At 41.4% G+C, this 57,671-nt stretch carries 54 protein-coding genes, 4 tRNA genes and 2 pseudogenes (2 of these 60 cut by a window edge); 40 read left to right on the top strand and 20 right to left on the bottom strand.

The features are described 5' to 3' along the window. The 5 genes and pseudogenes from hppD to V7K27_RS35340 form a co-directional block, all read left to right on the top strand. Window positions 1-453, top strand: partial view of a 4-hydroxyphenylpyruvate dioxygenase gene (hppD, locus tag V7K27_RS35360; RefSeq protein WP_334953508.1) — the 3' end only. 612 nt of this gene lie to the left of the window's left edge; 453 of the gene's 1,065 nt are visible here — the last part of the coding sequence; its start codon lies beyond the left edge, outside the window; the stop codon is at window positions 451-453. A 125-nt stretch (window positions 454-578) separates the two neighbouring features. Beyond that, window positions 579-911, top strand: a complete 333-nt coding sequence (locus tag V7K27_RS35355; RefSeq protein WP_334953506.1) for a GNAT family N-acetyltransferase — start codon at window positions 579-581, stop codon at window positions 909-911. A gap of 58 nt (window positions 912-969) precedes the next feature. After that, window positions 970-1,134, top strand: a pseudogene (gene miaE / locus V7K27_RS35350) (tRNA isopentenyl-2-thiomethyl-A-37 hydroxylase MiaE); the annotation flags it as partial. A gap of 18 nt (window positions 1,135-1,152) precedes the next feature. Next, a complete protein-coding gene (locus tag V7K27_RS35345; RefSeq protein WP_334953504.1) occupies window positions 1,153-1,557 on the top strand; it encodes a VOC family protein in 405 nt (134 codons plus the stop codon). Window positions 1,558-1,773: 216 nt separating this feature from the next. Continuing rightward, window positions 1,774-2,103 carry a hypothetical protein gene (locus tag V7K27_RS35340; RefSeq protein ID WP_334953503.1) on the top strand — a complete coding sequence of 110 codons (330 nt, stop codon included), beginning with the start codon at window positions 1,774-1,776 and terminating at the stop codon, window positions 2,101-2,103. A gap of 31 nt (window positions 2,104-2,134) precedes the next feature. Here V7K27_RS35340 and V7K27_RS35335 read toward each other — a convergent pair whose 3' ends face one another. Together V7K27_RS35335 and V7K27_RS35330 are read right to left on the bottom strand one after the other, a co-directional pair. Further along, window positions 2,135-2,842, bottom strand: coding sequence for a diacylglycerol/polyprenol kinase family protein (locus tag V7K27_RS35335; protein WP_334953501.1), 708 nt, complete (start codon window positions 2,840-2,842; stop codon window positions 2,135-2,137). 206 nt (window positions 2,843-3,048) lie between these two features. Then, the gene (locus V7K27_RS35330) at window positions 3,049-4,824 is read right to left on the bottom strand and encodes a DUF3685 domain-containing protein (protein ID WP_334953500.1); all 1,776 of its coding nucleotides are present in this window, start codon (window positions 4,822-4,824) and stop codon (window positions 3,049-3,051) included. Window positions 4,825-5,129: 305 nt separating this feature from the next. On the opposite strand from V7K27_RS35330, the gene V7K27_RS35325 reads away from it, so the two are divergent. After that, complete coding sequence (locus tag V7K27_RS35325) at window positions 5,130-8,165, top strand: pentapeptide repeat-containing protein (protein WP_334953499.1); 3,036 nt, start codon at window positions 5,130-5,132, stop codon at window positions 8,163-8,165. 244 nt (window positions 8,166-8,409) lie between these two features. Here V7K27_RS35325 and V7K27_RS35320 read toward each other — a convergent pair whose 3' ends face one another. Further along, entirely contained in the window at window positions 8,410-8,856 is a 447-nt protein-coding gene (locus tag V7K27_RS35320) for a Fur family transcriptional regulator (protein ID WP_334953498.1), read from the bottom strand. Window positions 8,857-9,303: 447 nt separating this feature from the next. Here V7K27_RS35320 and V7K27_RS35315 point away from each other — a divergent pair, with 447 nt between their 5' ends. Next, entirely contained in the window at window positions 9,304-9,774 is a 471-nt protein-coding gene (locus tag V7K27_RS35315; RefSeq protein ID WP_334953552.1) for a CRR6 family NdhI maturation factor, read from the top strand. A gap of 214 nt (window positions 9,775-9,988) precedes the next feature. Here the strand turns inward: V7K27_RS35315 and V7K27_RS35310 are convergent, their stop codons facing one another. Continuing rightward, the gene (locus tag V7K27_RS35310; protein ID WP_334953497.1) at window positions 9,989-11,404 is read right to left on the bottom strand and encodes an isochorismate synthase; all 1,416 of its coding nucleotides are present in this window, start codon (window positions 11,402-11,404) and stop codon (window positions 9,989-9,991) included. Between the two features lie 306 nt (window positions 11,405-11,710). Here V7K27_RS35310 and menA point away from each other — a divergent pair, with 306 nt between their 5' ends. The 3 genes from menA to V7K27_RS35295 are packed head-to-tail and all read left to right on the top strand — an operon-like array spanning window position 11,711 to window position 15,056. Beyond that, window positions 11,711-12,607: a 2-carboxy-1,4-naphthoquinone phytyltransferase gene (gene menA, locus V7K27_RS35305; RefSeq protein ID WP_334953496.1), complete on the top strand. Its 897-nt coding sequence runs from the start codon at window positions 11,711-11,713 to the stop codon at window positions 12,605-12,607. 14 nt (window positions 12,608-12,621) lie between these two features. After that, entirely contained in the window at window positions 12,622-13,686 is a 1,065-nt protein-coding gene (locus tag V7K27_RS35300) for an o-succinylbenzoate synthase (protein WP_334953495.1), read from the top strand. Continuing rightward, window positions 13,671-15,056, top strand: a complete 1,386-nt coding sequence (locus V7K27_RS35295; RefSeq protein ID WP_334953494.1) for a 2-succinylbenzoate--CoA ligase — start codon at window positions 13,671-13,673, stop codon at window positions 15,054-15,056. Before V7K27_RS35300 ends, V7K27_RS35295 begins: the two co-directional genes overlap by 16 nt. Window positions 15,057-15,164: 108 nt before the next feature. Here V7K27_RS35295 and V7K27_RS35290 read toward each other — a convergent pair whose 3' ends face one another. From V7K27_RS35290 to V7K27_RS35280, 3 genes are all read right to left on the bottom strand, one after another. Further along, window positions 15,165-15,611 (bottom strand): acyl-CoA thioesterase, encoded by a 447-nt coding sequence (locus V7K27_RS35290; protein ID WP_334953493.1) that lies wholly within the window; start codon window positions 15,609-15,611, stop codon window positions 15,165-15,167. Window positions 15,612-15,686: 75 nt separating this feature from the next. Further along, on the bottom strand, window positions 15,687-16,145 hold the full coding sequence (locus tag V7K27_RS35285; protein ID WP_334953492.1) for a type II toxin-antitoxin system VapC family toxin: 459 nt from the start codon (window positions 16,143-16,145) through the stop codon (window positions 15,687-15,689). Beyond that, a complete protein-coding gene (locus tag V7K27_RS35280) occupies window positions 16,142-16,408 on the bottom strand; it encodes a FitA-like ribbon-helix-helix domain-containing protein (protein ID WP_334953491.1) in 267 nt (88 codons plus the stop codon). The genes V7K27_RS35285 and V7K27_RS35280 overlap by 4 nt, the downstream gene beginning before the upstream one ends. Window positions 16,409-16,902: 494 nt before the next feature. Here V7K27_RS35280 and V7K27_RS35275 point away from each other — a divergent pair, with 494 nt between their 5' ends. Genes V7K27_RS35275 through V7K27_RS35265 form a run of 3 tightly spaced genes read left to right on the top strand, consistent with a single transcriptional unit; the run spans window position 16,903 to window position 18,986 of the window. Beyond that, window positions 16,903-17,850 (top strand): hypothetical protein, encoded by a 948-nt coding sequence (locus tag V7K27_RS35275; protein ID WP_334953490.1) that lies wholly within the window; start codon window positions 16,903-16,905, stop codon window positions 17,848-17,850. Between the two features lie 4 nt (window positions 17,851-17,854). Then, window positions 17,855-18,220 carry a hypothetical protein gene (locus V7K27_RS35270; protein WP_334953488.1) on the top strand — a complete coding sequence of 122 codons (366 nt, stop codon included), beginning with the start codon at window positions 17,855-17,857 and terminating at the stop codon, window positions 18,218-18,220. A 7-nt stretch (window positions 18,221-18,227) separates the two neighbouring features. Continuing rightward, the gene (locus tag V7K27_RS35265; RefSeq protein WP_334953486.1) at window positions 18,228-18,986 is read left to right on the top strand and encodes a hypothetical protein; all 759 of its coding nucleotides are present in this window, start codon (window positions 18,228-18,230) and stop codon (window positions 18,984-18,986) included. A gap of 76 nt (window positions 18,987-19,062) precedes the next feature. Here the strand turns inward: V7K27_RS35265 and V7K27_RS35260 are convergent, their stop codons facing one another. The 4 genes from V7K27_RS35260 to V7K27_RS35245 form a co-directional block, all read right to left on the bottom strand. Next, complete coding sequence (locus V7K27_RS35260; protein ID WP_334953485.1) at window positions 19,063-19,359, bottom strand: type II toxin-antitoxin system RelE/ParE family toxin; 297 nt, start codon at window positions 19,357-19,359, stop codon at window positions 19,063-19,065. Then, entirely contained in the window at window positions 19,356-19,544 is a 189-nt protein-coding gene (locus V7K27_RS35255) for a hypothetical protein (protein ID WP_334953484.1), read from the bottom strand. The genes V7K27_RS35260 and V7K27_RS35255 overlap by 4 nt, the downstream gene beginning before the upstream one ends. An 89-nt stretch (window positions 19,545-19,633) precedes the next feature. Then, window positions 19,634-19,718: transfer RNA gene (locus tag V7K27_RS35250), tRNA-Ser, on the bottom strand. 131 nt (window positions 19,719-19,849) lie between these two features. Next, entirely contained in the window at window positions 19,850-20,770 is a 921-nt protein-coding gene (locus V7K27_RS35245) for a TIGR04168 family protein (RefSeq protein WP_334953551.1), read from the bottom strand. A gap of 149 nt (window positions 20,771-20,919) precedes the next feature. Between V7K27_RS35245 and nadA the strand changes: the two genes are divergently transcribed. The 4 genes from nadA to V7K27_RS35225 all read left to right on the top strand — a co-directional run bounded on the left by nadA (window position 20,920) and on the right by V7K27_RS35225 (window position 23,660). Continuing rightward, on the top strand, window positions 20,920-21,894 hold the full coding sequence (gene nadA, locus V7K27_RS35240; protein ID WP_334953483.1) for a quinolinate synthase NadA: 975 nt from the start codon (window positions 20,920-20,922) through the stop codon (window positions 21,892-21,894). Window positions 21,895-22,018: 124 nt separating this feature from the next. Continuing rightward, a tRNA-Tyr gene (locus V7K27_RS35235) sits at window positions 22,019-22,104 on the top strand. Window positions 22,105-22,194: 90 nt separating this feature from the next. Then, window positions 22,195-22,266: transfer RNA gene (locus V7K27_RS35230), tRNA-Thr, on the top strand. Between the two features lie 383 nt (window positions 22,267-22,649). After that, entirely contained in the window at window positions 22,650-23,660 is a 1,011-nt protein-coding gene (locus V7K27_RS35225; protein ID WP_334953482.1) for a hypothetical protein, read from the top strand. A gap of 64 nt (window positions 23,661-23,724) precedes the next feature. Here the strand turns inward: V7K27_RS35225 and V7K27_RS35220 are convergent, their stop codons facing one another. Together V7K27_RS35220 and V7K27_RS35215 are read right to left on the bottom strand one after the other, a co-directional pair. Continuing rightward, the gene (locus V7K27_RS35220; protein WP_334953481.1) at window positions 23,725-24,378 is read right to left on the bottom strand and encodes a group I intron-associated PD-(D/E)XK endonuclease; all 654 of its coding nucleotides are present in this window, start codon (window positions 24,376-24,378) and stop codon (window positions 23,725-23,727) included. A 72-nt stretch (window positions 24,379-24,450) separates the two neighbouring features. Beyond that, a tRNA-Arg gene (locus tag V7K27_RS35215) sits at window positions 24,451-24,523 on the bottom strand. A 357-nt stretch (window positions 24,524-24,880) separates the two neighbouring features. Here V7K27_RS35215 and V7K27_RS35210 point away from each other — a divergent pair. The 5 genes from V7K27_RS35210 to V7K27_RS35190 all read left to right on the top strand — a co-directional run bounded on the left by V7K27_RS35210 (window position 24,881) and on the right by V7K27_RS35190 (window position 27,940). Then, window positions 24,881-25,540: an Npun_F0813 family protein gene (locus V7K27_RS35210; protein WP_334953480.1), complete on the top strand. Its 660-nt coding sequence runs from the start codon at window positions 24,881-24,883 to the stop codon at window positions 25,538-25,540. Window positions 25,541-25,681: 141 nt separating this feature from the next. Continuing rightward, entirely contained in the window at window positions 25,682-26,533 is an 852-nt protein-coding gene (locus V7K27_RS35205) for a hypothetical protein (RefSeq protein ID WP_334953479.1), read from the top strand. 21 nt (window positions 26,534-26,554) lie between these two features. Continuing rightward, window positions 26,555-27,556 (top strand): transposase, encoded by a 1,002-nt coding sequence (locus tag V7K27_RS35200; protein ID WP_334953477.1) that lies wholly within the window; start codon window positions 26,555-26,557, stop codon window positions 27,554-27,556. A 5-nt stretch (window positions 27,557-27,561) separates the two neighbouring features. Then, window positions 27,562-27,720 carry a divalent cation tolerance protein CutA gene (gene cutA, locus V7K27_RS35195; protein ID WP_442947675.1) on the top strand — a complete coding sequence of 53 codons (159 nt, stop codon included), beginning with the start codon at window positions 27,562-27,564 and terminating at the stop codon, window positions 27,718-27,720. Window positions 27,721-27,766: 46 nt separating this feature from the next. Further along, entirely contained in the window at window positions 27,767-27,940 is a 174-nt protein-coding gene (locus tag V7K27_RS35190) for a hypothetical protein (RefSeq protein WP_334953475.1), read from the top strand. 507 nt (window positions 27,941-28,447) lie between these two features. Here the strand turns inward: V7K27_RS35190 and V7K27_RS35185 are convergent. Beyond that, window positions 28,448-28,960, bottom strand: coding sequence for an allophycocyanin subunit beta (locus tag V7K27_RS35185; protein WP_334953474.1), 513 nt, complete (start codon window positions 28,958-28,960; stop codon window positions 28,448-28,450). A 535-nt stretch (window positions 28,961-29,495) separates the two neighbouring features. Continuing rightward, window positions 29,496-30,437, bottom strand: coding sequence for an ADP-ribosylglycohydrolase family protein (locus tag V7K27_RS35180; protein ID WP_334953473.1), 942 nt, complete (start codon window positions 30,435-30,437; stop codon window positions 29,496-29,498). 393 nt (window positions 30,438-30,830) lie between these two features. On the opposite strand from V7K27_RS35180, the gene V7K27_RS35175 reads away from it, so the two are divergent. The 8 genes from V7K27_RS35175 to V7K27_RS35140 all read left to right on the top strand — a co-directional run bounded on the left by V7K27_RS35175 (window position 30,831) and on the right by V7K27_RS35140 (window position 40,356). After that, window positions 30,831-31,091, top strand: coding sequence for a hypothetical protein (locus V7K27_RS35175; protein ID WP_334953472.1), 261 nt, complete (start codon window positions 30,831-30,833; stop codon window positions 31,089-31,091). A gap of 119 nt (window positions 31,092-31,210) precedes the next feature. After that, a complete protein-coding gene (locus V7K27_RS35170; RefSeq protein ID WP_334953471.1) occupies window positions 31,211-31,675 on the top strand; it encodes a pentapeptide repeat-containing protein in 465 nt (154 codons plus the stop codon). Window positions 31,676-32,101: 426 nt separating this feature from the next. Further along, window positions 32,102-34,018 carry a sulfite reductase, ferredoxin dependent gene (sir, locus tag V7K27_RS35165; protein WP_334953470.1) on the top strand — a complete coding sequence of 639 codons (1,917 nt, stop codon included), beginning with the start codon at window positions 32,102-32,104 and terminating at the stop codon, window positions 34,016-34,018. A 257-nt stretch (window positions 34,019-34,275) separates the two neighbouring features. Then, window positions 34,276-34,920 carry a Uma2 family endonuclease gene (locus tag V7K27_RS35160; RefSeq protein ID WP_334953469.1) on the top strand — a complete coding sequence of 215 codons (645 nt, stop codon included), beginning with the start codon at window positions 34,276-34,278 and terminating at the stop codon, window positions 34,918-34,920. 13 nt (window positions 34,921-34,933) lie between these two features. After that, the gene (locus V7K27_RS35155; protein ID WP_334953468.1) at window positions 34,934-35,683 is read left to right on the top strand and encodes a 16S rRNA (uracil(1498)-N(3))-methyltransferase; all 750 of its coding nucleotides are present in this window, start codon (window positions 34,934-34,936) and stop codon (window positions 35,681-35,683) included. Between the two features lie 64 nt (window positions 35,684-35,747). Then, entirely contained in the window at window positions 35,748-36,812 is a 1,065-nt protein-coding gene (locus V7K27_RS35150) for a tetratricopeptide repeat protein (protein ID WP_334953467.1), read from the top strand. An 18-nt stretch (window positions 36,813-36,830) separates the two neighbouring features. Then, entirely contained in the window at window positions 36,831-37,709 is an 879-nt protein-coding gene (locus V7K27_RS35145; RefSeq protein WP_334953466.1) for a DUF4351 domain-containing protein, read from the top strand. 325 nt (window positions 37,710-38,034) lie between these two features. Continuing rightward, the gene (locus V7K27_RS35140; RefSeq protein ID WP_334953465.1) at window positions 38,035-40,356 is read left to right on the top strand and encodes a VIT domain-containing protein; all 2,322 of its coding nucleotides are present in this window, start codon (window positions 38,035-38,037) and stop codon (window positions 40,354-40,356) included. 30 nt (window positions 40,357-40,386) lie between these two features. Here V7K27_RS35140 and V7K27_RS35135 read toward each other — a convergent pair whose 3' ends face one another. Then, entirely contained in the window at window positions 40,387-40,917 is a 531-nt protein-coding gene (locus V7K27_RS35135) for a hypothetical protein (RefSeq protein ID WP_334953464.1), read from the bottom strand. 817 nt (window positions 40,918-41,734) lie between these two features. On the opposite strand from V7K27_RS35135, the gene V7K27_RS35130 reads away from it, so the two are divergent. Beyond that, complete coding sequence (locus V7K27_RS35130; protein ID WP_334953463.1) at window positions 41,735-42,370, top strand: esterase/lipase family protein; 636 nt, start codon at window positions 41,735-41,737, stop codon at window positions 42,368-42,370. A gap of 62 nt (window positions 42,371-42,432) precedes the next feature. Here the strand turns inward: V7K27_RS35130 and V7K27_RS35125 are convergent, their stop codons facing one another. Then, window positions 42,433-42,864 (bottom strand): VOC family protein, encoded by a 432-nt coding sequence (locus tag V7K27_RS35125; RefSeq protein WP_334953462.1) that lies wholly within the window; start codon window positions 42,862-42,864, stop codon window positions 42,433-42,435. Window positions 42,865-43,439: 575 nt separating this feature from the next. Between V7K27_RS35125 and V7K27_RS35120 the strand changes: the two genes are divergently transcribed. From V7K27_RS35120 to nblS, 7 genes are all read left to right on the top strand, one after another. Continuing rightward, the gene (locus V7K27_RS35120; RefSeq protein ID WP_334953461.1) at window positions 43,440-44,237 is read left to right on the top strand and encodes a TIGR00297 family protein; all 798 of its coding nucleotides are present in this window, start codon (window positions 43,440-43,442) and stop codon (window positions 44,235-44,237) included. Between the two features lie 608 nt (window positions 44,238-44,845). Continuing rightward, entirely contained in the window at window positions 44,846-45,628 is a 783-nt protein-coding gene (locus V7K27_RS35115; protein WP_334953460.1) for a peptidylprolyl isomerase, read from the top strand. Next, window positions 45,577-48,369: a peptidase domain-containing ABC transporter gene (locus V7K27_RS35110; RefSeq protein WP_334953459.1), complete on the top strand. Its 2,793-nt coding sequence runs from the start codon at window positions 45,577-45,579 to the stop codon at window positions 48,367-48,369. The genes V7K27_RS35115 and V7K27_RS35110 overlap by 52 nt, the downstream gene beginning before the upstream one ends. 337 nt (window positions 48,370-48,706) lie before the next feature. After that, window positions 48,707-48,946: a hypothetical protein gene (locus tag V7K27_RS35105; protein ID WP_334953458.1), complete on the top strand. Its 240-nt coding sequence runs from the start codon at window positions 48,707-48,709 to the stop codon at window positions 48,944-48,946. After that, on the top strand, window positions 48,943-49,209 hold the full coding sequence (locus tag V7K27_RS35100; RefSeq protein ID WP_334953457.1) for a type II toxin-antitoxin system RelE family toxin: 267 nt from the start codon (window positions 48,943-48,945) through the stop codon (window positions 49,207-49,209). Before V7K27_RS35105 ends, V7K27_RS35100 begins: the two co-directional genes overlap by 4 nt. A gap of 496 nt (window positions 49,210-49,705) precedes the next feature. Continuing rightward, a complete protein-coding gene (locus V7K27_RS35095; protein WP_334953456.1) occupies window positions 49,706-51,250 on the top strand; it encodes a S8 family peptidase in 1,545 nt (514 codons plus the stop codon). Between the two features lie 460 nt (window positions 51,251-51,710). Continuing rightward, the gene (nblS, locus tag V7K27_RS35090) at window positions 51,711-53,657 is read left to right on the top strand and encodes a two-component system sensor histidine kinase NblS (RefSeq protein WP_334953455.1); all 1,947 of its coding nucleotides are present in this window, start codon (window positions 51,711-51,713) and stop codon (window positions 53,655-53,657) included. A 168-nt stretch (window positions 53,658-53,825) separates the two neighbouring features. Here the strand turns inward: nblS and V7K27_RS35085 are convergent, their stop codons facing one another. Both V7K27_RS35085 and V7K27_RS35080 read right to left on the bottom strand, forming a co-directional pair. Further along, the gene (locus tag V7K27_RS35085; protein ID WP_334953454.1) at window positions 53,826-54,059 is read right to left on the bottom strand and encodes a hypothetical protein; all 234 of its coding nucleotides are present in this window, start codon (window positions 54,057-54,059) and stop codon (window positions 53,826-53,828) included. A 419-nt stretch (window positions 54,060-54,478) separates the two neighbouring features. Further along, window positions 54,479-54,847: a zinc ribbon domain-containing protein gene (locus tag V7K27_RS35080; RefSeq protein ID WP_334953453.1), complete on the bottom strand. Its 369-nt coding sequence runs from the start codon at window positions 54,845-54,847 to the stop codon at window positions 54,479-54,481. Between the two features lie 264 nt (window positions 54,848-55,111). Between V7K27_RS35080 and V7K27_RS35075 the strand changes: the two are divergent. Together V7K27_RS35075 and V7K27_RS35070 are read left to right on the top strand one after the other, a co-directional pair. After that, window positions 55,112-56,493 (top strand): annotated as a pseudogene (locus V7K27_RS35075) (AAA family ATPase). Then, window positions 56,493-57,209 (top strand): ParB N-terminal domain-containing protein, encoded by a 717-nt coding sequence (locus tag V7K27_RS35070; protein WP_334953452.1) that lies wholly within the window; start codon window positions 56,493-56,495, stop codon window positions 57,207-57,209. The pseudogene V7K27_RS35075 and the gene V7K27_RS35070 overlap by 1 nt, the downstream one beginning before the upstream one ends. A gap of 183 nt (window positions 57,210-57,392) precedes the next feature. On the opposite strand, the gene V7K27_RS35065 is transcribed toward V7K27_RS35070, so the two are convergent. After that, window positions 57,393-57,671, bottom strand: partial view of a glycosyltransferase family 2 protein gene (locus V7K27_RS35065; protein WP_334953450.1) — the final stretch only. It continues 669 nt past the right edge of the window; 279 of the gene's 948 nt are visible here — the last part of the coding sequence; its start codon lies off the right edge, out of view — the gene reads right to left on this strand; the stop codon is at window positions 57,393-57,395.

The raw sequence follows: 57,671 nt of genomic DNA, 5'->3' as shown, positions 1-57,671 counted from the left end.
CCAATTAATCAACCGGCTTCCAGCAATTCCCAAATTCAGGAGTTTCTCGATGTCAACCGGGGGCCAGGAATTCAACATATTGCCTTGGGGACGACTAATCTTGTGAGTGCGATCGCTAAATTTCGTGCCAGTGGTTTATCCTTACTCTCAGTTCCCGAAACCTATTACTCGCAACTAAAACAGCGTCCAGGACTTACACTATCACCTCTAGAACTGGAAGCGATCGCTCAACAGGAAATTCTGGTGGACTGGCAAGAATATACTCCCGAAGAGGCACAACAAACCGCGCCCCTACTACTGCAAATTTTCACCCAGCCCATTTTTGAACAGCCGACATTTTTCTTTGAGTTTATTGAGCGTCGTTTCCAAGCTAAAGGTTTTGGCGAAGGTAACTTTCGCGCCTTATTTGAAGCTATTGAAAGCGAACAAATCAAACGCGGTACCCTGCAATGATGCCTGAGTACAAAATATCAATTGAAATTCGGCCAGACTCAAAATAAATTGATTTTGTAGACAAGCAACTTCACGATTTCAATGTAGGCAAGATTGGAGATTACCAATATACGCCACTGTTTCTATTGCTTCGTGATTCAGAAAAAAATGTAGTGGGTGGCTTGGAGGGTTTTATCGGCTTGGGATGGTTCCATATCGGTACTCTCTGGATTGCAGAGGAGTTAAGAGGTTATGGATATGGAAAAGCACTTCTTTTGGCGGCAGAGAAAGAGGCTGTTAATCGTGGCTGCTTAAACGCATATGTTTTTACTTACAGCTTCCAAGCTCCTGAATTTTATCAGCACTTGGGGTATGAAGTTTTTGGAGAGTTAGAGGATTTTCCTCCAGGTCATCGTCGATACTTTCTTAAAAAGAGTTTACAAAAAAAGCTTCTATTTCACTTTCCAGGGAATGCTTAATTTCGTTCATAGCATCCGCAAGGTAGGCATCACCGTGCCAAAACGGGTAAATTGTATGTATCGTGGGTTAATAGTATCCGAAGCGCGTCACTACGGTATATATTGGGTATTAGCTGCTACTTATTTCGACAAAGAAATTCTCATGCAACGGCTTGATGAATTAGCAATTGTTGAAAGCGAGTTGCTGGCGACTTTGCACCCAGAACCTAGAATTCACAGTTAGTAGACTAACCCAACAGATATGAAGCTTCAGCTAACACACCTGAGACTACTTGTCTCCAACTACAAAGATTCTTTTCTGTTCTACCGGGATCTGCTGAAATTTGATGTCGATTGGGGCGATGAAGATAGCGGATATGCTGAGTTTAATACCGGACATCTTAAGCTGGGTTTGTTCAAAAAAGAATTAATGGCCCAAGTAGTCCCAAGAATCGAACAGCCTTCATATGTTGTCAATCGAGATAAAATTGTCTTGATTTTCGGAGTCGATAACGTGGATGAGGTCTATGAGCAACTAAAAAATCAGAATGCGATCGTTGTGACTCAACCACAAGATCGGCCAGACTGGGGAATTCGCACAGCCCATTTTCGCGATCCTGATGGCAATCTCATCGAAATCTACAACAATCTAGGAATTATCACTTAAAAGTTCACTGCCACTGAGAAGGCCACACTCAGTCTTAGGAGTCTGGCTATGTCAGAAAGTAAAAGCCACACTCAGCTATTCTCAATAAACTAGAATTGGAAATATTCCATCTTTAGGAACCATTATTCGGGAGAAATCTTCTTCTAATCCATTTGGTCGGTTGTGGATGCCAGAATAATTCTCTACCCCAAAGTATTGAGGGGATACTATAATTCCATGAGTAAGTTTCAAATCGATATCGACTTCAGCAATATAGATTTAGTTTCTCTTGAGACAGAAGACGATTTTCAAAGAGAGGCAAAAATATTACTACCAAAGGTACTGGTAAAACTAGGTGAAAATGTGGGTGAAAAGACTTGGGAAGAATTACAGCAAAAGCTGCAAGGCACTGGAGGTAAACTCAAATCTTCTCCAAGCGAGAAACGTAAGTTTGTTCAAGAAACAGGAAGAACTTATCAACGAAATGCCAGTAACAGAGAAAGACAAGAACTGGAAAACTATATAGTAGAGCAATTACGCCAGCACAAGCAGCAAAGATCCACTTAAGCCTGATCTACGTGTATTGTAATTTATATTTTTACAACCCCTGCATCATTACCCACACTACCCCAGCCGCTACTAGAGGCACACTGAGGTTATCTGTGCCGTGGGGTGAGACTGCCTCTGCTAGGGTTGCGAAAGTAGCAGTTACCACCGCCGTCAACAAAGCCCATCCTAAACCTAAAGGCGTTGCGAGGGGACTCAGCGACGAACCAGGTAGCAGCAACAGCACTAAGAAAATCACTACTGTACTTGCTATAAACATTGCTGCTGAACCCTCCCAGGAACGCACAGAATTTCCCACTTGGTATTTATGCTGTCCGAAGCGCCTGCCGATTAATGCTGCCAATGCATCACCCCAAGTCATCGCCATTATCCCAGCAACAGCGATCGCGGCGCCATCTATTGGCCCCTCTGGTCGCCACAGTAGCCCGAACAATAGCGTCACTGAGATAGCGAAATAAACCGTACCAGGTGAGCTATCCTGGGTATCCATTGCGCCAATGATTCGGTAGCGATAAAACAGGTAGTTGAGTCCGATAAAGGTAGCAAAAGGGATAATTCCGATTTCCCAGTGGTCAAACAGCAGCAGGACGCCGAAAGCCCACATCCCTGCACCAATATGGATCACTTTACGGGTCAAATCTGGCTTCACACCAAACAGCCTACGCAGTCCCTCGCCTACGACGAGTAGACCAGTTGCATATACATAAGAAATTACTAACCCGATAAAATCATTTGTCATTTGTCATTTGTCATTTGTCATTTGTCATTTGTCATTTGTCATTTGTCATTCGTCATTTGTCATTCGTCATTCGTCATTCGTCATTCGTCATTGGTTATTCCCCTCATGTCCCACCCTGCGGGAAGCTAAAGCTACATCTACTCCAGTCTTTTTCTTTAATTTTGAATTTTGAATTTTGAATTTTGAATTGATTTCTCCCTCATCCCTCACTTAGATCGATCGCTATTTCGTCTCAGGTTTTTTTCTACTAACGATACGCTGCCAATACCTTGAAGAATACCACGACCGATTAAACCTAAACCGCGACCAACTATTTGGGTAAGAATAAAGACTATACCGCTACCTACAAAAGCTAATAGTGATTTTAAACGCGGTGCGATCGCATCACTAAATTCTAGGAGCAATGTCACTACTAAAGGAATATTAGAAAGTTTTTCTAACTCCTGATTTCGAGGAGCATAAACTGAAGTATTGGCAATGCCACGAGGCGCAATTACAAATAGTTCGTATCGACTTTCAAAAACTGCTTTTGGCTCATTTATATAATTTTTTAATCGATATTTCCACGACAAATCATTTCTAAACCGTTCAATTTCTCTTGTGGAAATCAATTGGCGTCCATAGAAATTTTGCTTAATCTCTTCTACATCTGCTAAAGAATTTAGCAGTGGTTGCACTACCCCATTCGCTACTTGAATCAACAAGTTCTCTAAAATCATTAATGCTTGGGACTTAGCTTCAGCGCTCACTACTGGATAAGAGGTATTATCAATATTCAATTCTGTTTGAAATATTAGATAAGAATACAATTCACAAAATAGCGGAATTTTATTGAGAATATCTCTTTGCACAACTTCTGTATTTCGCAACAATAAATTAACAATTTCTATATTTTGCTCCCCGAATTTTATCCGAGAAAATTTCCCAAAAAAATCTGTAATTGCTGCTTGCCATAAATCGCTTATTAAGGTACTTCTTACTTCATATAATTGATTTATCTCTATTTGAGAAGCACGCAGTTCATCCAACTGTTCAGCCAATTTTTGCAGGATAAGATAAAGTAATTCCCGTTTTTTATCTTCACGAAAGATGTCAATTTCTAAAGGTACATCTGTTACATTTTGTAAAGAAAATTGAAGCTTGGTAACGCAAGATGCAAACAAGTCAGATTCTAGTGTTCCTGGACTTAGTAAAGGTGGCACGGTTTGCCTTTGTTGAATGGCGCTACTCAACGAAGGAGTCAGAGGCGACTGTTTAGTAGGAATATCTTGCTCTTGCCTTTCTGGTGATGAAACCAACAACCGATTTAGCAACCAACGAGCCGCTAGCAGTTCTCGCCTCTGTCCAGCTAGAATTGCTCGATCTAATACTGGTAGTCCGGGAACTTGTAATTGTGCTGTTACTGCGGCTAAGGTAACGTCAATATGAGCAATTCCTGACAAACGTAAATTATTTCGCAGTCTGGAGAAAGGGAGTGGGGAGTGGGGAGTGGGGAGTAGGGGTTTAGCATTGCTAAACCCGTACAGGGAGTGGGGAGTTATTATTGTTTCTGTGTCTTGAAACCAATAAGTACCACCATCTGCAACTTCTTGCATGGCGGCGACTAACTCAGGAAGTGGTGTACCTTTGGGACAGTAGCCATTAATACCAACAGATTTTGCGGCCAATAGCAGTCCTTGTTCTTGCACAGAACTGAGGAGCAAAATTGGCAGGTTGGGATATAAGGCTCTGAGTTGCCGACAGAATTGTAAACCTAGCTGTTGACTGGTGGTGGAGCGACCATTACCGAATTCCAAAACCACTAAATTTACCTGGTTAGGGTCTTTTTGGGCAATTTCTGCTAAAATTTGCAAGGCAGCAGTCTCAGTTTCTACCACTGCGATCGCTTCCAGGTGAGGAATTGCTTCCAGACCTACCCGTAATCCCAGACGAAAAATCGGGTCTTGGTCGATTAACAATAATTTTATCGGGCGATCGCTCATAGTCTACTCAATTACCGAAGCACTGTTTTTTAGCAATCAGAAAACAGCTTTGATCCAAAACTTTGTCTTCCCCATTGTTACCTGTTTTCGCAAACTGATAAAACAGGAGTCAGAATTCAGAATTCAGAATTCAGAATTGGTGAATACTCTACCCATAAAGGGATAGAGTTTTAAGGCGAGAATATTTTAATTTTTTTCGCTCACAATTCGGCTTGGTTTTAAACCAATATTCATTACCCAGTCGTACAGAATTCTTCTTATAAATCGATCATAATTGCCTTATGCAGCCTTCACTGTGTAATTAAATGAACCTGAGTATTCGGCACTGGTTGGCAGAACGCCATATCGCAATCAATCAAATCGGCGGATTTTCAGTAGGACAATTGGCAGGTATTGCCTACCGGATTGTTCAGGATATGGAAGTCAAAAGCCTGATGCCTTTTGATATCTGTACTTTAGTAGAGGTCTTAGAACTGCCTTTAGGTATTGTTTGGGAAGAAATCAGTGTCATTTCGCAGTTGACAGAAAACCTGTTGCGTAGCCTCAGCCAAAAAAAACCATTAAAACGTAACGAAGGCACATGGCTAGCGTTTCAAATTGCCTATCTCCAAGCTTTGCAAGCAATTTTAGAGCAGGAAGAAAGGCTACAAAGACCGTGGCTAGACCGGGCAAGTATACCTATTCAACCACATATACTTAAAGAAGACGCGGGTAAACTCACCCTGCAAGATCCGCAACTGCAAGGATTGCTGAAAACTCTCAGCCCAGGTAAATTGACTGACACTCAAGCGGAACAAGCACTATCTTTGGTTGCAGATTCATTACTGGTGCAACAAATAAATAATGCTGCTATAGCTTGGTTAGTTGCCAATGGTGCAGAGGAATCTGAAGCTCAACTCTTAACACAACGTTTGGTAAACTCACTTCCTGGGAACTTACTGCTAGTTGTCACCGAGAATGCTGCACCTTTAGCCCAACTGCAAAAATTTTTCCGTTTGGGGATTTCATTCTCTCACAGTGCGATCGCCCCAGAAGTTGGTTCTACAGTCGCTGAGAAAATTGATTTGCACCGAGAACATTACCGTGCAAGTTTGATTCAAAACCTGAGTATGCCTTTGCTGATGGAATCCTTTGCTCTTAAGGATATCTATATGCCACAAAAAGGCTTACCAGTAGAGGAAAGTATTTCTGATTTGGATAAAAAAACTCTTAAACCAGTTGATTTAAAGACATGGGCGCAGCAGCAGCTAGCTGATTTAGAAACGATCGCTGTCATTGAGTCGGAACCTGGTTATGGAAAAACTAGTTTTTGCCAACTTTGGGCGGCACAGGTAGCACAAGAATTGTACCCTACTTGGATGCCTATACTAATTAGGTTACGAGATGTAAAATATGGCAAAACTTTCATCGAAACCCTAAATTCTGCCTTTCCTGTTAATCTTTCAACTTGGTTAGAGCCAGAAAATCTCCCTTGTCTGTTGCTGCTGGATGGTCTGGATGAACTGCCCCCTTCTGCTGTGGGTATAAAAGGACAAGCAATTTTCATTCAGCAATTACTAAACTTTCAATCTCAGCATCGTCACAAAATTGTGTTGACGAGTCGCTCAAGGACTTTACAGGAAATCGCCCCAGAATTATCGCTATTATTGAGGCGAATTATAATTCAGCCATTGGATGTGGACGAACTCAAACAATGGTTTCAACAGTGGACAAAAGTGCAATCGTTACCCATTGCCCAAAATTTCTTTACATTCTTAAAACAGACAGGTTTATTTGTCAGCCAATCAAAGTTAAGAGAATTATCTGTGCTTGTCCGTCAACCCCTAATGTTGCATTTGTTGGGCATTTTGCACCGCGACGGACTGCTAGACGATCAACTATTGCAGTTAGCTGCTTATAACCAAAAGTCTTTTCTGTTATGGGAAATTCATCATCGCCTGAGTAGATGGTTGTTGGGCTATCCACTAATTGGCGGTATTAAGACAATGCTACTGCGCTCAGGATCGGCTCATATCCACCGAACTCCAGAAGCGATCGCTAATTTACTCGCAGGTCGTCATCCCCAAGATTTAGTTGAGCAGATGCAAGCGATCGCTCTAAAAATTTTACACTCGCAACGTCATCAAATTAATGTAGCTGGTGAATTTAATACTCTACCAGGGTTTTATTTTAAAATTCGGGATTTAGAAAGTTCACGCAAAGCCGCAACAGAAAGTAGTTTAGTTGAGTTTTCGCATATTAAGTTAGGAGAATTTCTTTGTGCGGAAGCTATTGCTGCCCAACTGAAATTTCTGACTCAGCGCCAAGATGAGGCTTATGGTACGCTCACTTTTGGGCTTGATTCTCCCAATAGCGTAGCCCAGTATATTTATAATTTACTAGGTTACGGGATACTTAGCCAAGAAATTGAAGAACTAGCGATCGCTGGATTGCGCGGACAGCAAAAGCAAAAATTTTCCTTTGAAGTTTTGTTTCAACGTCTTTTGTCTTTCTGGCGTGCTTACTGTCAAGGTCGTTGGTTAGATGAAGGCATAGCCCACAAAGCTTTGACTCATTTTCACGCACTGCAAAACCCGGTGAATGTTGAGCAGGTGAATGCTGCGGTGGGATTGAATGTGTTTCTATTGCTTTGTGCTTGCTACCGAGAAACAAAAGTTCCTTTTTGGCCTTGTGGTAATCCAGTCAATTTGGCAGAATTCTATCCAGAGGCGCTGAGTGTGCTAATTTCTCGGACAACGGTTTTGCACAAAAGTGCCTTTGCAACCCGAATCAAGTCTCTGGCTGGACTGAACTTATCGGCAGCCTCTTTGTTGCAAGTGGTGTTAACTGGGATAAATCTTGAGCAGACAAACTTATCCAATGCGGAGTTAATTGGGGCGAATTTAGCTGGAGCCAATTTGCAACAGGCGAACCTCGCAGGCGCGAACCTGCAACAGGCGAACCTCGCAGGTGCAAACCTCCAAGAGGCGAACCTTACAGGCGCAAACCTGCAACAGGCAAACCTTATGGGGACAAATCTTAATTCAGCGAATCTTAGCAACGCCTGTTTATTTGATGCCATTCTCACTGAGACTGACAAAAAATTGGCCGCTGATAATGGTGCTTTGTTCTCCAAAGAGTCGTTTCAAAGACAGAAACATTTGCGTAGTTTACCGCCGCAGGCATCGCAGCAGCCCTTCTTGAAGACCGTAAAAATCACAGCAAACACAGATGCTAATTGGAAAAAGACCCCTGCGATCGGACTAATTGAAAGCTCCGAAGGCACGATTTTACCAGTAGATTTATATGATGATGATGATGATGATGAGACAGTTTTTGGCAATAACTCCATTGGGGAGTAGGGAGTGGGGGATGAGGGAGATGAGGGGGATGAGGGAGCAGGGGGAGAAATAACCAATGACAAATGACAAATGACAAATGACCAATGACAAATGACAAATGACAAATGACCAATGACAAATGACAAATGATCAATGACAAATGACCAATGACAAATGACCAATGACAAATGACAAATGACCAATGACAAATGACAAATGACAAATGACAAATGACAAATGACAAATGACAAATGACAAATGACTGTTAGCCTTCCTGCGGGTTACGGTAGCCAAAAAAGTTTATACTGTACTCAGTAATCCGCACTCCTGTTTGTTCTTCTATTTTGCGGATAAAATCTTCTGGCAGTTCCACATGAACATCGAGAATTTGATTTGTATCTATACAGTTGACATGACTGTGAGAGTCACTGATATTGCCGTATAAACGCCCATCACAACGTTCAATACACTCAATGATGTTTTGACTCGATAATGCTTCTAAATTTTGATAAACAGAAGTGTGACCGATCTCTTTACCTTGTAGGTTTAAGCGATCGTAAATCTCTCTGGCAGAAAGATGTTCATTTGCTTGCCAAAGTAATTCCAGAATAAAGCGACGCTGACGACTGACGCGCATACCCAGGATTTGACACCGATCAAGCGCATCTTCTAGAGAACGAATTGGTCTTGTAGAAATTGTTTGTTTTTGCATATTACAGCTTGTTAACTGTTGAGGGAATTTTCCCATCTAAATGTTTATTGGTTAATTAATATATGCAATGATGTTGCACACCGCTCTTTTACCTGTACTTGTGTTTTGGCTTTTGATGCTGTGGAAGTCACAGGTGGCGATAATGATTTTTTTTGCTTGTTGGCGGCTATTTTTTCAGACCTTAATCTAAAACAAACTCATTACAACTTTAACTTAAAATGGCTGTAAATGTCCACTTTGGGTCAAGCGTTGTCTTTCCCAAGTACGCCAAGGGATAAAGAGTACATATTAAATGCAAGTTTAGAGACAATTGGTATCAGTAAATACTAATTGATTCGTCAAGAAGACTTTGTGCTACTGAAAGTCGATCTAGCGTCAATCCCTGAAAGCTGCTACTGTAGATCCTCGATCCTACACTTGAGCATCAAGAAAGTGGCTGCTGAATCAATGACAATTGCGATCGCACTCAATAACGACTTCATTAACAATCTGGATCTGTCGCCTGCGTCAACGGTGATTGAACAACTGCTGCAAGATGGGGTGGCGTCCCATGAACAGCAGCTACGCTTTGATATCAATTACGATCTCGAACCGGGTGATCCACGAGAACTATCAGAAATTCCAGAAGTGCGGCTGTGGTTTGTGCGCTTAGATGCCAAATACCCTTGGTTGCCATTTTTACTAGATTGGAAAGCTGGGGAATTCGCTCGTTATGCCGCCATGCTTGTACCACACCAGTTCAGTTCCCAAGAAGGCATTCAGTACAATCCTGAAGCCTTAGAAATATTTTTGATGCACAAAATCTTTATTTTAGGTGATTGGCTAAAACAGCAGGATATCCCCAGCCTATCACGGCTGAAGTCTATGGCCCAAATGCTGGGTTATGAATTAGATGATGCTTTTTTTGGGATATTTTAAATAATTCGTAATTCGTAATAGAGCCTCCGGCACGCACTCGCGTTCGTAATTCGTAATTAAGTAATGCGTAGGGGATTTAGACCCAGCCTAACATACTTGCTGCCTGTCAAGAGGGGGGAATTAAACCCCTAAACTTTGTTAAATCCCCACTGATTGCATTCTGAATCCTGAATTCAGAATTCTGTATTCTGAATTCTGAATTCTGTATTCTCTTCTAAACTAATGCCTTCAGTAAAGCCTGAAGTTTAAGTTGCACCTCTGCAAACTCCTTGTGAGGATCAGATCCCGCGACGATCCCAGCACCAGCATATAGTCTCGCGCGATCGCCATCAATTAATGCTGAACGAATTCCCACAATAAACTCGCAGTTTCCCTGAGAATCTATCCAACCCAGAGGCGCAGCATATAAACCCCTTTCAAAGCTTTCATAACGACGGATTTCCGCACAAGCAACATCTCGTGCGGCACCGGCGACGGCTGGTGTAGGATGCAATTGTCCGACAATCTTTAATGGATGTATGTTAGTAGGAACTGTAGCAGTTATTGGTGTCCATAAATGCTGGATATTAGATAATTGTCGCAGGCGGGGCGCTAATATTTGGGGTAATAAACCTAACTGGGATAAACGTTGAGTTATGAAATCAAGTACCAGCGAATGCTCATGCTTTTCTTTTTCACTATTGAGTAAGCGATTGGCATTAGCTGCATCTTCAGCAGGGGTTTTACCTCGTGGTGCAGAACCAGCCAAAGCATCAGTGATTAATTGTTGATTATTAATACTAATTAATCTTTCTGGACTCGCGCCAATAAAATTTTGTCCTTTACCATTACTTGTAGAAAAAATATAACAATTAGGATGTATTTGCCTAAGATTATTTAAGGATTTAACTAAGTCAAAGTGGTTGCTTGACTTAACATCTAATATATCTGCTAACACAATCTTACTTAAATGACTAGACCGAATTTTTTCCAAAACAGATACTACTGAACGTTTAAATTGAGCAGCATTCGTGACAGACTTTTTGTAAAACTTTGCTGGAAGATAATCAATATTAGCAGAGTAATATTCTAAAGATTGGATAAATTCAATTTTATTTTGCAGATTCTCCAACAATCTTTGAATATTTACATTTGCATTGATAATTATATTTGTTACTAATATACAGCGCTGATTTTTTACAGCTACTTGCCAACGTGGAAGAAAGATGGTAGCAGATGGAAATGGATAATCTAGTTGGGTATTTTTATCAAAAAAGCTGAAATAACAAAAAAAGTGAGGCCCAGAAAAAGGTTGATTAGCGTTACTAAAATTAATTATATTTTTTAGACGAGATTTGATAAAATATTCTGCTTGAGTGAAACGGTCTGCGCCATCAATCTGTAATTTTGCTACAGCATCAATTGCCGCGATCGCTTCCCCTTTACCTTTGTCCTCAAAGTAAAAATTTATTTCATTTGCTTGTGTAAGTTTATCAAATACAAGTAAAGGGTCAACTAAATCGATCTCCTGAGAGATACTGACAATTTGCCTGCAATTATTTTTGACGCACTTTTCTTGCACTGCTACCAAAAATTGATATAAATCTTTGTGGTCTACAAAGAGGTTGCTACGACATGGTGAAACTGTCATGGATCTATAGTAAATTTTTTTAAGTTAACTTCCTAAAGTGTAATTAATCGTGGTCGTATTTCTACAGGTAACATATTAAGTTGTCATTTCACCAGCGTAGGATTTGCCTTGTTCGTGGTGTTCCTAAACCCTGACAAGCCAGTTCCAGCCTTGGGCTGCAACGTGAGGGTGGAGTGTTAACAACATAAGGTTAACGAGCCAGAGTAAAAGTGAGAGTTGTTTTTAGCTGATGAATATCTAGCGTCTCTTTACATCATAAAATCTTAAGTGTGAGTAATATTCCGGCAATTTAATTAATCACAACTGATGACTACCAAGCAGATTTTATATCCCAACACGAAGTTATGGATGGCAGCGATTAAACCGCCAATGTACAGCGTTGCCATTATGCCCATTTGGGTAGGAACAGCAGTAGCATTTGCTGAAACTAAAATTTTCAATGGTGTAGTATTTTCTACTTTTGTAGCTGCGGCAATTTTAATTGTTGCCTGGGAAAATATCAGTAATGATGTCTTTGATTCCGAAACAGGTATTGATCAAAATAAGCACCATTCTTTGGTGAACTTAACAGGCAATAAGCCATTAATATTTTGGATAGGAAATTTGTGTTTAGGTTTGGGGTTGCTGGGCATAGTAGCGATCGCCTTTTGGCAACAAGACCTAACTGTTATCGGTATAATTTTGCTGTGCTGCGGTCTAGGCTATATGTACCAAGGGCCTCCCTTTCGCTTAGGATATCAGGGTTTAGGTGAGATTCTTTGCTTTTTTGCCTTTGGCCCCTTAGCAGTGGAGGCAGCATATTACAGCCAAACCCAAACTTGGTCAATAACGAGTTTAGCAGCTTCAGTGATTGTTGGGATTGCCACAACCTTAATTTTGTTTTGCTCACACTTTCACCAAGTTAAGGATGACATCGCCGCAGGTAAGCGATCGCCTATCGTTCGTCTAGGAACCCAAAAAGGCGCTCAACTCCTCGTTTGGTTCACTGCTAGCATTTATCCCCTCACCTTGCTGTTTGTGCTATTAGGAATTTCTCCAGCTTGGACATTGCTGAGTTGGGTGAGTTTACCCTTTGCCTTCAAATTATGCCGCCACGTCCAAGAAAATCACAACCAGCCGGACAAAGTTAGTAACTGTAAATTCATCGCCGTAGCGGTGCATTTCTGGGCTTGCTTGCTGTTCGGTTTAGGATTTATGCTTTAGCTATTGCTAAATTGATGCGTTATCAATTTAAATTTCGTCCTTATCAGCGAAGATTTGTGCGATCGCTTACCACCAATCATGGTAAGTGGGATATTCGTGAAGGTATTATTCTCCGTCTCACCGATGAATCAGGTAGAGTTAGCTGGGGAGAAATCGCCCCCATTAGCTGGTTTGGTTCCGAAACCCTAGAACAAGCCTTAGATTTTTGTCGCCAACTTCCAGCAGAAATCACAGACGAGACAATTTTCTCGATCCCAGATGAGTTACCTGCTTGTCAATTTGGCTTTGAGTCAGCATGGGGGATGGGGAGTGGGGAGTGGGGAGTGGGGAGTGGGGGAGATGAGGGAGATGAGGGAGGTGGGGGAGATGAGGGAGATGGGGGAGATAATTTTATAACTCCTAACTCCTCACTCCTAACTCCTAACTCTTCACTCCTCTACAGTGGCTTATTAGCAGCTGGGGAAGCGGCTTTAAATCAATGGGAAACATTGTGGCAGCAGGGATATCGCACGTTTAAATGGAAAATTGGAGTGTATGCGATCGCTCATGAACTAAAAATTTTTGAGTCACTGATACACACCTTACCAGCCTTTACCAAACTGCGATTAGATGCCAATGGTGGACTCAGTTATGAGGAAGCTAACTTATGGCTGTGGACTTGCGACAATCTCAAAGCAAATGGAGAACTACCCCTAGAAATTGAATTTATCGAACAACCGCTACCTGTTGAGCAATTTCAGCAGATGTTGGAATTGAGTATGAGTTATGAAACTGCGATCGCTTTAGATGAATCTGTCGCCACACTTGGGCAACTCGCCGCCTGTCATCAACAAGGTTGGCGAGGGATTTTTGTGATCAAGCCTGGAATAATTGGATCACCATCTCGTCTGAGAAAGTTTTGCCACCAGCATCAAATTGATACTGTATTTTCATCAGTATTTGAAACTGCGATCGCTAGACTTGCAGCACTCCAACTAGCGGCGGAATTATCCAAAAACAACAGAGCAATTGGTTTTGGCATCGACCATTTTTTTGAACAAGAAGATACGTGGCTTCAAAGTTTATGGAACGACCTTTAGACTGTCTTAATAACCTAGCTCAGGATGATTGGCTTATCGGTTACAACAGCCATCAATTTAATAAAATAGCTCAAGAATTATATTTAGAACTAACAGAATTATCAGCGTGTGGAACACCACCAAAAATCATCTTAGCCGAACGCGAACCATTACGATTTCTAGCAAGTTTTATTGCTGCTTGTGCAGCTAACTGTCCAGTTTTTCTTTGTAACCCCGACTGGGGAACACAAGAATGGCAACAAGTCTTTAATTTAGTACAGCCAGACATTATTTTGGGAAAACTTCCCCACTCCCCCACTCTCCCACTCCCCCACTCCCCACTCCCCACTCCCCACTCCCCACTCATAATGATTCCCACAGGTGGTTCATCGGGGCAGATAAAATTCGTCATCCACACTTGGGAAACTCTCATAGCATCTGTAAAAGGATTTACCGAATACTTTCAAGTAAAGCGAGTTAATTCTTTTTGCGTGTTACCGCTATATCACGTTAGCGGTTTAATGCAATTTATGCGCTCTTTCACGACTGTAGGTAAACTGGCTATACTACCATTCAAAGCATTAGAAACAGGTCAAACATTAAATATTAAACAACCAGAATTTTTCATATCTTTAGTACCAACACAGTTACAACGTCTCCTGCAAAATCCAGAATTAACTGAATGGCTATCCCAATTTAATACTGTACTTTTGGGAGGTGCGCCAGCATGGAACGAACTACTAGAAAAAGCCAGATTTCATCGCATCCGGTTAGCACTTACCTATGGCATGACAGAAACCGCCTCTCAAATTGCTACCCTCAAACCAGATGATTTTCTGAGCGGTAAAATTAGCAGTGGTCAAATTCTTCCCCATGCAAAAGTAACTATTCGCAATCAGCAAGGCGAAATTTTAAATTCCAATCAAATCGGAAATATCACCATTCATGCTCAATCTCTAGCCCTTGGCTACCATCCTATAACCGAAGAAAATCAAGCTGATTTCCAAGTAGACGATTTAGGCTTTTTAGACGAACAAAATCATTTAAATGTTGTCGGACGTAACAGCGACAAAATTATTACAGGTGGCGAAAATATTTATCCAGCAGAGATTGAATCAGCTATACAAGCAACTAAAATGGTTGTTGATATTTGTGTCATCGGTATCCCAGATAAACACTGGGGACAAGCATTAACAGCGATTTACATTCCCAAACAATCAGATACTTCTGCCTTAAAAATCCAAACCCTACTTAAAGAGAAACTCAGCAAATTTAAAATCCCTAAATATTGGATTCCCCAGCAAAACCTACCCCGTAATTCCCAAGGTAAAATTAACCGCCAACAGTTACAGCAAATAGCAATCGAATTCCTCCAAAATCCCATCACATAATCCAATACGATTCAGTTAAGGCTAAAACTCTTTGTAAAAGTCATTTTTTTAACGAACCGCAAAGGACGCAAAGAAGAGAAGGAAGAAATGCTTAACTGAACTGTATTGTCAGATAATCTCTCTCGACTTTCTTCTCTCTGCGCCCTCCGCGTCTCTGCGGTTCGTTTCCAACCACTGAACTATCTCATCAGGTAATTCCTGCTTACTTCTACTACTTACATCAATACAAACATGGCGAGTAATAGCCTTAGCAACTACGACCTCACCCACAGTAATTTCATAAGTAATTTCAAACTTATCAACACCTAGTTTTTGAGGTATTAAACTAATTAGCAACTTGTCCCCCCCAAACATAGGGCGCAAAAAATCGACACTAGTATGAACAATGGGGAAAGCCACAGACGGATTCGTGAAAAAATCTTTGATATTAATACTTGATGCTTCTAAAGATTCTTCATAAGCTTCATGGCAAATACCCAAAACGTTAGCAAAATAAACCACTCCAGCAGCATCAGTATCTTGAAAGCGAACCGTGCGGTTGTAAGTAAAAGGCATTTTTGATAATTTGAAATTCAAAAATAAAAACGGTAGGCAATAAGTCTGCTTTGCAAACTAATTAGGCGATCGCTTCTACATTGACTCCAACGGCGGAACCTCAAAGTCATTAAACAAGGAAACATTGTAAGAGGAAGCTGCTAGAGCTTTTACCAGCTTACCGTCGAGAGTCAGCAAAGTAGCATTAACCTGCTGTGAAAGTGCAACACAAGAGCCATCGTAGGCGGAGATTCCATAATTTAATGCGATCGCAACTCCATCCGCCATCAAGTCAGCTGTGGAGACAACACGCAAGGGTAAAGCTTTGAGACTAGCTAAATTCCCTTGGATTAGAGAAACATTATAACTACCCGCACGAGCATACTTCCATAAAACGTTTGCACACTCAATGTAAAATAAGTCAGGTACAAAGATTTCTGTCTGGGGATAGGCAAGGTGAGCAAACAGTTGATTAGCCTTGGCTGTTAGCGGATCAGGAATAAATTGCTTAACGGACACACTGGCATCCACGACGCACCTCAGAGGAATTGTCATCTGTCCCGATCTTCTCTAATCATGGCAGTGCTGTCAGGCCATTCGATATCAGTTGGTAGCTGTTCACGGCGAAGACGCATTTCCTCTAGAAGTTTTGGGACATTTTTTCGTCTTTCTTCTTCCGTTTGCTGTGTTTCCGTTTTCAAAGCTTCTTCTAACAGAGTTATAACTTGGGCGTTAATTGAACGGTGCTGAGATACTGCTAACTCTTGCAGCTTTGCATACAAATCATCAGGTAAATTTCTTACATAAAGGGTAGCCATCGCTCTACCTCAAAGTATAATTTATCAAAATGATAGCACTATGCAAGCAAAAGGGGGAGCGATCGCTTTTGAAACAAATATCAAAAGTAAATACCTAAAGTAGACGCTATCTTAAGTATCCTCTGAGTGCTAATATCACTTCCACTTAGTAAAATTCACCTCTTCACAAAAAATTCTATGAGCATTAACGCTTTTGTGGATTATGGCTTCCCTTCTGGCAGAGATTTTTGCGTACAATTTTTGTCTAGTTCGGAGTTTAAGGCTGCAACCCTCAGAGAAATTGCTCCGTCAATTGCGAGTAAGGAAAACAAAGAAAAAATAGCTTTACACATAGCTAATTCCCTTGAAAAGGGTGAACTTACTACAGACGAAGTTCTACTAAGTAGGTGGGTGGGAAAATTTATAAGTATGTCATTGCGAGTGAAACGGAGTGTAACGAAGCAATCACAAGGACTTTGGCGGTTTTACATTTTGTTACATAGTTAGGTTAATTTGTGCCTACCTACTTAGCGTATGTCAAGCAGTCAAGGATGTGGTTGAGTATCAAGCAAGGACAGAGTGCCCATATACCTAGTTTAAAGTCGCCCGCTTTGCTATTAAGAGAATTTGGTGAAGAGGGCTGGTATGGCCCTTTTCAAGAGACTACGGGACTACAGAAATGGTATATTCGCACCTATAAGATTCCTGATTACATCCGCAGGAGGACTGGTGAAACTAGCCAATTTGAGGAATGCAATATTAGGTGGTCTGTCATTGCTGAGGTTGGTCATAATTATGTTGCTTTATCATGGGAAGGCTTCTCATTTACTCCACGCAGTGATGAACACACAGAGAAATCAACGCAGTTTCCTTTCTGGTTGTATATTCCGGCATTCTTCGATCAATTAGCTGATTATCTTCAAGGTCAATGGGTTCACCCCAATCTTCCTCGTTTAGTTATGCATGAGATGTGGAACAAATATCTCAATAAATCTATCAATGATTTTCACTATAAATGGCAGCACTTGCGAATAAGAGCAGAATCTGCTGGGGTTGCTCTGAATGCTCATAGTTCTGGAGTGCACGAAATTGATGCAAGTGGACTACAGGCACTATCTCGACAATTAGCTGAGTCTGCACTAGAGATACTAGGCTTTACAGATGATATAGAGAAAATCAGTAATGTTGAAAATGCCCTTTTGCGTACTCTGCTCAAAGAATGGGGCACTAAATCTTATGAATTCAGTCTAGACAGAGAAGTCAATTTGAGGGAAGCTGACACTGAAGGTTCAAAAACCAAAGCCCAATTAGAAAAGCTTTTCAAAGCACATTGTTACTTTGGACTCAAACCCGGTTCTAAAACCCAAGATTCTCTTCAGCACCTAAAGTGCCATTCAGGATACTATGGAGGGAGTACGGGTGTACTAAAGTTTCTTTTAAGGGAACTTGGACTTCGAGGCTAAGGCAATGGTCAGCGTGATTTGTAAAGGACGTTTAGATTTCCTATCTGGTGAGCAAAGGGCTGAACTGAGTAGGCACTTTCAGAAACCATCAAAAACGGCTATGCCACACCAGCTTGCCGTCATATTGGGATTGGAATACTTTGAAGCGCTTGCAGTCATAGCTGTTCTCGAAGCTGAGGGACTCTGTGAAAATCAGCTTCTCATTTATCATAACTGTGATCCAGATGTGCCAGCAGGGGCAATTCCCTATGGTCAAGGCTTTCCCAACTTGCCTTGGGTTTGTCCATTTTGCGATAAGAGTGTTGAAGACTACAATGAATTATCATTTGATATTATGGCTAAGTCTATGCATTCAATCGAATTTCTCTAATTAAGGTATGCTCAGTCAAGAAGAGTTAGTTCAGTCAGCTCTCGATACTCTGGCACTTCTTAACAGAGACGACCCAGCATCAGATAAGCTAGCACCTTTTTTGTACACCGTAAAAGACCCAAGACTTTCAGAATATCTAGAAAAACTCAAAGATTTTACACAACTGAAAAATCCTACACTTCCACAAAGTAAACAAGCAGGTGAGTTGCTTGAGCAAATTGTCTGTCTTGTCTTTCGTGGACTTCAAGGAGCTACAAGCTTCAAGAGCTTTCAGTCAGCAGGGCCTCAATACGACTTTCTAGTTAGTGGAGATCAACCAGCTTGGTTATATGTTTGTAATCAGCTCTATCTTAAAGAGAATCAAAGAGGCATAGTTGTTGAAGCAAAGGCAACCAAAGATCGCTTGCCTGACAAACAGTTTGCGCGACTATGCAGCATCTTAGACTTAAATCTCTCAAGCACAGTCGGACTGGGAATATTTTTTACACTGAACGGAGCAGCAGGCTTTCCTCAATCAGGTGATACTAGACAGAGGGCAATCAGCGACTGTAGATTACGTCAAGTAATTTTTCATGCTAAGACCCAAAAAAGAATAGTTGTCTTAGACAAAAATGACATTTTTGAGTTAGGTAAAAACGGTTCTCTAATTCAGATACTTGTTAGAAAAATCCGAGATTTAGATGAACTGAGCGGTCTTCCAACTCCATCAGTTGAGCAAACAGAGGAAATAGATTTGCCTGATCACTTAAACCAACTATGGGTGTGATATAAAATTTTGTATCAGCTTCCTGCAGAACTACTAAGTAGCTTGTAGGTTGGGTGGAACAAAATGAAACCCAACATTATTCATCCACAGAACTCAATGTAATTTGCTGTGAACCATGTATCACAGCCAGTACATCAATTTGTTCTGGTTTAACATAATAAATAATTCTATATGAACCTTCAATAACTTCTCGGATTTCCTCAGTTTCAAACTCTGATACAATTCGACCTGACAAAGGAAAACTAGCAATTTGTTCAGAACGCCTGGTAATCCGGTCAACTATCCTAGCGGCATACTGCGGAGAAGTTTGGGCAATATAAGCATAAATTGCTGAGAGATTTTCTACTGCTGTTGCTGTCCAGTAAACGTTCACTCTGGTAATCCAAAATTTTTCCGCACTTCTTGTACAGAAATAACATTACTAGCTTTGCTATCCGCTAGTCCAGCTTCAACAGTTTGCCGAACATAAATTTGGTACATCAAATCATCCCATGTGGAATTTTCTGGCAACTTGTCAATCAATTTGCGAGCTTCTTCTTTAATGTTTAGATTTTTCATCAGTAGTTAACTAAATACTGTTTGTGCATCAATTTGGATATATTGTAGATGCAAAACAGCTGTAGTACTTGATAACAACATTCATTCAACGGAGAGGGGGAGATTCGAACTCCCGGAGGTTTTAGCCTCATCCGATTTCAAGTCGGACGCAATCGACCACTCTGCCACCTCTCCAGTAAATCTGTCAAACTGGTGCTTTCCCTACATTCAGACGCTATTCAGGCGCTTTTGTTGGTTAGCACTAAAGCTGACAGATAATACTATATCGTATCATCTACGCAGATTGCACAACTGAATGCGAATCTCTACGACACACTGCGCGATCGCTCATACAAAATTTCCTCCTCCGCCACCTGGAAGTCATTACCCACCCAAACTAGGGAAACTTGCGAAACCACACCCGCCTCTAGGGTGACAATGGAAAAATTACGCAACTTATCGCTGTCATTTTCCACAATCCTCGGTACAGTGGCTGCATTCAAGTAAATTGTCCCCTCTGGACTTCTAAAGATGGGCTTGCGCTGTACCTTCTTGGTATGGCGTAAATCTCGGTGCATGTGACCAAATGTCACTAGGGGAATGGTTTTACCAGCAGTCAAGGCTTGAGAAATCGCCTCGCCAAAATCTGGATCGCCAAAATCGCCGCCAATTGGGTGCCAGTCTTTACCGCAGGGGTCTTCGGGGCGATCGCCTAGCCCACTAGGCCCATTGTGACCCAAAAATATAATCGTCTCGTAAGCGGCGCTTTTCACCGCTTTCACGATGCGATCGGCGGATTCTTCCAAACTCGTCACACCGTAACGTTCTTTACAGATTTCCGCGAATTTCCACTCTGGGCCACCCCAGGTAAAGGGACGACCCCCCACTACAGTTAAATTCCAAGCGGGAAAATCCAGCTTACCGTAACCGACATGGGACGCGCCTAATAAATCGAGTTGTTCCTGTACCCAGTCTTCCTTAGAGCGGTCATAAGGAGCCTTTTTACGTCCCCATTCTGTAGCGGTGTACCAAGCATCGTGGTTGCCCATTACGGCTGCTTTGGGAATATCGAGAGAAGCGATCGCTCTGACCACTTCCACCGACTCGTTGCCAAAATCCCCCACAAACAGCGCTAAGTCAACACCCAGATGCTTGAGTGCAATACCATCTTCCACTTCCCATTGGTCGTGAACATCTCCAATTACAGCAATTTTCAGGGTTATCGATTGAGTTTTCTGACTGGTCATGCCACTTTCCTTGCCGTCTATCTCCAGGATATGAAACTCAGCCCGATTTGGACACAACCCCAAAATATCAACCGTCCACTATTTTTGGTAAAAACTACTATAATTGATTCCACAAGACATAAATTTGCAACTTAAAGCACCCCCTAACTGTGTTTACCACTGCACTAGCTCAACGAGAAAAAACCCAACCGGGTGAACTACCACTAGATTTGTTTGCCGCCATTGAGAGTCTCAAAAAAGAACTCAACGCAGTTATTCTGGCACATTATTATCAAGAGCCAGATATTCAGGATATTGCCGACTTTATTGGGGATTCATTACAACTGGCGAAAGCCGCAGAAAAAACCAATGCGGATGTGATCGTCTTTGCTGGTGTTCACTTCATGGCAGAAACAGCAAAGATACTTAATCCCGATAAATTAGTACTTTTACCAGATTTGAATGCTGGTTGTTCTTTAGCCGATAGTTGTCCACCGGATGAGTTTGCAGCTTTTAAAGCCGCGCATCCAGATCATTTGGTGGTGTCTTACATCAATTGCTCTGCTGATATTAAGGCGATGAGCGATATTATTTGCACTAGTTCCAACGCTGTGAAAATTGTACAACAGATACCGAAGGAACAGCCGATTATTTTTGCCCCAGATCGGAATTTGGGGCGGTATGTCATGGAACAGACTGGACGAGATTTGGTGCTATGGCAAGGTAGCTGTGTTGTCCATGAAACCTTTTCCGAAAAGAAAATTGTCCAGTTAAAAATTGCCCATCCAGAAGCAGAGGCGATCGCACACCCAGAATGTGAAAGTAGTGTATTGCGCCACGCCAGCTTTATTGGTTCCACAGCCGCCTTACTCAAGTATTGTCAAAATAGCCCCACCAAGGAATTTATCGTTGCTACCGAGCCGGGAATCATTCATCAAATGCAAAAACTAGCTCCTGACAAGCGTTTTATTCCTGCCCCGCCAATGAATAATTGCGCTTGTAACGAATGTCCATTTATGCGGTTAAACACCCTAGAAAAGCTCTACTGGGCAATGAAAAATCGTACTCCCGAAATTACCATGTCAGAGGATATCCGCCTTGCTGCACTGCGACCAATGCAACGAATGTTGGAGATGAGTGTGTAACTAGTATTTTTTATACTTATGGGTAGAGACGCAGTTTTGTTGCGTCTCTACCCATAAGTTATTTTTTCTAAACACTTGCTATTTATAAAACATGGTGCTAATATTATTAATCGTGAGACAAATCGGGTCGGTGTCCGAGTGGTTAATGGAGACGGACTGTAAATCCGTTGGCTAGCGCCTACGCTGGTTCAAATCCAGCCCGGCCCACCACTTGCGAAGTTATAGGTTATAATGGCTGGGTAAAGAGCAAAGCTCCCAGCATTGTAACTTACAACTGAAAAATCAAAGTTATATTATTTTGCCCGTGTGGCTCAGTGGTAGAGCACACCCTTGGTAAGGGTGAGGTCACGAGTTCAATCCTCGTCACGGGCTTTTTGTATTATCAAAATAATCAACGCAAAATTAGGGCTTTCAGCTTTTCAGAGGGATTTTAAGCTGAGAAAACTGAATCCCTTGCTTGATATTTTGACTATGATTTGGCTATGAATCCAAAATTTTGGGTATCAAATGGGTATCATGCTAGTAGAACATACAAATGATACCCAAATGGAAGATAGCAGAAATTTCAATAAGGCAAGTATGGGATAGGTACATTGATTACAAACGTCAATCTCTAAAACCTAGAACACTGGATAAACTAATTGAGGTATTTTGAAAATATTGAGATTTTTCATGCCCATTTTTTTCAGTATATATACTCAGGTAAAACTTAAGACAATTTACGTAGGTTTGCTATGTAAATGTTTTATTTACCAATGAGAAGTGGTGTAATGTTAATTGAGAAAGTTCACCGGTTTAATTTTTTAAGTTTTGAAGAGTATATAGATTTTACAGTTGGATATACCAGCAGTCTTTTGGGAAGATGCTTTAAAAAAGCTAAGGATTATGACAACAAAACGAATTCCTTAATCTTAGATTATGAAGACGAATTATATCGTATAAACATAAAAATATCTACTTCTTATTATATTGGTAAATCTATTAGAAAAGATATCAATTATGAGGAAGGTTTACCATACCATCATAAACATAAAGATCATCTTTACCGAAAAGAGTGGCATGAAACAGAAGAAGGTTTTATCTCAGATTTAAGAAAAATGATCTATTCAATAATGAGTATTGATGAAAATGGTAAAACAATAGGAATTGTACGCGGATGGCACAAGGATAAAAATTATGGTTATCTTAAAACTTATAATTGTGGCAGCATGATTTTTTATGTATCAGAAATTCACCCAAGCTTAATAAAATTAGTCAGGACAGGAAGTATTCTTCGCTTCCGGCAAAGGGAGAATTGCATAAGAATTAAAAATAATGAATATCTTCAAGCAATAGATTTTGATAATAATTATATTAAATATGACCAAAAAATACCTATAGAAGAATTACCAGGATATATTCTCCTTTTTGAGAAAAGAGAGTTAATTATAAAGAATACTCAAAAGCAATTTGATGGTACTGAAACAATAGCACCTATTCTATATGCACTTCTTGAATATAAAAATACAATAGAACATTTTGGAAAAGAATATGTGGGAAAATGGAACTCTAAAGAAGAAATTTTATATTTGATTGATAAAAAAACACAATTAATTAAGATGACCGCTAAAAGAAATAATGGTTTCATATACCAATATGATTGGATGGCTATATATCCTAAGCAACCATTTAAAAACATAACTGAAAATGATATTAAGAATTTTACAAAAATTAAACTTTACTTAGAACAACATGGCATTGATGTTCAAAAACGTGTTCTTTCATAATATGAATTTCAGGCAATCTCTAAATTTATCTTATTGCTTAAACAAATGAAAGATTTAAGCAAAATTATCCTTCTACTTTTCCATAAGCCTTCTTCACCCAATACCCTCTAGGTGGCTTTTCTACCCCATAAGCTTTACACCACTTTTCCACAGCCTTGTCAGACACGCCCAAATCTCTGCCAATTTGTGCGGTTGGCTTTTCCCAAACTAGTTTTTCTAGTTCTTCTTTTGATGGTCTTTCTACTTTTCTGGTGTGAATTCTAGAGTCTGGGTTAACCTTTCTGGTTGTTAAATCAATGCCAAACTCCTTGTAGGTTCGCTTAGACGCTGCTTCAGTTAAATCTGTAAAATCTTCCCACCAATAAAAAGGATTGGGTGATTTAGGTGGCGTTGTCCTGATACCGCAACCGCCAAACTTGATTGATGGATATACTACTTTGTTTATATCTGGCAGATAAAGGCCATAGAAATCAAAGTCATCAGATTTGTACTTTTTCTCATGACAACCGTTCTTGTCCGCCCAATTGGTTTTATTTTTCAGTGTGCCATCACAACTGTATTTAGCTTGAATTCTGTAACATTTGCCATCTTTGTAGGCAATCAAATCAAAGGGTGCGTGTTCAGTTACTACTGGTATAAAAACCGAATATTCTTTCTCGACTAAATCTGCTATCACTTTAGCAGCTGCTAGATCACCCTTATCTTTTGTGTGGTGCATTTATATGAACTCTCAAGCCTATTTAGTAAGTTACCATAAAAAGGCTTCTTCAGGGTTCGTTTTAAGTTAAAACGGGCGCGGCAGGGTTCGAACCTGCGACCAACGGATTAGAAATCCGTGGCTCTATCCACTGAGCTACGCGCCCAACATAAAATAATGGCTCCCGATGGAGTCACCTAGAGTATTATATCGTCTTTACCTACCAAGAAGCAATCGAAAATTGCAGATTTACCACTAGCAAGGCTAAGATGCTAGTCGCTAGTTAGTCAATCTACACCGAAAACGAAACAAATGGGGTATTGGTTTAGATATATTGAGTTGTCAAGGGGTTATTTGCCTGTTAGCGCCAACGCTCTGTGGGCGGCTACCTTGGAGAAGGATCTGGCGATCGCTAGGTTCATTTTCACAGTATGCTAGGTAATTTCAGCCTTGGCGATGCTGCCAAATGCCATTATATATTCCATATTAAGAGTGCCCCTGTGAGGAGTTATTTGCTAGTGCCATGTTTATTCTCAAACGGCAGGATGTTGAAATATCAAGCATTCAGCACCCAAAAAAGGATCAGCAGGTGCCGATCCTCACTTATCAAGGGCAGACTTTTCGCTTGATTAGTGTCTTCAAAGCTAGTCAAGAAGAAGAAGCTAGAGCCTTATGGAGAGAATTAACGGATAACCGGGGTAAAGCCTGTGTTTTACTAGAGGAACCCGAACGCTTTAGCGTCTGGGGTAAAATCCGTTTAGAGCAGCTGGGTACTGACACAGCTAGTCATGGGAAAACGGGGATTTTAATCCAAGCCAGTATTTTGCTGTTGCAGGGTGTTTATATCGACATTGAAGACTTTTTAGGTGCTAAACAAGCTGCATTATTTCAAAAAGATATTGCCGAAGTATTACAGCAGAAGCAATTTCCCCAACCATCTTCCCTAGAAGCGGTTAAATATTTGGTATCTACTAATCCTTTGCCGACAGCCAAAATACCTGATTGGCAAGAAAATCATGTAGTTATCCTGTTACAAGAACTCCATCGACTAGGAAAGGCGTATTTTGGCAATGCTAATTTTACCAAACAAGTGATTTATAAGCTAGAAGATATGCCAGAAGGCGAGCGATCGCTGTTTCTCAGTTGGCTAAATCAATCGCCACTGGGTAAACTATGGCAGTAGCATGGAAATTATTTCACAAAATTCCTGCCACTGGCACTTGCTTTTGGTGTCCGATTGTGTATTACTTGGCAGACACACTGCTAAATATACAGTCATTTAAATCAAAATACTGCCAGAGTGCATCTACATAAGTCTTGCCCTATGAATAACTCTTACGAGAATTCGTTCCTTTCTAAATCCATTTTCACCACTCAAAACATTGTCTTAGCTAATATTGGCTGGGGCGTACTGGCACTGTTATACTTTTTGTTGTTTAGTGCCAAAGTTCCCGGAGCAGATGGCATAGAAAGCCGGGCTGAGTGGTATGTGATTGGCACAAATATTTTTGAAGCTTTAGCTTATTTGGCTGCCAGTATCTTATGCTTGAGGAACTGGCTGAGTCCGCAAATCGTCAGTGGACGGAATGTTTGGCTCTTAATTGGCTTAGGTATGCTTTCCTATTTCGTTGGAGGGATAATTTTTGGCTATACCGAAATAGTTTTAAAAGATGAACCGGATGTGTCTGTAGGCGATATATTTTTTGTACTGACTTATCTATTACTTGGCGCAGGCATGATTTTAGCTGTGGCTTCCAGGCGAATCAATCTGGAGAAATGGCAGTGGCTAATTGTGTTAGCAATTGCAGTGTTTGGTAGTTTGTTGGCATGGTGGATTTCTATGCAACAGGAAACACCCTCAGTACTGCTAATCGCTATTTTGAATTGGTTTTACGTAGTTAGCGATGTGGTTTTGTTAATTATTGCTACCACTCTGCTGTTAGCCTTTTGGGGGGGAAGAGTTTCCCAGTCTTGGCGAATGATTGCAGCTGCGGCCTTTTCGCTCTACATTGCAGATATGTGGTTTAAATACGCCCAAGGCCCCAATTATCAAAGTGGGGAGATATTAGAAGTGTTTTGGGTGTTTAGTGGAGTGTTATTTGGCATGGGCGCTGTCTTAGAATATGACGCATCACTAAGACGAACGCGGCGTACCGGCGGACGGAAACGAGCTTAGTAAAGATTTTTGGTATCTACCGTGAGAAAATTAACAGACTCTGACAAGCAAGAAATTCTGAAGTTATATCGAGAGACTGCCGAAACAACCTCAACTTTGGCAGACCGCTATGGTGTGAGTAACTCGACAATTAGTCGCCTGCTCAAAAGTACTTTGCCAGAGGATGAGTATGAATACTTAGTCTCTTTAAAGCGGGCTGCAAGAACTCCTGAGGGAAGGGCGCAGGTAAGCTACGAGCAGTTACCCCTGCTGATTCAACCAGAGGCGGAGATAGAAGTTCCACCAAGTCAAAGCCAACCCTTGGAAGTGCCAAAGGTTGAGCCACTCCCACGTCGGGTAATTCATGTAGAGCAGGAGCTTTACTCAGAGGAAACGGCGGAGTCAATCGCCGCTAGTAGACGGGTGCGGCGACGTCCCTCGGCGTCGGAAAAACCGAAGCTACGAGTCCCAGAGAAATTAGAAACTCCAGAGCCAAAGCCGTTGGAAATAGTCAGCATCCCCATCCCACCGCTAAAGGATGAACATCCAGGAGCGGCTGTGATAGCGCATCTGCTGGGCGAAGATTTGCTAGACGAATCAGAGGATTTGGATGATTTAGAAGATGATGATTTAGAAGATGACGACTTTGAGGAAGAAGACTTTGATGATGATGACCTGGATGAGCAAAGACCTTTAGTCACAAAACGCAGACCCGGTGAAGCATCAGTTCAAGTTTTACCTCTGTCGGTAGCCAATTTGCCCAAAACTTGCTATTTGGTTATTGACCGTTCCTCAGAATTAATTACGCGACCTCTGAAGGACTTTGGTGACTTGGGGCAAATTCCCACCCTGGAAACCCAGCAAAGAACTCTGCCGGTTTTTGATAACCATCGCGTGGCCAAGCGCTTTTCTACGAAGCGCGATCGCGTGATTAAAGTTCCTGATAGTAAAATGCTCCATAAGGCTCGTACTCATCTGCAAGCTAAGGGCATCACCCGACTGCTGATTGATGGTCAGGTCTATTCCTTGTCTACAACGGTTTAGAGGTCATGGAGACACCTGCTGGCTATGGTGTGGTATTGGTGACAGCTGGCAATATACAGGAGGCAGAAGCAATTGCAAATGCCCTTGTGGAAGCTAAACTCGCTGCTTGTGTGAGTCTGTTACCAATCCACTCAATTTACACCTGGCAAGGGAAACTGCACTAATTTCTCACAAAGTCAACACCCTAGCGTCGAGCGGGATGCAGGTGTGATGTCTAACGTTCCGGTTGAGCGGCTGCAAGTGACCTTTGCATCCACACCAATATCTATCGGCAGTCCGCTCCAACCGGGTTGTTATGCCGCGATCGCCACGCAGATCAATTTAGCTTTGTGGAGATTCATCCCCTATTTGCTGCTGAAGTTTTCGGATTTCCTCAACCGATAAACCTGTCGAAGACGCAATAAGACTGATATCCACGCCGCCTCGTAAAAGATTGAGCGCGATTTCCCGCGTCTTTTCATCCTGAATTGAACGGTAAATTACAGACTCTTGCATGATGTCCCTCCGTACTAACGGGACTTAGACAAAAAACAATGAGAAAAAAGCCTCAAATCCATTTAGGGTAAGGGATATACCTCAAACCCCAAAAAATCGCCCAAACCCATATATATCAAGAAAAAACCTAAATCGAGGTTAAATGATTGGGGTGTATAGGTTTGAGGCTTTTTTGACCACAAAAAATGTCTAAGTCCCGTTAAGCATTTAATTTGCACTTGAGGTCGCAGGGGGGCAGGGAGCAAGGGAGAGGGGTTGCAGCTTTTCTTGACAATGAAAATAGTGCAATTTGTCGGCGCGACAGCTTACAAATGGGGGATCTCCCCAGACCCAGACGTACCTTCAAAGCTCGAAAATCCAAAAAGCCCACTGTACAAGCTGTCCCGGCTTAAGTTGCTACCCAACATCCGTCTCACTGATCTCACGCACAACATAGTCGAATGGTTCATCTACCAGCTTAGTATCTGTAATACCAGTCGCTACTAGTTTATCCTTGACTGTTTGTTTCATGAGCTGGATGCTTCGAGCAGTAGGTCCTAAAGGAATTCCCAGAGAGTTAAACGTTTCTCGCAGACCAGCCAGCAATCGCTCATCTAGCACACTGACATCTCCTGCGATCAGCGCGTAGCTACAGTAACGCAAGAAGTAGTTCATGTCCCGCAGGTACATGTTGTAGCGACGAGTTGTGTAGGCATTTCCACCAGGTCTGACTAGCTGAGGCTGTTCTTGAAATAATTGACTCGCTGCTGTTTTGACAATCTCAGATGCATTGGAACCAATAATGGATGCCACCTGTACCCGTGCCCTACCAGTAGCCAGAAAATCTTTCACAGACCCGACTACATCGCCATTAAGGGATTTACCCATCAGACCGAGACTCATAACCACACTTGTCGTTTTGTCCTGCATAAGATTCCTCTTCAAATAATGAAATGAATATCAACCTTTTCGTGCCCACCAGAGAAGTTAAAAAAAGTCGTAAATGCTTTCCGTAGAGGTGGAGGAGAAGGCAAGCCTATGATATTGAAAGTGCAGCTTGACTATGAGCGTGACAAGCAAACAGCACTCCAAAAAGCAGAAGGCAAGCATGTTTAGCGCCATTTTCGACAAATAGCTAACTTTTTGTCAGTTTGAGTTTAGCTCATGAATCTGAATTTCTTATGAACTGAGCGCCCAACTAGCCGCGTTTTTTCGCCGCTAGCAACGAATAAAAGAAACACAATTTTTTGATTGGCTAAAAGCCTTGCTAGATAAGGGTTATAAAATGTGTTTCTTGAGAGAATATCTTTTTTAACGTGTCGCGGAAGTCCCCACCTTAACCCATCAAACCAGACAACGTTTTTGCAGTGGTTAGCATTGTTCACCCAGCATGAAACTTTTCTACAACTGATTTTACTTGCGAAAAGTCGTTTATCAAACGCTTGGTATAATTTCTAATTCCAAACTAGCTGTAAACAGCCCTTGCAAAACGCTCTGCTAAGTAGATAATGTCTTGTTTACGAGCAATTTGATTTATCCATTTTTGAGGAATATTTTCCACCCCGTAGTAAATTCCCGCTAACCCACCAGTGACAGCAGCAGTAGTATCTGTATCTCCACCCAAGTTGACAGCTTTCAGTACCGCCTCAGAATAAGACGAGCTATTTAACAAACACCACAGGGACGATTCTAAGGTATCAATCACATAGCCACCAGAATTAATCTCTTCTACCGGTACTTTGGCAATCTCACCACTGAAAACTCTGCCAAAATGCGGCTTCTCTAACAAAAATTCCCTAACAGAATAAATTGTTTGGATGTCTTGCAATCCTTGTAGATAAGCTGTTTGCAGGTCAGCCCCTTCCAAGAGCGCCACTGCAATACTAATATAAATGCCACAGGCCATCTGCGATCGCGCATGGCCATGAGTAATCGCCGAAACATCATGCACCCGCGCCAGCAATTCGCCTAAAGTTAAGTTTCTGTGACAATAAGCCATCGGCAAGATTCTCATCAATGAACCATTGCCATTACTATTTTCAACCTTGCCACCCGCCTGATGAGGAACAACTCCCTGTTTCAGGCGCATAATTGCTGTATGGGTAGTTTGACCAATATCAAAGACATCGCCACGGGGAGTCCAGTAAGCCTCCTTGTACCAGCGCCAGAAGGAATTGGCTATAGCATCCAACGAATAACCTCTACAAAGACATTCTGCCAAGCAAAAGCTTAAGGAACTATCATCTGACCAAGTTCCTGGTGGTTGATTCCATGTGCCATAACCCAACATCGTTGTCACTGGAGATTTTACTCGTTCAGCACGGCTAGTAAACTCCACCGGCACACCCAACGCATCACCGACACATAAACCCATCAAACCAGACAACGTTTTTGCAGCGGTTAGCATTATTCAATCTCCACGAGAATTGCTCAAAATTAACTTTATAGATTCCCTCTATAGCTTGTTGCAACAGATGCTACAGCCTACTTTTCATCCTATGTAAAAAGCTCGACAACAAATTATTAATCGGGTATTTTATTTACCATATCCCGACTTAATTTAAGTTCCAAATATTGTGACAGTTTAAAAAGCGTCTATCTGGGGATAAGGAACGAGGATGCAAAGATATTGAAATTTAATTATCATAGCTTATTTATTATTATAAGGGATAGTTAGCCTGTAAGCATTAGGCATCAATGAAAACACTGATTTAAGAAAATACGGGAATATTTTGGAACATTCTAGCATTATTTTCGACATGGAATATACAAGTAAAAAATACAAAATTTTGTAAAAATTATGAACCGCTTACTCACGTATTTACTGACAATTTCTGCATTGTCTTCCTTAATAGTTGCTCCTCTTGTTCTATCAGCAGGTCAAGCTGATGCTGAAACCAAAAAGGGTACTGATGCTAGTTATATTGGTGCTGGTGTTGAATCGGAAGTTGCTAAGAATTTCATCGTCTACACTAATGCCAAAGTCGGACTTGGTGCCTACCAAAATAGTGATGCTTCTGCTGTTAGCATTAATGGTGGTATTGGCGATCGCTTCAAATAAAAAATTATTGAGTCCTAAGACACTCTATACTAGTTAAATGGAGTTTCGAGATAAGAGAATAGATTCCAAAGTTTGCTTATAGTAACATCAGTTTCATAATCAGTAATAAATGAAAGTGTATGAGTAAAAAATTGGTTGATGCCAGTGAGTTGTTGAATAAGTATGCTGCTGGTGAGAGGGATTTTAGTAACATCTACATTGAAGGTTCTGACGAACTGGCTAGTGCCAACTTGAGCGGTATTATTTTGAATGGCGCTGTGGTCGCCGAAATGCTTTTGGATAATATCAATCTCAGCGCTTCTAAACTCCGGGAGACTGATTTTGGGCAAGCTTCCTTGTATGGAGCCAATCTCTGTGGAGTCGATTTGACACGAGCTAATTTGCGTTATGCTGTTCTGGATAGTGCTAATTTGAGTGATGCTTGTTTGGTCGATGCCCATCTTAAAGGAGCTAGTATGGGCAATGTCAATTTTACCCGATGCAACTTGAGTGGAGCAGAACTCAGTGAAAATCCTTGGTTGGAAGGTGCTATCTTTTGCAACACTACTATGCCAGATGGAAGTATTCGTATTAACAACACTTGATTGATTTATAAGCGAAGATGAATCAGCTAATAAAAATGCCGTGTATGGGCTTGTTCCTGATGGAATAGTTACTGGTGTATTTTTTATAGTTTGTTGAACAGAACTAGAAAGATTAGAAAAGAAGTTGTACTTAATACCTTGTGCTTTATTAGTTACATCCTTATTTAACCGTCTTTCAAGCTCACTGACAGTTATGATCTCCATTCCACTCTATACTTTACTTAAGTACTCAGGACTCAGCACTTCTTCACTCACTACCCCAAAAGCTGGTTTTGTTAAGTGTTACATTACTGACAAGGCCGGCTTTTGCCGTGGTAAAATTAAAATATTCCTCATTATTCCGGCCGGATTACCGGGGATCAAGTAGCCGAAGGGTGCTGATTCGGCGTCTACGTAATGCTTTATTGAGAATCCTATACAACTCTAATGGTTAAATCTGCTCCTTCCCCGATCGCTAGCCGTAAGCCTTCCAAAGTAGAAGGAATCAAGGAAAATAGTAATTTTTTGCGTGAACCTGTAGCAACTGAGATTCTTGAAGAGACTACTCATTTTACCGAAAATGCGGTACAGCTTTTAAAGTTTCATGGTTCTTACCAGCAAGATAACCGCGACAATCGCCTCAAGGGACAGGAGAAAGATTACCAGTTTATGCTGCGGACAAAAAATCCGGGTGGTTTGGTACCGCCGCAGCTGTATCTGGCTTTAGATAAGCTAGCTGATGAGCATGGCAACCACACTTTACGAGCAACTACCCGTCAAGGTTTCCAACTACACGGTATTTTAAAGAAGAATCTTAAAGCAGCAATTGCCACCATTGTCAATAACTTGGGTTCAACTTTGGGAGCTTGCGGCGACGTCAACCGGAATGTGATGGCACCACCAGCCCCCTTTAAGAATCGTCCTGAGTATCAGTATGCTTGGGAATATGCCCAGAATATTGCTGACTTGCTCTCAGCGCAGACAGGCGCTTATTACGAAATTTGGTTAGATGGGGAAAAAGCAATTAGTGCTGAAGAAAACCCAGAAGTGAAGGCAGCCCGACAGCGCAATGGCAATGGCACAATCATCCATGACAACGAAGAACCGATTTATGGCACGCACTATATGCCCCGCAAGTTTAAAATTTGCGTGACGGTGCCAGGGGATAATTCGGTTGATTTGTATTCCCAAGACCTGACGTTGGTAGTAATTACTAATAAGAAGGGACAATTAGAAGGATTTAATATTTTTGCTGGTGGTGGCTTAGGTAGAACACACGGCAAAGAAGAAACTTTCGCTAGGTTAGCAGACCCCATCGGTTATGTGGCGAAGGATGACGTTTACGACATAGTGAAAGCGATTGTTGCTACCCAGAGAGATTATGGCGATCGCACTGATCGTCGTCATGCCAGATTAAAATATCTAATCAACGATTGGGGTGTAGATAAATTCCGTACCCAAGTTGAACAATATTTCGGTAAACCAGTTGAAGCCTTCAAACCACTACCAGAGTTTAAATATCACGACTTCCTCGGCTGGAATGAACAAGGTGATGGCAAGCTATTCTTAGGAATTTCCATTGAAAATGGTCGAATCAAAAATGAAGGTTCGTTTCAACTAAAAACCGCCTTGCGGGGAATTGTCGAGCAGTTCAACTTACCCATCCGCCTGACACCCAACCAAAACCTGATTTTTTACGATATCGAACCAGATAGCAAGCAAGCTATTCAAGACATTCTTAGCCGTAACGGTATCGGAGACGACCCTAGTAAAATCGAACCTTTAGTGCGCTATGCAATGGCTTGTCCAGCTTTGCCGACTTGCGGCTTGGCAATCACGGAATCAGAACGAGCAATACCGGGGATTTTGGAGCGGGTTCGCGCCCTGTTAGATAAAATAGGTTTACAAAAAGAGCATTTTGTGGTAAGGATGACAGGATGCCCCAACGGTTGCGCTCGTCCCTACTTGGCAGAATTAGCCTTTGTCGGTAGCGCTCCAGAATCTTACCAATTATGGTTAGGGGGTTCGCCAAATCAAACGCGACTGGCGCAACCTTACACAGAAAAGCTGCACCATAATGACTTAGAAAGCTTCCTAGAACCGATTTTTGTTTACTTTAAGAAATCTCGGAAATCGAAGGAAAGTTTTGGTGATTTTTGCGATCGCATTGGTTTTGATGCCATCCGCGAATTTACTAGCACCTATGACCCCGAAACAGCCAATGCTGCAAGCAAATCGCGCCATCGGGTGAATTTGAAACAAGAGGTTTATACCAAGTTGAAGGAAGTAGCCCAAAGCCAAGGTAAACCGATGACTGAGTTGGTTAGTGAAGCACTAGAGGCTTACTTCCAAAATCTTTTGTAAGCCGAAGAATTGAAGATCATGAAATCATAGATGGACACAGATGGATTTATTTGTGTCCATCTGCTTCTATATTTCATAAGTCTTATTTCTGGAAGACCCTAATTTTTTTAACGAACCGCTAAGGACGCAAAGAACGCAAAGGAAGAGAAGAAGAGAAGAAGAGAAGGAAGAAATGTTTAACTGAACTGTATTGGAATAAATAGGTAATCTGATAGCGGGAAGGGAGTTAGTCAACACATCCACAGGAAAACTGAACTATGGTAACGACAGCAAAATTCGCAGAAACTAGGGATGTGCTGCAAAACATTAGCTGGGAGACATTCAAAGCTATGCTGGCAGATATGGGATCTGAGCGAAATAAAAGGCTAGCTTATCACAACGGTATTGTAGAAATTATGACGCCGCAGATGCCACACGAGAACTCAAACCGTCTGATTGAAGGTTTTGTTCTTGTGTTGTGTGAAGAATTTGGTTTAGAAGTTAAAAGCGCTGGCTCGTTGACGATGACGCGGGATGATTTGGAGCAAGGAGCCGAGCCGGACAGTAGTTACTATATCCAAAATGAATTGTTAGTCCGCAATAAAGAAAATATTGACCTGAATACAGACCCACCACCAGACATAGTATTGGAAGTAGAATATTCCAGACCGAAGATAGACAAGTTGACCCTTTATGCTTCAATGGGAGTCCCAGAATTCTGGCGGTATAACGGAAATATGTTGAGAATCTACGTCCTTAATAGTGGGCAATACTCGCAAAGCGATCGCAGTCCAACTTTTGCGCCTGTGCTGGTAACGGAGATTCCCCGATTTATCCAAGAAAGCAAGCAAGTTGGACAAATAGCAGCAACTCGTAATTTCCGTATCTGGGTTAGACAGCAGATGTCTACAGCAGGACAATAATTTATTAAGAAAAATGTCTCAACTGCAACGAATTGCGATCGCACCCTCTCAATTTCAACAAGGGCAAATTTTGCTCACCAAAGAACAACAGCATTATTTGGGGCGGGTATTGCGCTTGCGTGAAGGCGATCGCTTTATTGCAATGGATGGTAAAGGAAAATGGTGGTTGGCGCAGCTAGCAGGAGAACAAGCAGAGGTTTTAGAACCACTGACAGTAGAAACTGAATTACCTGTATCAATTACGCTGATGGTGGCATTGCCCAAAGGGAATGGATTTGATGAAGTTGTGCGGTGTTGTACGGAGTTGGGAGTAACTTGTATTGCACCATTATTGAGCGATCGCACTTTGCTTCATCCTAGTCCTCAAAAACTCGAACGCTGGCGGCGCATCGCTGCGGAAGCCGCCGAACAATCAGAGCGCTCTTTTGTACCGACCATTTTAGAGCCTGTTACTTTTAATACGGGTTTGTCATTAGTCATGGGTCATTTGTCATTTGCAAACAGCCAGCAATATATCTGTGTAGCGCGTGGTGAGTTTCCTCATTTGAAAGATTGCTTACAGCACAAACAACAAATGACAAATGACAAAGGACAAATGACAATTGTGATTGCTACTGGGCCAGAAGGGGGATGGACAACACCAGAAATTGAGAATGCGAAGTCAGCTGGATTTCAACCTGTTTCCCTTGGTCGGCGCATCCTGAGAGCAGTTACAGCCCCAGTAGTAGCATTATCCTTGATTACCGCAAGTTGTGAAGTATAAATGATTTATAGCTCACGCAAAATGACTTTGGCGTGAGATATTCCTCCAGTGTGCATTTAAAGTGATGATTGAGCAAGTTGCGATCGCTTTTGACCATAAAGACTATCAAACAGCTGCTAAATTACTTAAACAGCTGCAAAAAGAATCGCCCGAAAATCCTTGGGTACAATATTATCTCGGTCGGCTACATGAAGTATCTGAAAAGCGCCAAGAGGCAGAAAAAATTTATCGGCAACTGCTGCGAGATACAACGAATAGTAAAATAGTGTCACTCGCACGTCAAGGTTTGCAACGGCTACAAGAAATGCAGCTAGAAGAAAGACAAAGAGCGATTTCCCAAGCAATAGCCCAACCAAATAATACCGAATTTGGCGTACTAATCTTAGAGCCACTCAGTACCGAGATGAAAACAGAAGCGTCTCGAAAATTTGCCCAGATTATGCAGCTAGACCCCTACACCGCACGATTAATACTGCCAAGTCGTGGCTGGAGGTTGTACCGCACCGGCCCAATAGGAGAGCTAAAATTTTATGGCGAACAGCTACAGCAGGCTGGTATTCCCTGCTTTTGGGCAACAATAGCTGAAATTCAGCAAATTCAAGTTTATCAGGTCAAATATTTCCAAGAATCTACCCCACAAGCTACTATTGTTTGCTGCAACGAGGCAAATCAACTGGGTTCCCTCACCTTTGATTGGTCAGAAGTCACAGCAAAAGTAGTCGGACTGTTGCCGATTTTTGAACAAGTTGTAGATGTTGATGCCCGCCGTAAACTCGAATGGAAAACCCAAATACAAGACTATGCCCAGTTTTGTGATTTACACCTACTTGGTAGACGTTGCATTCTCCGACTTGATGATAACGGCTATGAATTCCAGCAAGGTTTAGAAATCATTCCCCAAGATAGCCAAAATACAATCAGAATTCATTGGAATAGTTTATCGAGTTGGATTGACCAGCAACTACCTCAAGTCAAAATTTGGTCAGATTTCACGTCCTTTGCCGATACAACATTAGATCAAACAGAAATGCTGGGTCATATCAAGTCTCACATTCATTTGTTTCGTAGGGAAGAGACTAATTGGGACTCGGCTTTTCATTTATATAGTGGACTGGTGTTGGTTAAATAATTCGTAGACAAGTATGAAATGACGCGCTTTATACATGACAAATTCGCCAAGGACTATCTGGAAGAATTACTAAAAGATTACGGAGAAGTCAAGCCATCAGAAAAAGTTTCAGGAGAGATTAAAGAAATAGATGTTTTGTTTACTCCTTCTAAACAGCAAAGCTCTAATTTACAAGTGCTAGGATTGCTAGGAAGATTTGCTGAACATCCTGCGATAATAGAACCCTTCCGCAATCCAGCTTCTACCGATGAAATATGCGACTGTATTCTAAAATTATTAGAAAGAAAGGCTCTCGTGCGACGAGAGGCGAAAGCAAATAAAACCAAACTTCAGGAGTCAGAAATTCCCAAATTGTGGGTTCTTACACCTACCGTATCTGAAGCTAGATTGTCTAGCTTTGGAACTATTCAAAAAGAAGGTTGGTTATCGGGAGTACATTTTATGCCAGATGCCTTGCGGACAGCAATTGTAGCGATACACCAACTACCGAAAACACCGGAAACGTTATGGTTGAGGCTTTTGGGAAGGGGAAGTGTGCAATCACAAGCTATTGTCGAGTTGCAAGCGTTACCATTAAATTATCCATACCAAAAAGCAACACTCGAATTAGTTTATAACCTGCGCGAAAACTTGAGAGTAAATCAAGAATTAGAAGAAGATGATCGGGAGTTAATTATGCGACTTGAACCACTTTATCAAAGAGACAGAGAACAAGCTGTACAGTCAGGAGAACAACGTTTAGTTCTACGCTTACTCAATCGCCGTATTGGGGAAATTAATGCCTCATTAATCGAGAGAATTAAAGGATTATCGATTGAAAAATTAGAGAATTTAGGAGAAGCATTACTAGACTTTTCTAGTGTTGCTGATTTAGAAACTTGGTTAAACCAACAATAAGATAAATCATCATCAGTGGATTAATTAATTTATAGCAATCCGATTTGATTTTTGAAAAAATCTAAGAGGATGTTTGAAAAGTCCTCTTGTCGGTAGTAAAACGTTCTAGATCCCCCTAAATCCACGCCACGTGCTTCAAGTCGGGAAACCCGCCCAACGCAGTGGCTCCCCTTAAAAAAGGGGACTTTGATTCCGGTTCCCCCCTTTTTAAGGGGGGTTAGGGGGGATCTAGAAGTACTTAAAATCACATCCAATTACTTTTCAAACAGCCTCTAAGTATGGTTAGTCTAGGTTTATATTCCACACAAAACAAGCTATAAAATCTATGAATACAGTAAGTGCTAAAAACCAACAGCTAGGGGGTTTGTACATTCAATCCCCTGAAGAACAGCAGCTAGTTTTTCCGCTCAAGCATACGGAAGTTATAGCAAAAATTGCAGGTAACTTGTCACGAGTTCAGGTGATTCAAAGCTTTGAAAATCCCTTCACGCAGCTTTTAGAAGCAGTGTATATCTTTCCGTTACCCGATGAGGCGGCGGTGGATGACATGGAAATCAAAATAGGCGATCGCACTATCAAAGGCAATATTAAAAAACGTGAAGAAGCTGTAGCCATCTACGAAAAGGCAAAACAAGAAGGACGCACCGCCGGACTTCTAGAACAGCAACGAGACAACATCTTTACCCAATCTCTGGCTAACATCAAACCTGGTGAACAAATCGATGTCACAATTCGTTACACCGAAAGTTTAAAATTTGAGGCTGGAAACTACGAATTTGTTTTCCCGATGGTGGTGGGGCCAAGATATATCCCAGGAACGCCGATAGATGGTAGCGGTGATACAGACCAAGTTCCTGATGCTTCCCGAATTACACCGCCTATAGTGTTGGAGGGAACGCGTAGACGTCACAATATTAATGTCACAGTAGAAATTGATGCAGGTTTACCAATTTCTGAAGTGCGTTCTCCTTCACATCAATTAAAAATTGAACACTCAGGTCAAATTGTGGGGATTCAATTAGCCGGAGAAGATACAATTCCCAACAAAGATTTAATTCTCTGCTATCAAATTTCTGGTAAAGAAACTCAATCCACAGTATTAACTCAAGCTGACGATCGCGGCGGACATTTTGCAATATATCTGATTCCCGCTTTGGAATATTCTACTGATCAAATTGTCCCTAAAGATGTCGTATTTTTGATGGATACCTCCGGTTCGCAATCTGGCGATCCGTTGCAAAAGTGTCAGGAATTGATGCGGCGATTTATCAATGGGTTAAATCCCCACGATACTTTCACAATTATCGATTTTTCCGATAGAGTCAGGCAGTTATCGCCAACACCTCTGCCGAATACATCAGAAAATCGTGCCCAAGCGATCGCTTACATTAACAATTTACAAGCTGCTGGCAGCACAGAAATGCTCAGTGGCATTCGTACAGCCATAAATTTCCCCACACCAGCCGGAAGATTACGCAGTGTTGTACTCCTAACCGATGGCTACATCGGTAACGAAAATGAGATTTTATCAGAGGTACAACAGCACTTACAACCAGGAAATCGCCTTTACAGTTTCGGTGCTGGTAGTTCAGTTAACCGTTTTTTACTAAATCGCATCGCCGAAATTGGCCGGGGAATATCCCGAATTATTCGTCATGATGAACCCACAGAAGAAGTTGCCGAAAAGTTTTACAGGCAAATCAACAATCCCGTACTTACAAATATTCAAGTCTCTTGGCATGGTGGCACAGAATCGCCTGTGATTTACCCAGCTACAGCGCCTGATTTATTCACCGCACAACCATTAGTTTTATTTGGTCGCAAACAGGATAGAGTCGGCGGTAATCTGCAAATCTCCGGCATTGCTGCGGGCGGTAAGCACTATGAAAAAACGTTTAACCTCATATTTGAGGAAACAGGAAATCTTGCTGTAGCGCAGTTATGGGGACGTGCTTGCATCAAAGATTTGATGAATCAAATGGTGAGCTTTGAAACAAAAGCTGGTGTAGAAGCAGTTACAGAAACCTCCTTAACTTATCAATTGCTTTCTCAATACACCGCTTTTGTGGCTGTCAGCGATGACGTGCGGGTTGAACCAGGAAGCGAATATGTGTCTATGCAAGTGCCAGTAGAAATGCCTGAAGCAGTTAGTTACCTTGGTGGTGTTCCTGCTGGTGGTTTTGCGCCTCAAGTCTCAAGCTTAAAGGCAGCAGCACCAGTTCTAGATTTTCTCTTTGCAGACGTTCCAGATTTTCTCAAGCAAAGGCGATCGCCAAAATCCCCAGTAGCCAAAGAAGTTGATATCTCTTTGAGCTTTGATTCCCAGAAGATGGAACTAGGTAAAATATCAGACGCAGCCATCAACCATCAGCTAGAAGTAATCAGCGTTACTGGCTTGGATGAAACAGGAATTGCTAACCTAACCCAACACCTTCAACAACTAAACTTTCCTTCAGGCTTCAGTGGTGAAATCGTCTTTGAGTTCACCGTCAACAAAGGTCGGGTAGGACGGGTAGTTTTGGATGAGAAAGCCTCAACCCTAAAAGATGCAGTTGTAGTGGAGAAAATTAAGCGATCGCTCCTACTTTGGAGAGTTTCTCCATCTACAACTGGCAAAGTTATCTTAACCTTGCATATTCACGTTTAACTTGTATAGACCGTAAATTTACGATCTCTATCAATTTTTAGACGTTTTAACCTGACGTGCCATCTCTAAGTAAGCACTCATATTCGCCCCTGGACGACGACGACCATTAGAACTAGTAGTCGAAGGTGCAAGATATTTTGGTGCAAAGGTTGTTTCAGTTGGCTGCTCTTTGAGTACTTTGGCTGCTGCGGCTTTTCCATTTTTGCCAGGTTCAACTCTAAGACCTTCAGCAGTTTGGACTAGCTGAACATCAGCTGGTTTAGGATTTTTAGCTGATTTTGCCTTAGTCGCGGCGGTTTTTGTTCCGTTCAATGAATCTGGCTTGGATAAAGTTGGTGCTTCTGATGCAATTGTTGCCGTTACTTTCTTAGCATTCGCTGCAACTGTTTCTGCGACTTTCTTGGCGTTCGATGCTACCTCTTTGGCAGCATCTTTGGCTTCGTCCAATTCTAAGAAGTAGCCGTTGCTTTTCTTCTTCCCTGGTAACAGTCCGGTAATGAAACCCAGGATACCGCTAAGAAAACCCTGAATACCCGAAATTAACTTTTTGATAAAATCCATTACAATTACTCCTGCTTTTACCTTTTATATTTGGAACTCGACCGTAATTATTAAAAATTACGACAAAATGTTACATTTTACTGCTTGGCATCACGTCGTTATAGTGACAACGCTTATAGGCTTGTGCTTAATCAACATTGTAGTAAAACTATAGGGCAAATGTTTTTTTGCAGGCACTTGCAACCTGTACACACCGAGAATTAATTATTAAATTTTACTGTAGCCAAGAGCAAGATTCTGAAAGCAAGCTTGACAAAAATTAACATTTCTTTGTTTGGTAAATTTCTAATTGAAGTGAAGCAAGCAGTTAACTCTCAACCAGTGGGAGGAGTGTCATAGCCGAATGGCAGATGGCGAGATTAATTGGTTAAATTTCATACATACTACTTTTGTCAACATTTCCGTTTTGGAAAAATATCTTTTAGGACTTACGCACAAGAGATCCCCCAACCCCCGATAAATTGGGGGCTTTTAAGATCCCCCCTTTTTAAGGGGGGTTAGGGGGGATCAAGGTTTCAGGTTTTCAATGCGTAAGTCCTGTCTTTTAAAGAATCCCAAAAGCAACAACTTCAGTTTGTAGAGCAATCTTTAGCTATTTGTAGACTTATATCTTGCACCAGGCGACTGGAAGTCGCGGCTACACGAGGCAAAACCAGCCTGCGCGGGTTGAAAACATTGATTTTGCGTTAGTCTGTGCAGGCGGACTTCGTTTGTATAGCCGCGATTTCTAATCGCTAGGGCTAGGTGCAAGATGTGAGTAGAGCAGTCTTTAGCTATAAAAGTGAAATACACCCATTAAGTCAGCCAAATTTTGTAAATGAACACTGAAAATCAACAACTCAATCCCGTTTTGTTAATACACGGGATTGACGACACAGAGGCAATTTTCCATAAAATGAGGGCATACCTAATACAACGGGGTTGGTCTGTATATAGCCTGGATCTGGTTCCCAATAATGGTCATGTGGGTCTTGATGAATTGGCAAAGCAAGTAGCCGATTATGTTACAGCTACCTTTGCGCCAGAACAACGCTTAGATTTAGTAGGCTTCAGCATGGGAGGAATTGTCAGCCGTTACTATATTCAGCGACTGGGAGGAATTAACCGCGTGCAGAGGTTTGTCACCATCTCTTCGCCCCATCATGGAACTGTGGTTGCTTATGGTTCCTGGCGTCCTGGTTGCGTACAAATGCGCCCCGACAGCATTTTTCTCCAGGATTTAAATTCTGATGCTGTAATATTGGGGCAGCTAGATTTTACGTCTATCTGGACACCTTATGATTTGATGATTGTCCCAGCGAATAGTTCACAAATGTCCGTAGGACGCGAAGTAATAGTACCAGTTGCTCTACACCCTTGGATGCTAACAGACCCCAGGAGTTTAGCAGTAGTCACAGCAGCTTTAGCAAAGCCTATTAAGCTACCCTTGCTGAAGAAAAAATCCACTCAGTAGCCAGGATACTTGCCACGCTTGATTTATTCATCTATAATTACAAATTACGAATTACGAATTTCTTAAGTCCTATCCCCAATTTGTGTATGTTCGTAACTTCCAAAAATCGCCTCCGCGTGACGATAATACTTGAATTCCATTAGGTTATAAAAGGGATCTTCTAAAAAGAAAGTGCGATGCTCAAGAGGAGAACCAACAAAGCGATTTTTAATTTCTTCACGAAAAAATAGCTGTTGTTGTTGTGCCCTTTCTAGTAAGTCTTGCCAGTCACGTTCTTGGGTAAAAACTAGCCCAAAGTGTCTGGGATAGATAGTCTTTTGCGGTATCAATGATTCTTTGGTGACGTGAGCCACTAGTTGATGACCGTAGAGATTGAGAATCAGGGCATGCTGGTTTTCACGACCAGGAATGCAGCCCAAGCCATCCACGTAATATGCTTTTGTTTGGGCAACGTCAGTTACAGGGAAAGCAAGATGGAATAAAGTTTGGCTCATAGCTTGTGTGGAAAAGACTACTAGTTGATGCTATCTATAATTTATAACGAAATAATTAAATTAGAATCCCCTTTCTAGCCAGACGCTTGCGCGAACCCTTGATAGCTGGGGAGTGTCAAGCTCTTAAGTCTTGATTGTGGTCAACTGGAACACAGTTTTAATTGAGATTAACTTATATCCTTTATCCTGATGACTAAGATTGGGGACTGAGTAACACTTCATCTGCTGCACATGCAGCTATACTAATTTAGGTTTGCATGGGCAGACGCTTCGGAACGGAGATTTAATAACTTACAACTTTATTAGAGTGCTTTAGATGGGTTGCCACTCGAAGAATCCACACAACTAAACAGAAGTTTTGCATTTTGTTTAATCCAGGTTCTTTAGTCAATATTGCAGTGTATATCTGAGATGTTGTTTGTGCTTTTGGACTCAGCTTTCAAGTCTACGCGATCGCTATTCAGTTAATAATACAAACATATTACTTTAGCTGGGGAGGTGTCAGAGATTAAGCACTAAGCATGACAAATTCGTTATTCTGTTGATGTTTAGACAAAATTACTCATGATTAGCTGATGTCATCCTTAATTGATTCTGTAAATCCCTGGTTGGTGGCAGTCGGATTAAACACAATTTTATTGGGTTTAGCTTGGATTGCTCCGAAAAAGCTGCTTACCCCTGCTGGATTATTCCACGCCTGGTTTCTGTCCATCCTGATTTGGGTAACTCTCGGCTGGCAAGGATATGCAGTAGTAATGTTCTATTTTCTGGTTGGTTCTGGCGTTACCCGCATCGGTATGGCGCAGAAGGAGGCAGAAGGAATTGCCGAAAAGCGTTCTGGGGCAAGAGGCCCAGAAAATGTTTGGGGTTCGGCTTTAACTGGGGCGCTGTGTGCTTTGGGAGTAGGAATAATAAATTCGGGATTTCTTGTACCGAGTTCCCAATCCTTAGTCCCCAATCTCCAGTCCTTATTATTGTTAGGCTATGTAGCGAGTTTCAGTACCAAGCTGGCTGACACCACTGCCAGCGAAGTTGGTAAAGCTTATGGTAAAAGTACCTTTCTAATTACCACACTCCAACCAGTGCCTCGCGGTACAGAAGGAGCGATAAGTTTAGAGGGAACTTTAGCTGGGATCGTGGCTTCTGTAGCGATCGCATTTGTGGGTTGGGGAGTTGGTTTAATTGATCTATTGGGAGTGGCTTGGTGTGTGCTGGCAGCATTTATTGCCACCAACTTAGAAAGTGTAATTGGGGCAACACTGCAATCTAAGTATACCTGGCTGACCAATGAAGTAGTAAATATTTTCAATACATTAATCGGTGCGATCGCGGCTGTGCTACTTGCCTCGACATGGATAAGTATCATTAAGTAGACAGATGAGCATAAACAATTACTGATTAAAATCGCGTATGGGACGATTTTTCTACGTCAGTTCCGACAACTTTGGTAACAAAAGCAAGGCAGTGGCTCCACTTTTAGCAACTGGCGTAGAAAACGGGCAAGAAACAATACTTAATATATTTTTGTTTATTTTTGCCTATCTACCTACCTGATTATTTCTCTGAATCTATAAAGATTTGGTTACATAACTTGCTTTACCTGACAACTGAATATTTTCAATCCTGTTTTGTCGCCGCTAGTCCGTAAAACTGATCATGGCAAATTATTTTATTTCCTAGTTACAGCAGATTTCAAAGAAAGTGAAGTACACAAGCTAAGTCTCAAAGCTTTTTTTACTTCTGAATTCTGACTTCTGAATTCTGAATTCTGACTTCTGAATTCTGACTTCTGACTTCTGAATTCTGACTTCTGAATTCTGACTTCTGAATTCTGAATTCTTCTTTATATAATTTTTTGACCATTCAGATGTAATTAGTTCATAGAATCTTTATCATATTTATCCATCAATCACCAGATGATCTTTATATGATTTAATTGAAAAGTTCTATAGGTGTTTAATCATTTTCACATAAATAGTTTATGGAATCTTTATCATTTTTGACAATCAATGACCAAATAATTTCTATTGAGTCAGCAGTAAAGTATCTGCAAGCCTCTGGAAAATTAGGACAGTTCATTGGAGATATTCTCCGCCAGTATGTAATTGAAGAAGAAATCCGCATACGAGACGATATTGAGATTGGTACAGCAATAACTGAACAGGCAATTATTGACTTTAGGCTGAAAAATCAACTGACTGATCCCCAAAGTTTTCAAGAATGGTTAAAGACCAATAACACAGATTACGCTAGCTTTTACACCTCGGTGACTTTTGGTTACAAGTTAGAAAAACTGAAAGCTGTAGTCACAGAACCAAAACTCCAAGAATATTTTATTGAACGCAAAATTTTTTTGGATCGGTTAGTACTTTCTCGGATTGTTGTTGATAATCGAGAATTGGTAGACGAACTCCATACCCAAATTGAAGAAGGAGGTAGTTTTGAGCAACTAGCTAAAGAGTATTCACTTGCAGATGACCGAATTGTGAACGGCATGATGGGAATCATCAGCCGAGGCAGTATGCCGGATATATTACGGGCAGCTATTGATGTGGCGAGTCCTGGAGAATTAATCGGGCCAATAGAAATCGTTGGCAAAGACTCTCCCCAAGGAGAAGGGCCTTATGGTTTGTTTCGAGTAGAACAATTTCTCCCCGCGTCCTTAGAAGATACTCAACTAAAGCAAGCACTACAAAATGAGTTATTTGAGAAATGGCTAGCAGAGAAAATTCAAAAACTGACAGTCAAATTACAAGTGAGTTAAAAATTCTGGATAATGAATCTTTACGATTAAAAGTGCTAGCTTCTTTGCCTTGGAATCAGCCACCGCTATGTTGGTTGACTCCCGAACAACAATCCAAGTTGCAAAATGAGTCCCAAACCCGTCAGTATCGTCTTGGAGAAAAAATTTGGTCAAACGATGTTGGCGGTTATCAATTCTTAATTGTGGCTGGGAAAGTCCGCTTGCGAGACGACAGTCGCAACAAGTCGGCAAAGCCGACGCCACTTGCTTCAACCGGGGAAACCCCGGCAACGCAGTGGCTCCCCAATGCGCTGTCTCAAGAAGGCATTAGCAAACCTTTAACAGCTCTAGAAGTGGGCGATTGGTTTGGCGACTTACAAAAGCTGCCTGGAGATTTTAAAGCTGTAGCTGCTAGTAAAGAAGTGATAGTAGTGTGTTGGGATACTGCGCTGTGGGCAGAATTTTCTCACCCACAAATTCAGGAGTTCTGGCAAGTGTTACCAGTAGGGATGGAGGGAGAAAGAGAGACATTTTCCTTCTCTGGCACTCCTGCACTAACGCCAGCTTCCGTAGGGACTTCTAGCCCCCACAGCCTCCAACCCCAAAGAGGACTTCCAGCCGCCAATCTGATCGTTTCAAATTATCCGTTTGTTGCCAGTTGGAACAGCGCTGCTGCCTGTTTAACAATGGTGGCGCAACAGTTAGAAAATTCTGTGCAACTGGAATGGGTGCAGCGCCAACTCAGAGGACAACGCCCAAAACAGGTTGTGGAAGCAGCAGAAAAGTTAGGGTTAGTGTTGCGGCGGTTACAAGTGAGTTGGGGTGAGTTGCGACAACTGTCATTTCCAGCTTTATTGCTGTGGAATTCTGATTCACCCCAGAGTCCATCTTGGGTGGTAGCCTATGGAGTTAAGAGCGATCGCTTAATTATCGCTAACCCTCTAAATCCCGAACGGACTTGTGAAAGCTTGCCGCAGTCTATAGTTGAGGCGTCCTGGGATGGACAATTGTGGCAAGTAGAACTCATATCTCAGCAAGAAAAATTTAACCTCAGTTGGTTTACCCCAGCAGTTTTGAAGTATAAGGGATTGCTCACAGAAGTATTGTTAGCATCTTTTACCTTACAGCTTTTGGGGTTAACAACACCGCTAATTACCCAAGTCGTCATTGATAAAGTGATGGTGCAGGGGAGTTTGCCGACTCTCGATGTGATGGCGATCGCACTTTTATGCGTAGCCATATTTGAGTCCATACTGGGCATTCTGCGCCTATTCATCTTTACCCATACCGCTCGTCGTCTGGATTTAAGTTTATCAGCACAGCTATTTCGCCATTTGATGCGTCTGCCTTTGGCTTATTTTGAGTCGCGGCGCGTCGGAGACACAATAGCACGAGTCCAGGAACTCGAACAAATTCGTCAGTTTCTCACAGGTACAGCATTAACTGTGATTTTAGATAGCATCTTTGCTGTGGTCTACCTAGCATTGATGTTTTACTATAACATCCCACTCACCTTTGTGGCCTTAGCAGTACTGCCGCTATTTGCCACATTAACGATAGTTGCAACACCAATTCTGCGTAACTGGCTCAACGAAACTTTTAACCGGAGTGCCGATAGTCAATCCTTTTTAGTGGAGACAATCACCGGGATTCATTCCGTTAAAGCCCATGCAGCAGAACCAGTAGCCCGCGATCGCTGGGAAGGCTTATTTGCTCGCTTCATTCGCACAGGTTTTAAAGCTTCTACTACCTCCAATATCAGCAGCAACATTGGTGACTTTCTCACCAATTTGTCCACCATGCTGATTCTCTGGTTTGGCGCCAAGTTAGTCATCGATCAAAAGCTCACAATCGGACAGCTAGTTGCGTTTCAAATGCTGTCTGGTAGAGTCACAGGCCCACTTTTGCGCTTAGTACAGTTGTGGCAAAACCTCCAACAAGTGCTACTTTCTGTAGATCGAATTGGTGATATTCTCAACGTTCCCCCTGAAGCGGAACTGGGAACTGGTCTAGTTTTACCACCCCTGAAAGGACAAGTCACCTTCGAGCAAGTATTTTTCCGCTACCGGCCAAACTTTGAAGCAATTCTGCGGGGAATCTCTTTCAATGCCGAACCAGGGCAATTTGTTGGCATTGTCGGACGTAGCGGTTCTGGGAAAAGTACCCTGTCTAAGCTATTGCAACGCCTCTATCAAATTGAATCAGGACGGATTCTCATTGATGGTTTTGATATTAAAAGTGCCGATTTAGCCTCACTGCGGCAACAAGTTAGTGTAGTTCTCCAAGAAGACTTTTTATTCAACGGTTCCATTTTGGAAAATATCACTCTCGGTACTCCCGACATTACCGCAGAGCAAGTAGTAGAAGCGGCAAGATTAGCAGTAGCCCACGACTTCATCAGTCAATTACCCTACGGTTACGAAACCAATGTTGGTGAACGCGGTACGGCTTTATCTGGCGGACAGAGACAGCGTATCGCCCTAGCAAGGCTATTTCTTTCTCAAGCGCCGATTTTAGTTTTGGATGAAGCTACCAGCGCTTTGGATAGTGAAACTGAACAGCAGGTATTGCAAAACCTGCAAAAAATTTCCGCTAACCGTACCGTGTTCTTGATTGCTCACCGCTTTGCTCCCCTCAAACGTGCTGATTTGATTTTGGTATTGGAGCAAGGTGTGATTGCCGAACGTGGTACTCACTCACAGTTGTTGCAACAAAAGGGTTTGTATTGGTCACTATATCAACGGCAACAAGCAAACATTTAGTAGATTTAACTAGGTTTAGGGGTTTAAGTCCCCTGCTTTAAAAGCCAGCCTGTTTTGGGTCGGGGTCTGTCTTGAGAAAACGCTCCACTTGGGCAAAGCCCAAGACCGCGTTTCTCGCTAAATAAGAGTCACAAAACTTACTTGCGACTTGCGACTTGTTTTAACTAGCTTTTAGCTTGTGCCTACTTGATAGATAGTCTTTGGCGAATGGAGTTATGCTTCATTCGCCATTTGATTTGGTTGCAAACTCGGTGTTACGCTTGATAATCATGAGATATCTTTAGACGAAACTAGAAACGGTGGCAGAAAAAGTAAAACCACGCTCGGATGATTAAAAATGAAATCAGTACACGAACGCGAACAATTAATCAAAGATATCAACGTACTGCTAAACCAAGCTTATGACAGTACTCTAGATGAGATTTACGCATTACTTCAAAAAATCGAAGATCAAGAGGAAGATGAAGATTTAAAAGCCTATGAGCTAGCAAAAAAATCCGCCTCGATTGACGGCTCAGTGTCATGGGAGGATGCTAAAAAAGAACTTAAACGAGAAATAAAAAAGGAAGTTGCGTGAGTTATAAAGTTGAAATATTAAAGGGAGCATTAAAACAACTTAAAAAATTATCGCCAGAACTTCAAGAATGCATACAACTTAAAATTGATGATTTAGCCACACAACCCCGTCCAAACGGGGTAAAAAAGCTAAAAGGTAAAGAAAATGCTTATAGGATTAGAGTAGGTGAGTATCGAGTTATATACGATATTTTCGATGATATTCTAGTGGTGAATGTTGTGGAATTTGGACATCGTAGCAAGGTTTATAAGGATGTAACGTGAGTTACGAAGTTAAATTTTCAAGGTGTGCTAATAGTGCCGATTGGGACGGGAGCATCTCAGTGAAAGCAAATATACCAGATGAGAAAAAAGATTCTTGCTCCCTCTCCTTACTAAGGAGAGGGTTGGGGTGAGGTTTTACACTCATTGAGATGCTCCCGATTGGGAGGAACAATTCTAGCTAATCAAAGTTGAAATTAAATATTATTGTATAACTAGCTTTTTAAAAAATAAAGCTGGGCATTTTTCCTGATAATTTATTTTTTTGAAGCCTTCATTAATACACTCTAAAGATTTAAGAATCACTTCAGTAATTTACTCTTAATAAAAATCACATTTATCAGAAGTTTTTTTGGTAATAAAATTAGCATTTTGTTCTGAGATTTCATAGTAATTATTGACAATGGAGCTTGTTTACACATTAAAATCTTTTTCTGGTAAAGGTTTTAACGCTTCAAACTGTCAACAAACGATTGATATCTTTGACTAAAAAATACTTATGATCCGTAATGATGTTAATCACAATCTGTTGTCAAATAAACAGCTAAATGCCCCTTCAATCTCTTCATTAGATACCTTTAATCCGAAGGATGACTACAGCCTCAACCTCAACGGACGTAGTAGCTACAACTCAGCCAATTCTGATGTGCGATCGCAAAATAACGCTAATGCTTTAAGCACTGGAAATTATAACTCCACTAATGGCTATGGCTTAATTAATGCAGCAGCAGCAGTGGCTAGAGCTGCTGGTCAAAATACCTTTGCTGATGTTCCTGACCTTGGTGGCAATAATTGGGGAGCAGACCTTGTTAAAGCACCGGAAGCTTGGGCACATGGATACACAGGTAAAGGCGTTGTTGTTGCGGTTGTAGATACTGGAGTTGACTACAACCACGAGGATTTAAAGGATAATATCTGGACGAATCCCAAGGAAATTGCTGGCAATGGTAAAGATGATGATGGCAATGGCTATGCTGATGATATCCACGGCTGGAACTTTGTTGACAATAATAATAATGTCCTAGATGACAATGGTCATGGCACTCATGTTTCTGGGACGATCGCCGGAGAGAATAATAACTACGGTGTTACTGGTATTGCTTATGATGCCAAGATTATGCCCGTCAAAGTTTTAGATAGCTCTGGCTCTGGTTCCTACAGTTCCATTGGTAAGGGGATTCATTATGCTGTGGACAATGGAGCTAACGTGATTAACCTCAGTTTAGGAGGTAATTATTCCAATCCTACTCTAGAGTCAGCCATTGACTATGCCAGCAGCAAAGGAGTGATTGTCGTCATGGCAGCAGGTAATGATGGTGGCTCATCACCAGATTATCCCGCCAGCTATGCATCCAAGTCGGGAATTGCTGTTGGCGCAGTAGACAAAAATAATAACCTAGCTGACTTCTCTAACCGCTCTGGAACGAATCAAATTTCCTACGTCACAGCCCCAGGAGTCAAAGTCTACTCCTCAGTTCCAAATAATCAGTATGCTACTTATAGCGGTACGTCGATGGCTGCTCCTCACGTTGCTGGTGTAGTTGCCCTGATGCTTAGTGCTAACTCCAAGCTAACTGATGCCCAAGTCCGTGAGATTGTCGCAGACACCGCCGGAAATAGTACACAAACTCCAAGCTCTAGTTTGAATATTTCTCATGTCAGTTCTCTGGCGAGTCAGGTGATTGCAGACACAGCAGTAAATAATACACAAACTACAATCGCTAGTTTTAATAATTCCGATGTCAGTTCTCTGCCAAGGCAGGCAATGTCTGACGACAACCTGCTACGCATCAATGCACAAACTACAAATTATCTCACATCACAGACAATTTCTAGTTTTAATGGTTCCAATTTTGGTTCTCTAATGGGTCAGGCGATTGCAGAAAGGACAAAATATCTGACACCAGCCGAAGATAATAACGGATTAGCCAATCCCGATGTCTGGTCGCAATTCCAAAACTATGAGAAGATTCTGGGCAGCATCAATGTGGATAGTAATAATGAAGATGAGAATAATCTTTATTTTAAACCACATCTGTCGTAGGGGCACAGCAATGCTCATTGGTGTCAACTTAAGCCCAAACTCCTTTAAAATCTCGTTTCCAGCCTCTGGCTGGAAATGCAATTCCTGGTGGCTCTGCCGCCAGTCTTGAGGCGGAGCCTCAATGAGGGGCATTCCCAGTCGGAGACTGGGAACGAGATAATGAGATAATCTGCTAAAAGTTAAGGCAAGAGACGCGATAAATCGCCGTCAAGACAGAGGACTGATTATTGTAAAGACGGCGATTTATCGCGTCTTTGCGATAAGCGGCGTGTCATTAAAAAACCTTATCCGAACCGTATTGCATCAACTCCGATCGCTGAAATCAGGTAAATTCCTTAAGACCACCTTAATCGGAATATCCCCTGTACTCCCCCATGCCGCTAGCATATTTGTCAAATTAACTGTTAATTTTTTAGTAGTTGGGCTTTATAACAAAGACTACTAAGAACTTTATTTTAAGATGCTAGCTCTGTTAAAAACAATTCGAGATGCGATCGCTAGTTGGTGGTCGGAGTTCACTCTCCAGACTAAACTGCTGGCTGTAGCCACAATGGTCGTTTCCTTGGTGATGAGTGGTCTGACCTTCTGGGCTGTGAATACAATTCAGCAGGATGCGCGGATGAATGACACCCGCTTCGGTCGTGACTTGGGATTGCTGCTTGCTGCTAACGTTGCTCCCCTAGTTGCTGACAATAATCTGAGTGAGGTTGCCCAATTTTCCCAACGCTTCTATAGCAGCACCTCTAGTGTGCGTTATATGCTCTACGCTGATGAAACCGGGGAAATCTTTTTTGGCATTCCTTTTTGGGACGCCGAGGTAGAAAACTCCCTCACCATTAAACGGCGGATACAACTGCCAGAAGATTACCCTGGTGATGGGGAAAAGCCGATGGTACGGCAACATACAACCCCAGATGGGATAGTCACCGATGTATTTATTCCCCTAATCGTCAATCAAAAATACTTAGGTGTATTAGCGATCGGTATCAACCCCAATCAGACTGCTGTCATTTCCACCAATTTTACCCGCGATGTCACCATTGCCGTTTTTATCACAATTTGGGTAATGGTGATTTTGGCAGGAGTGATTAACGCTTTGACCATCACTAAGCCGATTAAAGAACTGCTGGTGGGGGTGAAACAAATTGCTACCGGGAATTTCAAGCAGCGCATTGATTTACCATTAGGGGGCGAACTAGGGGAGTTAATTTTAAGCTTTAATGAAATGGGAGAGCGATTAGAGCGCTATGAAGAACAGAATATTGAAGAACTGACCGCAGAAAAAGCCAAGCTAGAAACCTTAGTTTCAACGATCGCCGATGGTGCTGTGTTGATTGATAACAATATGCAGGTGATTTTAGTCAACCCCACAGCAGAGCGAATTTTTGGCTGGGAAGCTGCTGACGTGGTAGGGCGCAATGTGTTACATTACTTGCCACCATCGGTACAAATAGAAATCACCCGTCCTTTGTACGAAATGGCAGCAGGGGAATGCGAAAGCGCCGAATTCCGAATTTTTATTAACCAACCCACCCCACGAACGATCCGCATTCTCTTGACTACAGTACTCAACCTGCAAAGGGAAAGTATCAAAGGTATTGCGATTACTATCCAAGATATTACCCGCGAGGTGGAACTAAATGAGGCAAAAAGTCAATTTATCAGCAACGTTTCTCACGAACTGCGAACGCCTTTATTTAACATCAAAACCTATATTGAAACCCTGCACGACTACGGCGAAGACTTAGCTTTACAAGAACGGCAAGAGTTTCTGCAAACTGTGAACAATGAAACCGATCGCCTAACCCGTCTAGTTAACGATGTTTTGGATTTGTCAAAACTCGAATCTGGTCGCAACTACAGCTTTGATGGCGTAGATTTAGCCCAAGCGATCGAACAAACACTGCGTACTTACCAACTCAATGCTAAAGATAAAGGTGTTGAACTTGTTCAGGAAGTTGCTCCTAATTTGCCCTTAGTAATGGGTAATTATGATCTATTAGTACAAGTGTTTGGCAACCTGATTGGTAATGCCCTTAAATTCACAAAAGCCGGGGGTAAAGTAGCAATCCGCGCCTACCAAGTAGATTTCAAACCCAGTCACACCCAATCTGCTCCAGTGCGGATTGAAATCTCCGATACTGGAATTGGCATCGCCACAGAAGATCAACACTCAATTTTTGAACGCTTCTTCCGCGTAGAAAACCGAGTTCACACTTTAGAAGGCACGGGTTTAGGTTTATCGATTGTCAGAAATATCATCGACAGACATCGTAGTAAAGTCCATCTAGTGAGTGAAGTTGGCATTGGCACCACTTTTTGGTTCGATTTAGCCGCCTTTGAGGAAAAAGCCCCAGCGATACAACTTGAACCTATTGCGGAAGCATCCAAAATCACCACAACTTGAAGGTTAGCGATCGGGCATATCTCGTTATGATCTAATTTTGAGATGATTTGTCACGACAAATTTGATAGGAGCGCCTAACGTATCACATGGTGCGTTAGGCTAAAGCCGTAATCCACTCTATGTCTATATTTCCAATTTAAACGTTTGCAGCTAACGTTGCTTGATTCATCAGAAACGCTTAAATATTTCTTGCAAATATATAACCAGTTGCAGCAAACGTTTAATGCTTTGCAACAAATACTCCTCCATATATAAGAAACCTTTAAGTATTTCCTGCAAACATATAAGCAGTTGCCAGAAACGCTTAATACTTTGCAACAAATGCTCTTCCATATATAAGAAACCTTTAAGTATTTCCTGTAAACATATAAGTAGTTGCCACAAACGCTTAATGCTTTGCAACAAATACTCCTCCATGTATAAAAAACCTTTAAGTGATTGCAACAATTGTTATAACGAACTTATAACCTGATTTGCTACCGGAAATTTTCAAATAATCTAAGCAAAAAAATTGTAGGTTGGGTGGAGGCTTTGCGTAACCCAACATCCTGATATATAGGACTCCTATTTGATTTTTGAAAAAACTCAGCAAAAAAAATTGTAGGGTGGGTGGAGGCTTTGCGTAACCCAACATCCTGATATATGTTGGGTTGCGCTCCGCTCCACCCAACCTACCTCTTATGAAATTTTGTACTAAGGAATAAGAATTAAATAACATATAATTTATGTCCCTGGCTTACCTCACCCTCAATCCCTCTCCTTATAAAGGAGAGGGAGGCTAGAGACAAGATGAAGTTTTGCATTTTATTTAATCCACGTTCCTAAGTTACTAGACTGAAGAACAAACAGGCCAATAATAAACCCAAAAGTAACAGCAAAGCCTGATTCTGTTTTACCCAAATTTTCACAGTTACCGCAAAACTGTTAGTGTAACGCTGCTGTTGCAACTCTAACTTTGTCTGTTCAATATTTTGGTAGAGGGTACAGTCTTTAGCATAGGGACGCTGGGGAAAATTGCAAGTATTATCAGCCTGATATGTGCAGGTGTCGCACAGATACCCGTCCCCAGTGGCGCGGTGCAATGGAATACCGGGATGGCCGTAAGCTTTGAGTGTCGTCCGGCAATAGGGACAATTAATAGCTTGACTATTAACAAGTTGATGGCAGTGGGGACAAGATACAGTAGCCAAAACCTTTAGCGCAAATAGCTTAAGTAAACACTTTGATTCTAGCTATTTACAGGGGTAATGGAGAAATACATACATAGCCTGTTAATTTTGAATATGGCTAGCTATGAGAAGCGATTATTATATCAGCAAAAATACTAATTTAATGATGAATATTTATCTATTTCTAAGTGATTTATATCACTCCAAATAATTAAGGCTATGCCATAATCGAGCAAATATCAGGTTTTGTCCCAACTCCCAGAGTTATTTAGAGGTATAAAAATATTGCCTTTTAATCCTGAGCTATGCCGAATGAAAGCGAAGTTGAAAGCAAACTCATAGTGCAATATTTGCTACCGCAGCTAGGTTATACTCCTGACACTTGGCATCAAGAAGTTGCCGTTGGTAGCATCCGCTTAGATTTTTTAGCATTTGCCGCACAAGTGATTCCCTTTGTCTTAGATGCTAACTCACCGTTGAGTGTCGTCATGGAGGCAAAGCATCCCAAACAAAACTTAAATAATCATGTCCACCGACTCAGGCATTATTTAACCAGCTTGAATGTCAGATATGGGTTGCTGACTAATGGCAAAGAAATTAGAATTTATCAAAAATCGCAATATGATATTCAGCTATTATTTCAATGTTCTGGGAAGGAAGTTGAGATAAAGATAGATAAAATTAAAGGTTTAATTGGTAGAGATAGCCTGAAAGAAGGCCAGTTAGTAGATAAACGAGAAGTTCAAATAACTGAAAATAATTCAAATTTTGAAACAAAGAGGCAACATTCAATGAAAACGATTGCAATCTACCATAATAAAGGCGGCGTTGGTAAGACTACTGTTGCAGTCAATCTTGCAGCAGCATTACGGAAAAAAGGTAAAAATGTACTTTTAGTTGATATAGATTCCCAGGCAAATACTACTTTTGCTACAGGATTAATCAAATTTCAATTTGAAGAAGATGATAATTTAAGAGAGCGAAACGTATACCATTTATTAGAATCAGGAGATTTTAACTTTATTCCAGAAGTAGTGCGTACATCTGATTATTTCAACAATCCAGAAATTGATGTTATTCCTTCACATATTACATTGATTGAATATCAGGAGAAACTGAATAGAATATTAGCTAGTAGGAGTAGGCTAGTAACAAAACTAAAAAGGGTAGAAAATAATTATGATGTTGTAATTATTGATACTCCTCCATCAAGAGATTTGTATGCTGAAGTTGCACTGATTGCTACTGATTACCTGATAATTCCATCGGATTTGAAACCATTTGCTAACCAAGGTTTACCAACGGTCAAAAACTTTATTAATCAAATTAATGAATCCAGAGAAATTATGGTGGGTAAACCACCGATTAATATAATGGGCGTTCTTGCTTCTAAAATCTCAACAAATGCTAAATTTTTACAATACAATTTTCCCAAACAGAGAGAAGTAATCTCAGATCGCTATCAACTGCCACTGATGGAAGCTGTAATTTATGATAGAACAGCGTTATCAGAATGTATGAATCAGACTATCACAGTTGGAGATTTAGAATATCCTGACCCTAAATCTATTATGAAATTTGCCGAATTAAAAACTTCTGCTCAAATTTCTGCTGAAGAATTTAATGTATTAGCAGATGAAGTTATCCAAAAAATGGGGATTTATTAATGATTAATTTTTCTTTGGTGGATGTAAAAAGTATTACTTCTAATGAACCTCGTTCAAATTTTGCAGAAGCTGATTTAGAGAACCTTGCAGACATAATTATAGAAACAGGAGGAATTATCAGACCATTAGTTCTGAAAGTAACAGGGGTAGAAAGCTATACGGTAGTTGATGGACATTTTGAATATTATGCTGCTGTCAGGGCAAGAGAAAAAAATCCTCGACAAGGTGAAATGGTTAATGCTTGTGTCATTGCCCCAAAAGTAGAAGATTTAGTAGTAAAGCAAGTTGTATCTCTCAAAGGAATTGATTTTTCTGGCAAACCAGTAACATCAGAGCTTGAAACAACAAAATTAGAACCACGTCTGGCAAATCTAGAATTACGTCTTGAGAAGCAATTCAATGAATTTAAGTCAGAATTTATACAAGAAAGACAGAGAATAGATAGTCAGTTTAAGCAACTTGAAAACCTTATTCCTCAAAAGGGTGAACATAGTAATCCACTTAGTTTATTGAACTCTTTGGATAAAGATGAGTTATCTATAAAGTTACAACGCGCTAGAATTTCTGGGGCGGAAAAACTTGCCCAAGCTATAGAAGATGCTCGACATAAGAAGCCAAAGCAAGAATTTGAAGATTACCGTGATGTAGTAAAATCTGTTAAAAACTTGGGGGATAAAACAATTTTGACTATTATTGATGAATGGTCAAGAAGTTAGTAATTAATAGAATATAGCGTTTCCTAAGCAACTGAGGTACACCAAAATATTGTTTACCAAGGTTAGTAGCTTTGAAAACGTACCTCACTAGGTCGGGAAACGCTATAAGTTATTCTGGGTGTAAAAACTTTAGATAATCTTTACTTTGCGCCTCTGCGTGAGACATTTCCACATTCCCATAGCCTAACCCCGCGACTGTCGCAGTGCATTAAACGCCTTACCTCGCAACCCAACTGGTAACAGCGATAATCCTAAACCAGTCCAAGCCTTAGCAGTTGAAAAAGACTTTCCTGCCAAAACTAGCTCTCTACCTTTTTGCGTTTCACCCTTTTCAATTAAACGCAAACCTAATAATAATTGCGTTTCAGCTAAACGATTTTTCCTGATTGTCTCTATTTTTTCAGACTCAAACTTATAACTTTCTAAATACCGGAGTTTATCAAATAAATAAGGAATGGCTCG

It is taken from the genome of Nostoc sp. (assembly GCF_036919575.1).
Classification (GTDB): Bacteria; Cyanobacteriota; Cyanobacteriia; order Cyanobacteriales; family Nostocaceae; genus Nostoc.
Note: the sequence above shows the minus strand (reverse complement) of the source record. Positions and strands in the feature narration are given on the sequence as shown.

Coding starts and splice junctions, on each gene's coding strand:
- V7K27_RS35345 (WP_334953504.1), top strand. CDS start 1,153: ATGAAGCTTCAGCTAACACACCTGAGACTACTTGTCTCCAACTACAAA.
- V7K27_RS35340 (WP_334953503.1), top strand. CDS start 1,774: ATGAGTAAGTTTCAAATCGATATCGACTTCAGCAATATAGATTTAGTT.
- V7K27_RS35335 (WP_334953501.1), bottom strand. CDS start 2,842: ATGACAAATGATTTTATCGGGTTAGTAATTTCTTATGTATATGCAACT.
- V7K27_RS35330 (WP_334953500.1), bottom strand. CDS start 4,824: ATGAGCGATCGCCCGATAAAATTATTGTTAATCGACCAAGACCCGATT.
- V7K27_RS35325 (WP_334953499.1), top strand. CDS start 5,130: ATGAACCTGAGTATTCGGCACTGGTTGGCAGAACGCCATATCGCAATC.
- V7K27_RS35320 (WP_334953498.1), bottom strand. CDS start 8,856: ATGCAAAAACAAACAATTTCTACAAGACCAATTCGTTCTCTAGAAGAT.
- V7K27_RS35315 (WP_334953552.1), top strand. CDS start 9,304: ATGACAATTGCGATCGCACTCAATAACGACTTCATTAACAATCTGGAT.
- V7K27_RS35310 (WP_334953497.1), bottom strand. CDS start 11,404: ATGACAGTTTCACCATGTCGTAGCAACCTCTTTGTAGACCACAAAGAT.
- menA (WP_334953496.1), top strand. CDS start 11,711: ATGACTACCAAGCAGATTTTATATCCCAACACGAAGTTATGGATGGCA.
- V7K27_RS35300 (WP_334953495.1), top strand. CDS start 12,622: ATGCGTTATCAATTTAAATTTCGTCCTTATCAGCGAAGATTTGTGCGA.
- V7K27_RS35295 (WP_334953494.1), top strand. CDS start 13,671: ATGGAACGACCTTTAGACTGTCTTAATAACCTAGCTCAGGATGATTGG.
- V7K27_RS35290 (WP_334953493.1), bottom strand. CDS start 15,611: ATGCCTTTTACTTACAACCGCACGGTTCGCTTTCAAGATACTGATGCT.
- V7K27_RS35285 (WP_334953492.1), bottom strand. CDS start 16,145: ATGACAATTCCTCTGAGGTGCGTCGTGGATGCCAGTGTGTCCGTTAAG.
- V7K27_RS35280 (WP_334953491.1), bottom strand. CDS start 16,408: ATGGCTACCCTTTATGTAAGAAATTTACCTGATGATTTGTATGCAAAG.
- V7K27_RS35270 (WP_334953488.1), top strand. CDS start 17,855: ATGGTCAGCGTGATTTGTAAAGGACGTTTAGATTTCCTATCTGGTGAG.
- V7K27_RS35265 (WP_334953486.1), top strand. CDS start 18,228: ATGCTCAGTCAAGAAGAGTTAGTTCAGTCAGCTCTCGATACTCTGGCA.
- V7K27_RS35255 (WP_334953484.1), bottom strand. CDS start 19,544: ATGAAAAATCTAAACATTAAAGAAGAAGCTCGCAAATTGATTGACAAG.
- V7K27_RS35245 (WP_334953551.1), bottom strand. CDS start 20,770: ATGACCAGTCAGAAAACTCAATCGATAACCCTGAAAATTGCTGTAATT.
- V7K27_RS35225 (WP_334953482.1), top strand. CDS start 22,650: ATGAGAAGTGGTGTAATGTTAATTGAGAAAGTTCACCGGTTTAATTTT.
- V7K27_RS35220 (WP_334953481.1), bottom strand. CDS start 24,378: ATGCACCACACAAAAGATAAGGGTGATCTAGCAGCTGCTAAAGTGATA.
- V7K27_RS35210 (WP_334953480.1), top strand. CDS start 24,881: ATGTTTATTCTCAAACGGCAGGATGTTGAAATATCAAGCATTCAGCAC.
- V7K27_RS35205 (WP_334953479.1), top strand. CDS start 25,682: ATGAATAACTCTTACGAGAATTCGTTCCTTTCTAAATCCATTTTCACC.
- cutA (WP_442947675.1), top strand. CDS start 27,562: ATGGAGACACCTGCTGGCTATGGTGTGGTATTGGTGACAGCTGGCAAT.
- V7K27_RS35190 (WP_334953475.1), top strand. CDS start 27,767: ATGTCTAACGTTCCGGTTGAGCGGCTGCAAGTGACCTTTGCATCCACA.
- V7K27_RS35185 (WP_334953474.1), bottom strand. CDS start 28,960: ATGCAGGACAAAACGACAAGTGTGGTTATGAGTCTCGGTCTGATGGGT.
- V7K27_RS35180 (WP_334953473.1), bottom strand. CDS start 30,437: ATGCTAACCGCTGCAAAAACGTTGTCTGGTTTGATGGGTTTATGTGTC.
- V7K27_RS35175 (WP_334953472.1), top strand. CDS start 30,831: ATGAACCGCTTACTCACGTATTTACTGACAATTTCTGCATTGTCTTCC.
- V7K27_RS35170 (WP_334953471.1), top strand. CDS start 31,211: ATGAGTAAAAAATTGGTTGATGCCAGTGAGTTGTTGAATAAGTATGCT.
- sir (WP_334953470.1), top strand. CDS start 32,102: ATGGTTAAATCTGCTCCTTCCCCGATCGCTAGCCGTAAGCCTTCCAAA.
- V7K27_RS35160 (WP_334953469.1), top strand. CDS start 34,276: ATGGTAACGACAGCAAAATTCGCAGAAACTAGGGATGTGCTGCAAAAC.
- V7K27_RS35155 (WP_334953468.1), top strand. CDS start 34,934: ATGTCTCAACTGCAACGAATTGCGATCGCACCCTCTCAATTTCAACAA.
- V7K27_RS35150 (WP_334953467.1), top strand. CDS start 35,748: ATGATTGAGCAAGTTGCGATCGCTTTTGACCATAAAGACTATCAAACA.
- V7K27_RS35145 (WP_334953466.1), top strand. CDS start 36,831: ATGACGCGCTTTATACATGACAAATTCGCCAAGGACTATCTGGAAGAA.
- V7K27_RS35140 (WP_334953465.1), top strand. CDS start 38,035: ATGAATACAGTAAGTGCTAAAAACCAACAGCTAGGGGGTTTGTACATT.
- V7K27_RS35135 (WP_334953464.1), bottom strand. CDS start 40,917: ATGGATTTTATCAAAAAGTTAATTTCGGGTATTCAGGGTTTTCTTAGC.
- V7K27_RS35130 (WP_334953463.1), top strand. CDS start 41,735: ATGAACACTGAAAATCAACAACTCAATCCCGTTTTGTTAATACACGGG.
- V7K27_RS35125 (WP_334953462.1), bottom strand. CDS start 42,864: ATGAGCCAAACTTTATTCCATCTTGCTTTCCCTGTAACTGACGTTGCC.
- V7K27_RS35120 (WP_334953461.1), top strand. CDS start 43,440: ATGTCATCCTTAATTGATTCTGTAAATCCCTGGTTGGTGGCAGTCGGA.
- V7K27_RS35115 (WP_334953460.1), top strand. CDS start 44,846: ATGGAATCTTTATCATTTTTGACAATCAATGACCAAATAATTTCTATT.
- V7K27_RS35110 (WP_334953459.1), top strand. CDS start 45,577: ATGGCTAGCAGAGAAAATTCAAAAACTGACAGTCAAATTACAAGTGAG.
- V7K27_RS35105 (WP_334953458.1), top strand. CDS start 48,707: ATGAAATCAGTACACGAACGCGAACAATTAATCAAAGATATCAACGTA.
- V7K27_RS35095 (WP_334953456.1), top strand. CDS start 49,706: ATGATCCGTAATGATGTTAATCACAATCTGTTGTCAAATAAACAGCTA.
- nblS (WP_334953455.1), top strand. CDS start 51,711: ATGCTAGCTCTGTTAAAAACAATTCGAGATGCGATCGCTAGTTGGTGG.
- V7K27_RS35070 (WP_334953452.1), top strand. CDS start 56,493: ATGATTAATTTTTCTTTGGTGGATGTAAAAAGTATTACTTCTAATGAA.